Source organism: Allobosea sp. 05L423 (assembly GCF_056397745.1).
Map to the genome: position 1 here is coordinate 1 of NZ_JBFTOA010000015.1, position 55,909 is coordinate 55,909.

At 67.2% G+C, this 55,909-nt stretch carries 54 protein-coding genes (1 of these 54 cut by a window edge); 29 read left to right on the forward strand and 25 right to left on the reverse strand.

Translation table 11 applies throughout. From position 1 onward, the window contains the following. Positions 1 to 16: 16 nt before the first annotated feature. Positions 17 to 118 carry a DUF559 domain-containing protein gene (locus AC1DNE_RS23490; protein WP_476767146.1) on the forward strand — a complete coding sequence of 34 codons (102 nt, stop codon included), beginning with the start codon at positions 17 to 19 and terminating at the stop codon, positions 116 to 118. A gap of 86 nt (positions 119 to 204) precedes the next feature. Here the strand turns inward: AC1DNE_RS23490 and AC1DNE_RS23495 are convergent, their stop codons facing one another. Next, a complete protein-coding gene (locus AC1DNE_RS23495) occupies positions 205 to 465 on the reverse strand; it encodes a hypothetical protein (RefSeq protein WP_476841205.1) in 261 nt (86 codons plus the stop codon). A 176-nt stretch (positions 466 to 641) separates the two neighbouring features. Between AC1DNE_RS23495 and AC1DNE_RS23500 the strand changes: the two genes are divergently transcribed. Continuing rightward, positions 642 to 893, forward strand: coding sequence for a hypothetical protein (locus AC1DNE_RS23500; protein WP_476767136.1), 252 nt, complete (start codon positions 642 to 644; stop codon positions 891 to 893). 3 nt (positions 894 to 896) lie between these two features. After that, positions 897 to 1,502 (forward strand): hypothetical protein, encoded by a 606-nt coding sequence (locus AC1DNE_RS23505; protein WP_441472667.1) that lies wholly within the window; start codon positions 897 to 899, stop codon positions 1,500 to 1,502. 546 nt (positions 1,503 to 2,048) lie between these two features. Here the strand turns inward: AC1DNE_RS23505 and AC1DNE_RS23510 are convergent. Next, positions 2,049 to 2,444 carry a hypothetical protein gene (locus tag AC1DNE_RS23510; protein ID WP_441472666.1) on the reverse strand — a complete coding sequence of 132 codons (396 nt, stop codon included), beginning with the start codon at positions 2,442 to 2,444 and terminating at the stop codon, positions 2,049 to 2,051. A gap of 533 nt (positions 2,445 to 2,977) precedes the next feature. On the opposite strand from AC1DNE_RS23510, the gene AC1DNE_RS23515 reads away from it, so the two are divergent. The 3 genes from AC1DNE_RS23515 (at position 2,978) to AC1DNE_RS23525 (ending at position 6,201) form a co-directional block, all read left to right on the forward strand. Beyond that, the gene (locus AC1DNE_RS23515; RefSeq protein ID WP_476767137.1) at positions 2,978 to 4,156 is read left to right on the forward strand and encodes a phosphoserine transaminase; all 1,179 of its coding nucleotides are present in this window, start codon (positions 2,978 to 2,980) and stop codon (positions 4,154 to 4,156) included. 162 nt (positions 4,157 to 4,318) lie between these two features. Next, positions 4,319 to 5,908: a phosphoglycerate dehydrogenase gene (gene serA / locus AC1DNE_RS23520; RefSeq protein WP_441472664.1), complete on the forward strand. Its 1,590-nt coding sequence runs from the start codon at positions 4,319 to 4,321 to the stop codon at positions 5,906 to 5,908. A gap of 2 nt (positions 5,909 to 5,910) precedes the next feature. After that, on the forward strand, positions 5,911 to 6,201 hold the full coding sequence (locus AC1DNE_RS23525; RefSeq protein WP_441472663.1) for a DUF1902 domain-containing protein: 291 nt from the start codon (positions 5,911 to 5,913) through the stop codon (positions 6,199 to 6,201). Here AC1DNE_RS23525 and AC1DNE_RS23530 read toward each other — a convergent pair. Both AC1DNE_RS23530 and AC1DNE_RS23535 read right to left on the reverse strand, forming a co-directional pair. Further along, positions 6,159 to 7,019 carry a sigma-70 family RNA polymerase sigma factor gene (locus AC1DNE_RS23530; RefSeq protein WP_476767147.1) on the reverse strand — a complete coding sequence of 287 codons (861 nt, stop codon included), beginning with the start codon at positions 7,017 to 7,019 and terminating at the stop codon, positions 6,159 to 6,161. The genes AC1DNE_RS23525 and AC1DNE_RS23530 overlap by 43 nt on opposite strands. Before the next feature lie 28 nt (positions 7,020 to 7,047). Beyond that, positions 7,048 to 7,470, reverse strand: a complete 423-nt coding sequence (locus AC1DNE_RS23535; RefSeq protein WP_441472661.1) for an antibiotic biosynthesis monooxygenase family protein — start codon at positions 7,468 to 7,470, stop codon at positions 7,048 to 7,050. 215 nt (positions 7,471 to 7,685) lie between these two features. Here AC1DNE_RS23535 and bla point away from each other — a divergent pair, with 215 nt between their 5' ends. Next, positions 7,686 to 8,687 (forward strand): class A beta-lactamase, encoded by a 1,002-nt coding sequence (gene bla / locus AC1DNE_RS23540; protein ID WP_441472660.1) that lies wholly within the window; start codon positions 7,686 to 7,688, stop codon positions 8,685 to 8,687. Positions 8,688 to 8,861: 174 nt separating this feature from the next. On the opposite strand, the gene AC1DNE_RS23545 is transcribed toward bla, so the two are convergent. After that, positions 8,862 to 9,770: a DMT family transporter gene (locus AC1DNE_RS23545; RefSeq protein WP_441472659.1), complete on the reverse strand. Its 909-nt coding sequence runs from the start codon at positions 9,768 to 9,770 to the stop codon at positions 8,862 to 8,864. Positions 9,771 to 9,885: 115 nt separating this feature from the next. Here AC1DNE_RS23545 and AC1DNE_RS23550 point away from each other — a divergent pair, with 115 nt between their 5' ends. The 3 genes from AC1DNE_RS23550 to AC1DNE_RS23560 all read left to right on the forward strand — a co-directional run bounded on the left by AC1DNE_RS23550 (position 9,886) and on the right by AC1DNE_RS23560 (position 12,207). Then, the gene (locus AC1DNE_RS23550; protein ID WP_441472658.1) at positions 9,886 to 10,770 is read left to right on the forward strand and encodes a type 1 glutamine amidotransferase; all 885 of its coding nucleotides are present in this window, start codon (positions 9,886 to 9,888) and stop codon (positions 10,768 to 10,770) included. Between the two features lie 229 nt (positions 10,771 to 10,999). Continuing rightward, positions 11,000 to 11,317, forward strand: a complete 318-nt coding sequence (locus AC1DNE_RS23555) for a DMT family transporter (protein ID WP_441472657.1) — start codon at positions 11,000 to 11,002, stop codon at positions 11,315 to 11,317. Positions 11,318 to 11,460: 143 nt separating this feature from the next. Next, entirely contained in the window at positions 11,461 to 12,207 is a 747-nt protein-coding gene (locus AC1DNE_RS23560; protein ID WP_441472656.1) for a F0F1 ATP synthase subunit A, read from the forward strand. Positions 12,208 to 12,241: 34 nt separating this feature from the next. Here AC1DNE_RS23560 and AC1DNE_RS23565 read toward each other — a convergent pair whose 3' ends face one another. Beyond that, the gene (locus AC1DNE_RS23565) at positions 12,242 to 12,622 is read right to left on the reverse strand and encodes a PadR family transcriptional regulator (protein ID WP_441472655.1); all 381 of its coding nucleotides are present in this window, start codon (positions 12,620 to 12,622) and stop codon (positions 12,242 to 12,244) included. Between the two features lie 12 nt (positions 12,623 to 12,634). Between AC1DNE_RS23565 and AC1DNE_RS23570 the strand changes: the two genes are divergently transcribed. Both AC1DNE_RS23570 and AC1DNE_RS23575 read left to right on the forward strand, forming a co-directional pair. Next, positions 12,635 to 12,904, forward strand: a complete 270-nt coding sequence (locus AC1DNE_RS23570) for a hypothetical protein (protein ID WP_441472654.1) — start codon at positions 12,635 to 12,637, stop codon at positions 12,902 to 12,904. A gap of 189 nt (positions 12,905 to 13,093) precedes the next feature. Beyond that, entirely contained in the window at positions 13,094 to 14,779 is a 1,686-nt protein-coding gene (locus AC1DNE_RS23575) for a mucoidy inhibitor MuiA family protein (RefSeq protein WP_441472653.1), read from the forward strand. Positions 14,780 to 14,931: 152 nt separating this feature from the next. Here AC1DNE_RS23575 and AC1DNE_RS23580 read toward each other — a convergent pair whose 3' ends face one another. The 3 genes from AC1DNE_RS23580 to AC1DNE_RS23590 form a co-directional block, all read right to left on the reverse strand. Further along, entirely contained in the window at positions 14,932 to 15,510 is a 579-nt protein-coding gene (locus AC1DNE_RS23580; protein ID WP_441472652.1) for a tyrosine phosphatase family protein, read from the reverse strand. A gap of 117 nt (positions 15,511 to 15,627) precedes the next feature. Beyond that, the gene (locus tag AC1DNE_RS23585) at positions 15,628 to 16,839 is read right to left on the reverse strand and encodes an amidohydrolase (RefSeq protein ID WP_441472651.1); all 1,212 of its coding nucleotides are present in this window, start codon (positions 16,837 to 16,839) and stop codon (positions 15,628 to 15,630) included. Between the two features lie 140 nt (positions 16,840 to 16,979). Then, on the reverse strand, positions 16,980 to 17,633 hold the full coding sequence (locus tag AC1DNE_RS23590; protein WP_441472650.1) for a hypothetical protein: 654 nt from the start codon (positions 17,631 to 17,633) through the stop codon (positions 16,980 to 16,982). A 239-nt stretch (positions 17,634 to 17,872) separates the two neighbouring features. Here AC1DNE_RS23590 and AC1DNE_RS23595 point away from each other — a divergent pair, with 239 nt between their 5' ends. Continuing rightward, the gene (locus AC1DNE_RS23595) at positions 17,873 to 19,165 is read left to right on the forward strand and encodes an adenylosuccinate synthase (RefSeq protein WP_441472649.1); all 1,293 of its coding nucleotides are present in this window, start codon (positions 17,873 to 17,875) and stop codon (positions 19,163 to 19,165) included. A gap of 51 nt (positions 19,166 to 19,216) precedes the next feature. Then, positions 19,217 to 20,461 carry a histidine kinase gene (locus AC1DNE_RS23600; RefSeq protein ID WP_441472648.1) on the forward strand — a complete coding sequence of 415 codons (1,245 nt, stop codon included), beginning with the start codon at positions 19,217 to 19,219 and terminating at the stop codon, positions 20,459 to 20,461. 194 nt (positions 20,462 to 20,655) lie between these two features. Here AC1DNE_RS23600 and AC1DNE_RS23605 read toward each other — a convergent pair whose 3' ends face one another. Next, positions 20,656 to 21,603, reverse strand: coding sequence for a polyprenyl synthetase family protein (locus tag AC1DNE_RS23605; protein ID WP_441472647.1), 948 nt, complete (start codon positions 21,601 to 21,603; stop codon positions 20,656 to 20,658). 126 nt (positions 21,604 to 21,729) lie between these two features. Between AC1DNE_RS23605 and mtgA the strand changes: the two genes are divergently transcribed. From mtgA to AC1DNE_RS23625, 4 genes are all read left to right on the forward strand, one after another. Beyond that, positions 21,730 to 22,398: a monofunctional biosynthetic peptidoglycan transglycosylase gene (gene mtgA / locus AC1DNE_RS23610; RefSeq protein ID WP_441472646.1), complete on the forward strand. Its 669-nt coding sequence runs from the start codon at positions 21,730 to 21,732 to the stop codon at positions 22,396 to 22,398. Between the two features lie 150 nt (positions 22,399 to 22,548). Then, positions 22,549 to 22,734, forward strand: coding sequence for a 50S ribosomal protein L32 (rpmF, locus tag AC1DNE_RS23615; RefSeq protein WP_054143317.1), 186 nt, complete (start codon positions 22,549 to 22,551; stop codon positions 22,732 to 22,734). Positions 22,735 to 23,202: 468 nt separating this feature from the next. Beyond that, positions 23,203 to 24,894, forward strand: a complete 1,692-nt coding sequence (locus AC1DNE_RS23620) for an EAL domain-containing protein (RefSeq protein ID WP_441472645.1) — start codon at positions 23,203 to 23,205, stop codon at positions 24,892 to 24,894. Positions 24,895 to 25,733: 839 nt separating this feature from the next. Next, entirely contained in the window at positions 25,734 to 27,536 is a 1,803-nt protein-coding gene (locus AC1DNE_RS23625) for a mechanosensitive ion channel family protein (protein ID WP_476841206.1), read from the forward strand. 140 nt (positions 27,537 to 27,676) lie between these two features. Here AC1DNE_RS23625 and phaR read toward each other — a convergent pair whose 3' ends face one another. Then, positions 27,677 to 28,276 carry a polyhydroxyalkanoate synthesis repressor PhaR gene (gene phaR / locus AC1DNE_RS23630; protein WP_441472643.1) on the reverse strand — a complete coding sequence of 200 codons (600 nt, stop codon included), beginning with the start codon at positions 28,274 to 28,276 and terminating at the stop codon, positions 27,677 to 27,679. A gap of 305 nt (positions 28,277 to 28,581) precedes the next feature. Here phaR and AC1DNE_RS23635 point away from each other — a divergent pair, with 305 nt between their 5' ends. The 3 genes from AC1DNE_RS23635 to phbB are packed head-to-tail and all read left to right on the forward strand — an operon-like array spanning position 28,582 to position 30,760. Then, on the forward strand, positions 28,582 to 29,760 hold the full coding sequence (locus AC1DNE_RS23635) for an acetyl-CoA C-acetyltransferase (RefSeq protein WP_476767142.1): 1,179 nt from the start codon (positions 28,582 to 28,584) through the stop codon (positions 29,758 to 29,760). Positions 29,761 to 29,775: 15 nt separating this feature from the next. Beyond that, a complete protein-coding gene (locus AC1DNE_RS23640) occupies positions 29,776 to 29,991 on the forward strand; it encodes a DUF1737 domain-containing protein (protein ID WP_441472641.1) in 216 nt (71 codons plus the stop codon). 43 nt (positions 29,992 to 30,034) lie between these two features. Beyond that, positions 30,035 to 30,760 (forward strand): acetoacetyl-CoA reductase, encoded by a 726-nt coding sequence (phbB, locus tag AC1DNE_RS23645; RefSeq protein WP_476767143.1) that lies wholly within the window; start codon positions 30,035 to 30,037, stop codon positions 30,758 to 30,760. 47 nt (positions 30,761 to 30,807) lie between these two features. Here phbB and AC1DNE_RS23650 read toward each other — a convergent pair whose 3' ends face one another. Continuing rightward, complete coding sequence (locus AC1DNE_RS23650) at positions 30,808 to 32,046, reverse strand: MFS transporter (protein WP_476767144.1); 1,239 nt, start codon at positions 32,044 to 32,046, stop codon at positions 30,808 to 30,810. Between the two features lie 135 nt (positions 32,047 to 32,181). After that, complete coding sequence (locus AC1DNE_RS23655; RefSeq protein WP_441472677.1) at positions 32,182 to 33,384, reverse strand: MFS transporter; 1,203 nt, start codon at positions 33,382 to 33,384, stop codon at positions 32,182 to 32,184. A gap of 242 nt (positions 33,385 to 33,626) precedes the next feature. Here AC1DNE_RS23655 and yddG point away from each other — a divergent pair, with 242 nt between their 5' ends. Next, positions 33,627 to 34,484, forward strand: a complete 858-nt coding sequence (gene yddG / locus AC1DNE_RS23660; RefSeq protein ID WP_441472639.1) for an aromatic amino acid exporter YddG — start codon at positions 33,627 to 33,629, stop codon at positions 34,482 to 34,484. A gap of 105 nt (positions 34,485 to 34,589) precedes the next feature. Here the strand turns inward: yddG and AC1DNE_RS23665 are convergent, their stop codons facing one another. From AC1DNE_RS23665 to argH, 4 genes are all read right to left on the reverse strand, one after another. Further along, on the reverse strand, positions 34,590 to 37,340 hold the full coding sequence (locus AC1DNE_RS23665) for a TIGR02302 family protein (protein ID WP_441472638.1): 2,751 nt from the start codon (positions 37,338 to 37,340) through the stop codon (positions 34,590 to 34,592). Positions 37,341 to 37,557: 217 nt separating this feature from the next. Beyond that, positions 37,558 to 38,841 carry a diaminopimelate decarboxylase gene (lysA, locus tag AC1DNE_RS23670; protein WP_441472637.1) on the reverse strand — a complete coding sequence of 428 codons (1,284 nt, stop codon included), beginning with the start codon at positions 38,839 to 38,841 and terminating at the stop codon, positions 37,558 to 37,560. 147 nt (positions 38,842 to 38,988) lie between these two features. Then, complete coding sequence (lptM, locus tag AC1DNE_RS23675) at positions 38,989 to 39,252, reverse strand: LPS translocon maturation chaperone LptM (RefSeq protein ID WP_441472636.1); 264 nt, start codon at positions 39,250 to 39,252, stop codon at positions 38,989 to 38,991. A 151-nt stretch (positions 39,253 to 39,403) separates the two neighbouring features. Beyond that, entirely contained in the window at positions 39,404 to 40,786 is a 1,383-nt protein-coding gene (gene argH, locus AC1DNE_RS23680) for an argininosuccinate lyase (RefSeq protein ID WP_441472635.1), read from the reverse strand. A gap of 27 nt (positions 40,787 to 40,813) precedes the next feature. Here argH and tlpA point away from each other — a divergent pair, with 27 nt between their 5' ends. The 4 genes from tlpA to AC1DNE_RS23700 all read left to right on the forward strand — a co-directional run bounded on the left by tlpA (position 40,814) and on the right by AC1DNE_RS23700 (position 44,838). Then, on the forward strand, positions 40,814 to 41,443 hold the full coding sequence (gene tlpA / locus AC1DNE_RS23685; protein WP_441472634.1) for a thiol:disulfide interchange protein TlpA: 630 nt from the start codon (positions 40,814 to 40,816) through the stop codon (positions 41,441 to 41,443). Between the two features lie 95 nt (positions 41,444 to 41,538). Further along, positions 41,539 to 42,528 carry a hypothetical protein gene (locus AC1DNE_RS23690; RefSeq protein WP_441472633.1) on the forward strand — a complete coding sequence of 330 codons (990 nt, stop codon included), beginning with the start codon at positions 41,539 to 41,541 and terminating at the stop codon, positions 42,526 to 42,528. Positions 42,529 to 42,598: 70 nt separating this feature from the next. Further along, positions 42,599 to 44,329 (forward strand): carbamoyltransferase family protein, encoded by a 1,731-nt coding sequence (locus tag AC1DNE_RS23695; RefSeq protein WP_476841207.1) that lies wholly within the window; start codon positions 42,599 to 42,601, stop codon positions 44,327 to 44,329. 260 nt (positions 44,330 to 44,589) lie between these two features. Continuing rightward, a complete protein-coding gene (locus tag AC1DNE_RS23700; protein WP_476767385.1) occupies positions 44,590 to 44,838 on the forward strand; it encodes a DUF1272 domain-containing protein in 249 nt (82 codons plus the stop codon). A 42-nt stretch (positions 44,839 to 44,880) separates the two neighbouring features. Here the strand turns inward: AC1DNE_RS23700 and grxD are convergent, their stop codons facing one another. The 6 genes from grxD to galU form a co-directional block, all read right to left on the reverse strand. After that, positions 44,881 to 45,216 carry a Grx4 family monothiol glutaredoxin gene (gene grxD / locus AC1DNE_RS23705; protein WP_441472630.1) on the reverse strand — a complete coding sequence of 112 codons (336 nt, stop codon included), beginning with the start codon at positions 45,214 to 45,216 and terminating at the stop codon, positions 44,881 to 44,883. A gap of 46 nt (positions 45,217 to 45,262) precedes the next feature. Beyond that, on the reverse strand, positions 45,263 to 45,499 hold the full coding sequence (locus AC1DNE_RS23710; RefSeq protein ID WP_476767386.1) for a BolA/IbaG family iron-sulfur metabolism protein: 237 nt from the start codon (positions 45,497 to 45,499) through the stop codon (positions 45,263 to 45,265). Between the two features lie 139 nt (positions 45,500 to 45,638). Next, the gene (gene purL / locus AC1DNE_RS23715; RefSeq protein ID WP_476841208.1) at positions 45,639 to 47,849 is read right to left on the reverse strand and encodes a phosphoribosylformylglycinamidine synthase subunit PurL; all 2,211 of its coding nucleotides are present in this window, start codon (positions 47,847 to 47,849) and stop codon (positions 45,639 to 45,641) included. Between the two features lie 96 nt (positions 47,850 to 47,945). Then, positions 47,946 to 48,383 (reverse strand): acyl-CoA thioesterase, encoded by a 438-nt coding sequence (locus AC1DNE_RS23720; protein WP_441472627.1) that lies wholly within the window; start codon positions 48,381 to 48,383, stop codon positions 47,946 to 47,948. 130 nt (positions 48,384 to 48,513) lie between these two features. Then, positions 48,514 to 49,398 carry a methyltransferase domain-containing protein gene (locus AC1DNE_RS23725; RefSeq protein ID WP_441472626.1) on the reverse strand — a complete coding sequence of 295 codons (885 nt, stop codon included), beginning with the start codon at positions 49,396 to 49,398 and terminating at the stop codon, positions 48,514 to 48,516. A gap of 171 nt (positions 49,399 to 49,569) precedes the next feature. After that, a complete protein-coding gene (gene galU / locus AC1DNE_RS23730; RefSeq protein WP_476841209.1) occupies positions 49,570 to 50,448 on the reverse strand; it encodes a UTP--glucose-1-phosphate uridylyltransferase GalU in 879 nt (292 codons plus the stop codon). Positions 50,449 to 50,618: 170 nt separating this feature from the next. On the opposite strand from galU, the gene galE reads away from it, so the two are divergent. Beyond that, the gene (gene galE, locus AC1DNE_RS23735) at positions 50,619 to 51,611 is read left to right on the forward strand and encodes a UDP-glucose 4-epimerase GalE (protein ID WP_441472624.1); all 993 of its coding nucleotides are present in this window, start codon (positions 50,619 to 50,621) and stop codon (positions 51,609 to 51,611) included. Between the two features lie 181 nt (positions 51,612 to 51,792). Here galE and rnk read toward each other — a convergent pair whose 3' ends face one another. Beyond that, entirely contained in the window at positions 51,793 to 52,200 is a 408-nt protein-coding gene (rnk, locus tag AC1DNE_RS23740; RefSeq protein ID WP_441472623.1) for a nucleoside diphosphate kinase regulator, read from the reverse strand. 341 nt (positions 52,201 to 52,541) lie between these two features. Here rnk and AC1DNE_RS23745 point away from each other — a divergent pair, with 341 nt between their 5' ends. Further along, positions 52,542 to 53,774: a lytic murein transglycosylase gene (locus AC1DNE_RS23745; RefSeq protein ID WP_441472622.1), complete on the forward strand. Its 1,233-nt coding sequence runs from the start codon at positions 52,542 to 52,544 to the stop codon at positions 53,772 to 53,774. Between the two features lie 59 nt (positions 53,775 to 53,833). Continuing rightward, a complete protein-coding gene (locus tag AC1DNE_RS23750) occupies positions 53,834 to 55,030 on the forward strand; it encodes an SGNH/GDSL hydrolase family protein (RefSeq protein WP_476766924.1) in 1,197 nt (398 codons plus the stop codon). A gap of 2 nt (positions 55,031 to 55,032) precedes the next feature. Here the strand turns inward: AC1DNE_RS23750 and AC1DNE_RS23755 are convergent, their stop codons facing one another. Next, a protein-coding gene (locus tag AC1DNE_RS23755) for an ATP-binding cassette domain-containing protein (RefSeq protein ID WP_476766923.1) crosses the window boundary here: on the reverse strand, positions 55,033 to 55,909 show its 3' portion. It continues 638 nt past the right edge of the window; 877 of the gene's 1,515 nt are visible here — the last part of the coding sequence; its start codon lies beyond the right edge, outside the window; the stop codon is at positions 55,033 to 55,035.

A 55,909-nucleotide genomic window follows, 5' to 3' on the forward strand; every position in this document is an offset into this window, starting at 1 on the left:
GGCAAGGACCGCGGAAATCGAGCGGCACGGGTTCAAGCTTGTGCGCTTCAGCAATGCCGAGGTCATGGATAGCCGGGACGATGTCCTCGCCACCATCCGCACAGCAATAGGCGGATAGGTAGAGCCTTCATCGGCAGCAGCAGTCCCTCGTCCCTGCCCTTCTCCCACACGGGAGAAGGGTTCCCCGCGGGCCTTCACCCGCGCTCACGCCCGCTTGGCGACGGCCTGCTTCAGCCGCGCGACCGCCTCCACCGCGCCGGACCGGACCGTGACCTCCAGCGTCGGCGCCTCGCGCTCGATCATCTCGATCAGCGTCTCGGGCGTGATCTCGGCCCGCGCCGCGGTGAGCTTCAGCACGGCATTGGCGATGATGTTGGGCCAGTACGCGGCCCCGCCCTTGGCCAGCCCCTTGGCCTTGCGGCCCTCGAATTCCTGGGCGAGCTGTTCGGGGGTTTTCTTGGCCATGGTCTCGTAACCTGTTTCGGGATGAGCCGCTGCCTATCACGAAACGCCGGCCCCTGCCTGCCCCCTTGGCCGCGCTCACCCGGCCGCACTGCCCTGCCCGCACAGCGGGGCCGCGACAATCGCATTTGCATGCGGCCGCGACGCAAGGCAGGAGCGCCGCTCAAGGCAGGCCTGTGATGCGGCTGCCCATTCAGGACCCGACCATGCCCCGCCTCGCCTTGCTCGCCGCCTTCGCCGGCCTCCTCCTCGCCACCCCGACGGCCGCCCAGATCACCGACCGGGAGCTGAGCTGCGCCGACTGGCTGAAGTCCGGCGCGCACAAGAAGAGCGAGCACTCCGCCGCTGTGGCGGAGAAGATCAGGGCCTTCTGCGCCGCCAATCCGAAGATGAAGGCTATCGACGCCGAGATGACGATGACGGGCGATTGAGCGATGGCTGTGACCAGGCGCAAGGGCGAGATCACGGATAAGCATCGCGACCGCTCGCATCCCTTCCAGGTCCGGATCGTCGTGCCTCTTTCCGGCCTCCATGGCGCGGCCGGGATCATGTACCGCTGGGCGGCCTGGTTCGATCACGTCACGACGACCGGCAGGGGTATCATGCATTGGTGCTTCACCCGACCCGAGGTCGCCGATGCCTTCGCGATGGATTGCGGTGGCCAGCGCATCGACAAGCCGATCAATCCCTATGGTCTGGCCCTCGACCAGCCGAGCGGCAACGAGCTCGAACGGCGCGCAAGAGCGTCGCTCTACGCGATCGAGATCGTGACTGGCGGCAAGCCGATTGATAGAACGCGGCCGTTCAAGGAGGCCTGGAAAATTCCGTTCTCGACTTTCAGCGATCCGGCCGACGTGGCTCGGGCTCAAGCGGCGCTCGATGCGGCATGGGCCGAAGTGAAAAGTTCGGTGGCGGATGATGATATCGAGCGCGAGCGAACCCGGCTGGCCTACATCGTCGCCAGCTACGCTGCGGTGGCGATCGACGAGGACGATCTCGCACGGCGGGCCGTTGAGCGTTTCCGTCACCCAGGGCCGTGATTTGGCATGACAGTTCGGGAATGGGCCTCAAGGTACGCTTTCGACCCGTTGCGGACCTTAGCATTCTCATACTAATTTTGGCCGAGCGGCTGGCGTTCATGTGGGGTGCTAGGAAAGCCAACCCTAGAGCAGAGCCAGGTGATAGTGCGAAAATCATTCGACCTCGCGGTCGTAATAATCTGCGTGGCTTGGGGGCTTCCCCTCTATCTTTTGGCTCTATTGGCCCTCAGCGCTGCTGGGTTGCGGCCATATTGGCTTTTGCCGCTAATCGGGGGGATGGTCCTTGGCCGTCTTCCGCGCGGGACGAACGTACTGGGCGGCTCCATGTTCATATTCCTGATTTCCGGCGTTGTTCGAGGGCCGCTCGGAGGATGGATGCCGGCGTGTCTCGTGATCGGCGCTAGTTGGCTAGTGGGAGTTGGTCTCATTCGCCTGCCTATATGGCTTGCACGGCAGCGGCGAGGAACAGCCGCGAAGAACGGCGGGGAGTTACCGCCAGAGGTCCGGTAACGACCCATTGCAGACACCGGTTCTTGGGCCTCGAATTCAAACGACGCTGGCCAACAGCCGCCCAGCCAGAAGCACCAGAACAATCCCGAACAGGCTGTAGCGTATGCGGGTCATGAAAAACGGAACCGCCATCCCCACGGCCAAGGTCAAGCAGGAGGCCAACCCGGATTTGATATAGGCATCCTTGGAACGATACTCGGGCGAGCCCGCTACAGGACCTTCGCCGCCCCAAGGGTAGCACCCACTGGAGCCGACTGGGGGCTCAGAACACGCGCGGGCATGCCAAGCGGAGTTGAGGTCGTAGATCAAGGCGATCAGCAACAGGCCAAAAAGCAGCGATATGGCCACCTCGAACAAGCTGACTTTGAGCCTCATCCACCAACCTCGCCGCAGTGCGGGCAACAAGTTGGCGCGAAGCTGAATGCCGCTCAAGCGACTTCTGCTATCGACCCGTTGCAGACGCTCAGCCTCACCGGAGTCGAGCTGCCGCGGATAGCTTTCGAGTGCATTGTTCGAGAGTGATTCAGCGTGACAGTTCGGGAATTGGGATTCCGCTCGCTCTAGGTACGCCTCCAATTGGATTCGTTACCTTTTCCGCAACTGTCATGCTTGGCTGCGGCACCAGGTAGAATCGTGACAGTTCCGGAGAGCGCCGGGACGATTTTTCAAAGGGTTAGCGGCAGGCCCGATTTCCGGCATTCTGGCTTTAGGGATTGCTGGCCCCGAAATCTGCGAACAATCAAATGGCAATATTGGCCACGCCGCGCCCCGCCTAAGTTCTTGCAGCGCCGCCGCTTTCCGCCTGATCCCGGATAGTCCCGGCTAATCCCGCTTCATTGCCATATGATTGTTCGTTTCACACATATGCACCCGCCGCTTGACTCCCGCCCCCCAGCGGCTCTACCCCCATCGACGGGACACGCCCCCCCAACGGGGCGCGCCCATCTGTAAGGATGGAGACATCGATGGCGAATACCGCACCGACCACGCGCCCGCGCGTGCCTAACTTCTCGTCTGGCCCCTGCGCCAAGCGCCCCGGCTGGACCCTCAAGGGCCTCTCCGACGCCCCGCTCGGCCGCTCGCACCGCGCCAAGATCGGCAAGGACAAGCTGAAGGCCGCGATCGACCTCACCCGCGAGGTGCTGCAGGTCCCCTCTGATTACCGCATCGGTATCGTGCCGGCCTCCGACACCGGCGCCGTCGAGATGGCGCTGTGGAGCCTGCTCGGCGCCCGCGGCGTCGACATGGTCAGCTGGGAAAGCTTCGGCGCCGGCTGGGTCACCGATGTCGTCAAGCAGCTCAAGCTCGCGGATGTCCGCACCTTCGAGGCGCCCTACGGCGAACTGCCGAACCTCAAGAAGGTCGACACGAAGAACCGCGACGTCGTCTTCACCTGGAACGGCACCACCTCGGGCGTGCGCGTCGTCGACGCGAGCTGGATCGCCGATGACCGCGAGGGGCTGACCATCTGCGACGCCACCTCCGCCGCCTTCGCCCAGCGCCTCGACTGGCCCAAGCTCGATGTCGTCACCTTCTCCTGGCAGAAGGTGCTCGGCGGCGAGGCCGCGCATGGCATGATCGTGCTCTCGCCCCGCGCGGTCGAGCGGCTCCTGACCTACAAGCCGGCCTGGCCGCTGCCGAAGATCTTCCGCATGACCTCGGGCGGCAAGCTGATCGAGGGCATCTTCCAGGGTGAGACGATCAACACCCCCTCCATGCTCGCGGTCGAGGATTACATCGATGCGCTGAACTGGGCGAAGAAGGTCGGCGGATTGGACGGGCTGGTGAAGCGCGCCGACGGCAACGCCCGCGTCATCGCCAAGTTCGTGCGCGAGAGCGACTGGATCGACTTCCTCGCGGTGAAGCCGAAGACGCGCTCCAACACCTCGGTGTGCCTGAAGTTCACCGACCCGGCCGTCACCGCGCTGGCGCCGGATGCTCAGGCGGCCTTCGCCAAGCAGGTCGTCTCGATCATCGAGAAGGCCGGCGCCGGCTACGATCTCGGCCATTACCGCGACGCCCCTCCCGGCCTGCGCATCTGGTGCGGCGCGACCGTGCAGTCGCGCGACGTCAAGGCGCTGCTGCCCTGGATCGAATATGCCTTCGCCGAGGCCAAGGCGGGCCTGGGCAAGAAGGCGGCCTGACCGGGCCGTCATGGTCGGGCTTGACCCAACCATCTCTCTCAAGAAGAGGCGCTGCCCTGCGCCTCCGCGTCCCGAGATGGCCGGGTCAAGCCCGGCCATGACGCCCTCCCCCTTCAAGCGCCGAACGCTCCCCGTGCAGCGCGGCGCCAGCCGGAGCCTCCCATGCCCGCACCGAAAGTCCTGATTTCCGACGCCCTCTCCCCCGCCGCCGTGCAGATCTTCAAGGATCGCGGCATCGACGTGACCTTCGATCCCGCCCTCGGCAAGGACAAGGACAAGCTCGCCGCGATCATCGGCGAGTATGACGGCCTCGCCATCCGCTCGGCCACCAAGGTCACCGCCAAGCTGCTCGAGCAGGCCAAGAACCTGAAGGTCATCGGCCGCGCCGGCATCGGCGTCGACAATGTCGAGATCCCCGCCGCCACCTCGCGCGGCGTGATCGTGATGAACACGCCCTTCGGCAACTCGATCACCACCGCCGAGCACGCCATCGCCATGATGTTCGCGCTCGCCCGCCAGATCCCCTCGGCGGATGTCTCCACGCAAGGCGGCAAGTGGGAGAAGAACCGCTTCATGGGCGTCGAGATCACGGCCAAGACGCTCGGCCTGATCGGCGCCGGCAATATCGGCTCGATCGTCGCCGAGCGCGCCATCGGCCTCAAGATGCGCGTCATCGCCTATGACCCCTATCTCTCGCCGGAGCGCGCCGTGGCGCTGGGCGTCGAGAAGGTCGAGCTCGACGAGCTGCTGAAGCGCGCCGACTTCATCACGCTGCACGTCCCGATGACCGAGAAGACCAGGAACATCCTCTCGGCCGAGGCGCTGGCGAAGACGAAGAAGGGCGTGCGCATCATCAACTGCGCCCGCGGCGGCCTCGTCGACGAGCAGGCGCTGGCCGATCTTATCAAGTCCGGCCATGTCGCGGGTGCGGCCTTCGACGTGTTCTCGCAGGAGCCGGCCGAGACGAACCCGCTCTTCGGGCTGGAGAACGTCGTCTGCACGCCGCATCTCGGCGCCTCGACCAACGAGGCGCAGGAGAACGTAGCCCTGCAGGTCGCCGAGCAGATGAGCGATTACCTGCTCAAGGGCGCCATCACCAACGCGGTCAACTTCCCGTCGATCTCGGCCGAGGAAGCTCCCCGCATCAAGCCCTTCGTCGATCTGGCGGAGAAGCTCGGCTCCTTCCTCGGCCAGCTCACCGAGGCCGCCGTCAAGGGCATCCGCATCGAGTATGAGGGCGCGGTCGCGAGCCTCAACCTCAAGGCGATCTCGGCCGCCGCGATCACCGGCGTGCTCAGGCCCTTCCTGCCCGAGATCAACATGGTCAACGCCGCGCTGATCGCCAAGGAGAAGGGCATCGTTGTCGAGGAACTGACCCGCGACGTCGCCGGCAATCTCGAAAGCGTCATCCGCATCGTCGTCGAGGCCGAGGACATGCCGCGCCATGCGTCGGGCACGGTCTTCCATGACGGCAAGCCGCGCATCGTCGAGATCCGCGACATCGCCGTTGATGCCGAGTTCGCGCCGCACATGCTCTATGTCCGCAACGCCGACAAGCCGGGCTTCATCGGCCAGTTCGGCTCGCTGCTCGGCGGCGCCGGCGTCAACGTCGCGACCTTCTCGCTTGGCCGCGACAAGCCGGGCGGCGACGCGATCTGCTACGTCTCGGTCGACGAGCCGATCTCGGACGAGCTGCTCGCCAAGATCCACGAGATCCCGATGGTCAAGCGCGCGCGTCGGCTCAGGTTCTGATCGTGCTCAACCCCTTGCGCGCCATCGTCACCTCCCGCCAGGAGGCGGCGCTGGCGCCGATCCGCTTCGAGGTTCGCCGCGACGAGGCGGCGGGCCTCTGGTACGCCATGGATACCGGCGAGCTCGGCATCGTCACCGAAGCCGAATCGCTCGATGCCCTGCGCGAGCGCCTGAAGCAGCTCCTGCCGGAATGCTTCGGCATCGAGGACTGCCCGGTGGAGCTTGCGCTCTGCGCCGATGAGGCTCCCGTTCAGCCCGCCGACACCGCGATTTCGGCGCTCTCCAGCACGTAGCGCGCGAACAGGAAATCCCTGATCGCGACGATCTGCTCGCCGCGCCATTCCAGCGTCACGAAATAGAGCGGCGGTCCCTCGCCGTCCTCAGCGTCGAGCATCAGCACGGCCGGTTTCCCGTCCACGATCCCGGACGCGCAGCGCCAGTGCGTGGCGGTGTCGTAGCGCCCGAAATAGGGCGCGACCTCGTCGCGGCCGCGCAGTTGCAGGCGGTTGACGAGATCCAGGCGGACATCCTCGGCCAGCATCGCGCGGACGGCGTCGAAATCATGCGCATTGAACCGCGCGACATAGGCCTCCAGCCGCCTGCGCTCGGCCGGTGCGAGCTGCGGCGCCCGCATGTCTCCGGGCTCCTGCGCGATCTCCGCGAGCCGTTGTCGCCCGCGTTGCAGCAGGCCTTTGACCGCGGGCGGGCTCAGCTCCAGAAGCTGCGCGATCTCGTCCACCGAGAAATCGAGCACGTCGCGCAGCGTGACGGCGCTGCGCTGCGCGACCGGCAGGCGCGCGAGCGTCTGCAGGCTGGCCCGGGTCGCGAGCGGATCGACACTGGCCAGCTGCGGCGCCACCATGTCTTCCTCATCCTCGCGCTCCAGCTCGGCGCGGCGGGCGCGGCGCCGGAGCGCATCGAGCGCGGCGTTATGCGCGATGCGGAACAGCCAGCCGTCCGGGTTGTCGACGGGGGCGACGTCGCTCCAGGCTTCGGCAGCCTTGAGGAGCGCGTCCTGCACGACGTCCTCTCCTTCGACCGCCGAGCCCATCATCCGGGCGCAATAGCGGTGAAGGCGCGGCCGCAGCCGCGCGATCGCTTCGCTCAACACGCCCGGCGCGGCACTGCCCGCCACTCTATCAGCCATGGGAGAATCCGACGTCGCATAGCATCGTCTCGACGGTGGCGAGGGAGCCGATCCGCGCGAGATACGCCTTGAAGTACTCGGTTTCCCGGAATGCCGCGATATCGTCGGCACTGCGCCAGCGCGAATAGTTCACCACCCGCCGGCCATCGCGGCCAACCAGAACGGAGGATGAGAGCGACCCCGGCTGCTTGCTGAAGAAGTCTTCCGTGCCTTCGCGCAAGATCTCCGCCAGCCGCGGCTGGTCGGCGGGCTGCACGGTGAAGACGTTCACGAGCGCGATGCTGCCGCCCGCTGCGGACATCTTGGTTTCCATGGCCGTTCCTTTGGTCCGGGCGCGAGAGGGTACAGACGCGATGAGGTTGCCAGCGAAGCCCAGCGCCAACACCGCCCGGCGCAAGACGTCGGTCTTCGCCATATCGCAAACCTCCATGTGCCGGATGCGATGTCCGGGCCACCGAACGCGTCGGCATGGCATCCATCTTCAAAGACGAATGCCGCACGCGATCGGAACCGCGGCGGAACGTTTTTTTCGAAACCCGCCGCTACGGCGGATGGATTCGGCCAACCTGCCGCCGCAACGCCGCCGCAATGTCCCTCCCCTCTGATGGCCTCGCCATCAAGGGACCGCCCATGCCTGCCCGCCTCCGCCTCGCCGCCGCTGCCCTCGCCTGCCTCGCCGCCTTCCCCGCCCTCGCCGATTGGGACAGGGCCAGACTCGACAAGGAGATCGTCGCGATCGAAGGGCAGGCGCAGGGCCGGCTCGGCGTCGCGCTGCTCGACCTCAAGGACCGCAAGCAATGGTCCTATCGCGGCTCCGAGACCTTTCCGATGCAGAGCGTGTTCAAGCTGCCGCTGGCAGTCGCCGTGCTGCAGCAGGTCGAGGCCGGCAAGTTCAGGCTCGACCAGCCGATCACCGTTACGCGCCAGGATTTCTCGCTGTTCCGCAGCCCGCTCGCCAAGGCCTTCAAGGGCGAGCGCAACGACTATCCGCTGAGCGAGCTCGTTCGCCTCGCCGCCGGCGAGAGCGACAACACCGCGGCCGACCTGCTGATGCGCGAGATCGGCGGCCCGCAGGTGGTGACGAAGATGCTGCGCGACGGCGGCATCACCGGCCTGTCGATCGACCGCTACGAGCGCCAGTTCCAGCCCGAGATCTACGGTCTGCGGGGCTTTGCCTGGGGGGAGACCGTCGACGAGAAGCGCTTCCGCGCCGAGCTCAAGGCGCTCAGGCCGGAAGTCCGCATCGCCGCGCTCTCGAAGGCGCTGAAGGACAAGCGCGACGCCGCGACGCCCGAGGCGAGCGCGCTCTTCCTGGAGGGCTTCGCCAAGGGCACCTGGCTGCGCGACCCCGCCCATACCGCCTTCATCGAGAAGATCGCTGCCGAAATGAAGATCGGCGCCGAGAGGATCAAGGCGGGCCTGCCGGCGGGCTCGCGCCTCGCCCACCGCACCGGCCTCGGCCTGACCACGGACGGCATCAACCACGCCAGCAACGATATCGGCATCGCCACGCTGCCGGACGGGCGGCGCTTCGTCATCGTCGTCTATCTCGCCGGCTCGCGGGCCGATGCGAAGGAACGCGACGCAGCCCACGCCGCAGTCGCGCGGCTCGCCGTCTCGGCGCTGCGCTGAGAGGCCGTAAAAGGCGAGCGCTCATCCTGAGGAGCCGCGATGCGACGTCTCGAAGGATGCTCCAGACGGTTCCCGAGCCTCCTGAAACATCCTTCGAGACGCCATTCCCAACCGAATGGCTCCTCAGGATGAGGGCTCAGTGAGTTGTCCGCATCCTTCGCGAGGTGGCTCTTCCTACCGCCCCAGCCGCTCCGCGATGAAAATGCCGCCGAGCACGAGGGCAAGCGCCAGGGCGTGATAGAGGCCGAAGGGCTCGCCGATGATCAGCACCGCGAGAATCGGCGCGAAGACCGGCACGAGATTGACGAAGACGCCGGCCCGGCCGGGCCCGATGATCTCGATGGCGCGCATGAAAAGGAGCTGCGACAGGATCGAGGGGCCGATCACGGTGAAGGCCAGAATCGCCCAGCCCTTCGCCGTCGGGATATAGAACTTGCCCAGCGCAATCTCGCCGGCGAGCAGCGGCAAGGAGAAAAGGCAGGCGACGCAAGCCACCGCCGTGAAGAAGACGAGGCCCGGAATCGCTGGCCGGTTGCGGATCGCCACGGTGTAGCTGGCGTAGAGCGCGCAGGCGAGGATCATCAGCAGGTCGCCTGCGGCGAAGCGAAAGCCCATCAGGACCTGAATGTCGCCGCGGCTTGCCGTGACGACGACGCCCAGCAGCGTCACCGCCACGCCGAGCGCCTGCATGCTGCCGATCGGCGTGCGATAGGCCAGGAGGGCGCCGATCAGCACGAAGACCGGGATCGAGCCCTGCAGAATGCCGATATTGATCGCCGAGGTCGAATAGGCAGCAAGATACATCAGCGTGTTGAAGGCGGTGAAGCCGAGCACGCCGAGCATCGCGACGTAGCGCCAGCGCGCGCGCAGCACCGGCCAGTGTTTCCTGAGCTGCTCGCGCAGCAGGAAGGGCATGATCAGGCACACCGCGATCCAGCGGAACGACGTCAATGCCATCGGCGAGATGTTGCCGACGGCAAGCCGGCTCGCCACGGCATTGCCGCCCCACATCAGCGTCGTCAGGATCAGCAGCAGGTAGGCATTGGCCCAGGCGCGTTGCAGCCAAGTCGGGGAAGGGTGCACGATTCCGCCCTGTCACGAGAAAGGGCTCATGCAATAACCTTGCAGGAGACCCCTCTCATATGAGATCGGGCGCAAGCCTGCCCGTCGCCCTGCGCATTCCTGCGGAAGTTCCCCGATGATCCAGACCAGCTCCCGCCCGCTCCGCCTGCTCTTCGTCGACGGCAACACACACGAGCATCGCGAAGGGCTGCGCACGGCTTATGGCATGGCCTATGGCGAGGCCTACGCCGCCGAGATCGCCGCGATTGCACCCGGCATCGTCTCCGACATCTGCCTGCCGGCCGACGAGGGCGCCAACCTGCCGGACGCCGCCGGGCTCGAATCCTATGACGGCGTTTTCCTCACCGGCTCGGCCCTGCACATCTACAAGGCCGACCCGGCGGTGATGCGGCAGGTCGAGCTGATGCGGGCAATCTATGCCAGCGGCACGCCCTGCTTCGGCTCCTGCTGGGGCATCCAGATCGGCTCGGTTGCGGCGGGCGGCACCGTCACCGCCAATCCGAAGGGGCGCGAGGTCGGCTTCGCCCGCCGGATCACGCCGACCGAGGCGGGCCGGAACCACAAGCTGCTCGACAGCAGGCCGTCCTCCTTCGACGCCCCGGCGATCCATCTCGACACCATCGCCCTGCCCGCGCATGGCACGACCATCCTCGCCTCCAACGCCTACAGCCAGGTGCAGGCGGCCGAGATCAAGCACAATGGCGGCACCTTCTGGGGCGTGCAGTACCATCCGGAATTCCCGCTGAAGCAGGTCGCTTCGATCCTCGGGCGCATGGTGCCGCTGCTGATCGAGGAGGGCTTCCGCAAGGACGAGGCCTCGACGGAAGCCTGGCTCGACGACCTCCGCACGCTCGACGCGGAGCCTGTCGGCCGGCAGGATCTCGCCTGGGCGCATGGGCTCGACCGCGAGGTGCTCGACGCCGAGCGCCGCGTCACCGAACTCCGCAACTTCGTCGAGCACCGCATCAAGCCGCACGCCAGCACGCGCAGCCGCGCCTGAACGTTCGGCGCCAACATCCCGCGAGCTCTCATCCTTCGGGACGCCGCTGACGCGGCGCCTCAGGATGAGGGCCAGGAATTTGCGCCCCCCTGTTCGGCAGCCCGGCGCGTCGGCTGTCCGCAACCTTGCCATCGCGAATAGCGCTGGCTAGGTAAGTGGCCGTGAGGCCACGACCTCCCCCAACCTGGGCAATGTGCTGGGACGACCCGGCAACTCATGGGGGACCGCTATGGCGTGGCTCTACCTGTTTTCTGCCGGCCTTCTCGAAGTCGTCTGGGCTTTCACCATGAAGCAGTCGGACGGGTTTTCCCGTCCGGTGCCGACGGCGATCACCATCCTCACCATGGTCGGCAGCTTCGCCCTGCTCTCGCTGGCGATGCGCACCCTGCCGCTCGGCACGGCCTATACGATCTGGACCGGCATCGGCGCCGTCGGCGCCTTCATCGTCGGCGTCGCCGTGCTCGGCGAGGCGCTGACGCCGATGCGCATCGCCGCGGCCATGCTGATCGTCTCCGGCCTCGTCATGATGAAGCTGTCGGCGCACTGACCGCCGCGCTTGCCAAAGCGCAGCCGGCTTTTTAAGCAGGCCGGGCCTCGGGACGACCCGCGGCCTTCGCACACATAGGGGACGGCCCCACGACGCGGAATGCTCCGCGCCGTCGCGCAACCCCGTGCAGCGGAGGCCCTCCCTTGGCCAATCCCAGCGACCAGTTCATCGTCAAGGCCCTTATTCCGCTGCGCGTCGGCGGGCTCGATCTCGGCTTCACCAATGCCGCGCTGATGATGACGCTCGCCACCGCGGCGATCGGCGGCGGGCTGATCTGGGCGACGCGCTCGCGCGCCCTCATCCCCGGCCGCGCCCAGTCGCTGGCCGAGATGCTCTACGAATTCGTCGCCAGGACCCTGACCGACGCGACCGGGCGCGAGGGCCTGCGCTTCCTGCCGCTGATCTTCTCGCTCTTCATGTTCGTGCTGGTGCTCAACCTGTTCGGCATGGTCCCCGGCGCCTTCACCGTCACCAGCCATATCGTCGTCACCTTCGCGCTGGCGATGCTGGTGATGGCGACGGTCATCGGCTACGGCGTGCTGCGCCACGGCTTCGGTTTCCTGCGGCTGTTCGTGCCGTCGGACGTGCCGAAATGGCTCCTCCCCTTCATCACGCTGATCGAGATCGTCTCCTTCCTGTCGCGGCCGATCTCGCTGAGCCTGCGCCTTTTCGCCAACCTGCTCGGCGGCCATATCGCGCTGAAGGTCTTCGGCAGCTTCGTCGCGGCGCTGCTCGCGGCCGGTTTCGGCTATTCGCTGCTGGCGCCGCTGCCGCTTCTCATGACCGTCGCGCTCACCGCCTTCGAGTTCATGGTCGCGGTGCTGCAGGCCTATGTCTTCACAGTGCTCGCCTGCATCTATCTCAACGACGCGCTGCATCCCGGCCACTAGCACCGGGCCAGACCGGGCCGGCCGCGCCGATCCTTCAGCTTCTCTCGACGGCAAGCGCCGCCGCGTCGAGGGCTGCGGCGATCGCTTCGGCCGCGCTTTCATCGAGCGACCCGCGCCGCAGCCTCAGCCGCAGGGCAACCTTCAGATTCTCCGTGGCGCGCGTGACGCGCTCGGGAATGCCGTCCCCCGGAGTTGCCGCGCCGGCGGCGCTCACGCGGGCCAGCAGGCTGTCGAGCGCCGCCTGGTTGGCGACGAGGAACGAAGCCCCTTCCGCGGTGACGAGGAAGTTCTTCCGGCTTCCGCTCTCATCCGCGACGCGGGCATAGCCCATGTCTTCGAGCCATTGCAGCGTCGGATAGATCACGCCGGGGCTCGGCGTGTAGCTGCCGCCCGTGCGCTCCTCGATCCCGCGCATCAGGTCATATCCGTGGCGGGGCTGCTCGGAGAGCATCGCGAGAATGAGCAGGCGAAGCTCGCCATAGTCGAACATCCTGCCGCCGTGCCGCCCCCGGCGTCCCCGGCGTTCATGTTCATGTCCATGTTCGTGGTGGTGATGGTGGCCCCGACGGTGCTCGCGCCTATCGCGGAGGGGGTCGGGATGACGGTCGTGACCGTCTCTGTCTGTGTGCTTCATGCCCATGCAAACTATATCGCGATATATCTCAAATCAAGATATATCGAAATTACACTTTGGTAATCTGCGGCGGGAGACTGTCGCCTGCGGGCGGTCTTCAGGCGTTCGCCGCCCGGCCGACGCTCATGCGAATGCAGGACGCTCATTCTGCTCTCGCCTCCTATCCGCATTCCGGCCAAATTCGGCCTTGGGCGCGCCGGATTCGGCAGCGTTCATCGCGGTCGCGTGACTGTGATTCTGGGGGATGATGACGTGAAGAACTATATTGCCGCTGCCCTGATCCTCGCTCCCGGCTTCGCCAGCGCCGCCGAGACCGAGCTTGCCAGCCGGATCGACCGGGTCACGGTCTATCCCGACGGTGCCGTGGTGACGCGGCTCGGCAAGGCGGAGCTGCTGCAGGGCGCCTCTCAGCTCGTATTGCGCGGCCTGCCGGCGACGATCGACCCCGCCTCCTTCCGCGTCGAAGGCAAGGGCAGCGGCGCCTTCTCGGTCGGCGCCGTCGATGTCCGCACCACGCCGGGCGACGCCAGGCCGGTGCTCGATACGGTGCTGGAGGGCAAGCTCAAGGCGCTGCACGACGACAAGGACAGGTTCGAGAGCCAGATCGCCGCGATCGAGGCCAAGCGCGCCACCGTCGAGCGCTTCGCCCAGACCGGACCGGACAAGCTCGGCCCGGATGGCAAGGCTCTGCCCGTCGCCGATTGGCCGGCCGTGTTCGAGGCGATCGGCACCGCACTGGTCAAGGTCCAGGACGAGCTGCGCGGCGTGCGTGGCCGTCTCTCTGATGTCGAGGCCGAGATCGCCGCGCTCGAGGGCGCCCGCCCGCAGACCGGACGCCCCGGCGCGCCGAAGCGCGATGTCGCCATCGCGGTCGAGGCGCCGCAGCCGGTCGCGGCCGAATTCACCGTGAGCTATCGCGTCACCGGTGCGAACTGGACGCCGAGCTATGAGGCACGGCTGACCACCGCGGCCGAGAAGCCGGAGATCGCGCTGACGCGCCGCGCCGAGATCCGCCAGCGCAGCGGCGAGGCCTGGGACGATGTCGCGCTGACACTCTCGACCACGCGCTCGGCCGGCGGCACCCGCGCGCCCGATCTCGCCCCCGTGCAGGTCGCCTTCTTCGAGCCGCCCGCCATCTATGAAAGCCGCTCGCGCGCTCCCGCCGGAATGGCCGCCGCGCGCGCCAAGGCCGAGGCCGAGGCGCTGGCCGCACAGTCGCAGCGTGCGATTTCTCCGGCCCCCGCGCCTGCACGGCCGGCCGAGGTCGAGGTCGCGACGATCGAAGCCGGCGCCTATCAGGCGAATTTCCAGGTCCCCGGCCGCGCCTCGATTCCGCAGGACGGCTCGCCGAAGACCGTGGTCCTCACCCAGCGCAAGGCGGAGGCGACGCTTGCCGCCCGCACCGTGCCCGAGCTGGAGCAGAAAGCCTATCTGGAAGCCGGCTTCGTCCATGAGGAGGAGGCCCCGCTCCTGCCCGGCCGCGTCGCCCTGCATCGCGACGGCACCTATGTCGGCATGGGCCAGTTCGGGCTCGTGGCGCCGGGCGACAAGCTCGAGCTCGGCTTCGGCGCCGACGACCGGATCAAGGTCAGCTACGCCCCGGTGAAGCGCCGCGAGAACGAGCCCGGCTGGCTCGGCCAGAGCCGCACCGACCAGCGCGAGTTCCGCACCGTCGTGAAGAGCCTGCATGCCCGGCCGGTGAAGGTGACGGTGCTGGGGCGAATCCCCTTCTCGGAGAGCACCGCCATCGCGGTCGAGACCATTGCCTCCCAGACCACGCCGCCAACCGAGAAGCAGGTCGGCGACCGCCGCGGCGTCTCGTCCTGGAGCTTCGATCTCGCCCCCGGCGCCGAAAAGGAGCTCAAGCTCGCCTATCGCCTCAAATGGCCTGGTGACCGCGAGCTCTCCTATGACGAGCAGCCGCTGCCCGGTCGGTGAAGCGAGGAAGCGCGAGCCTTCACGTCATTCTCGGGCGAAGCGAAGCGCAGACCCGAGAATCTCCGTCAGAAGGAGGCTCTGGTGCCTCCCCGTCGGGAGATGCTCGGGTCAAGCCCGAGCATGACCGCGCCCCGCCCTGACGGCGTCCTGTCTCAGACCGCCATCTCCACTTCCCGCCCGCGGCCGAGTTCGGCCATCCAGCTCCGGTACTTCGGCTGGATCTTGAGCTGGTGGGCATAATGCCGGCGGAGCGCCTCGGTCAGTCGCCCGTCGCGGCCGAGCTGCTCGTCGGCGAAACCGACCATCACCGAGTTCGGCCAGGCCTGCGGACGGATTTCGCGCAGCCTTTCGAACAGCGCATCCTCGCCCTCGGCCGGATCGGCCTGCGCCATCAGGGTCAGCATCGCCGCTGTCGAGCGCGAGACCCCCATATGGCAATGCACCAGCAGATGGCCCTTCACGCGCCCCGCGGCGGTTTCGCGCAGGCCCTCGCCAAAGCGCAGGACCTCGCCGACATGCTCCGGCGCCGGCATGATCTGGCCGGGGCGCGGATCGATGATGTCATGGAAGCGCAGCGTCACGCGATGGTGCTCGCCATAGGCGCCGAATGCCTCGATCTCGGCACGGTCGGGATCGAGCACCGAGAGCACATGCGTCACCTCGCGGGCGCTGTTGCCCGGCAGCTCCTCGATGCCGCAGATCGTCAGGGTCGAGATGGTCAGGGTCTTCATGGCACGCCTCCGCGATAGGACGGGCGCCATGCTCGGGCGCGGCCCGAACATCTCCTTCAAGAGATTCCCGGGTCTGCGCTCCGCTTCGCCCGAGAATGACGCCCTATCTGTCTTCGTTCACTCGGCCGCGATCGCCCGCAGGCCCTGGCCGAGCTCCTGGTCGACGAGGCCGACCCAGTAGCGCACGCCGTCCGGAATGATCGCGTCGTTGAAGTCGTAGAGCGGCGTATGCAGGCCGACGAAGGAGCCGTCGGGATTGACGCCGTTGCCGATGCGCATGAAGGCGCCCGGCCGCACCAGCATCATCTCGGCGAAGTCCTCGCCGCCGGTGCCCGGCCGCAGCTGGCCGTTGACATGCTCGGCCCCGACCGCGGCGCTCGCCGCCGCAACCGCGACCCGGACCTGCTCGGCCTCGTTGACCAGCGGGCTCGTGCCGCGATGGTAATGGGCTTCGGCCCTGCAGCCCCAGGCCTGCGCCGTCGCCGCCGCGAGTTCGGCGATGCGCCGCTCGACGGTGTCGCGCACCTCCTGCGAATAGGTCCGCGCCGTGCCGCCGATGACGAGTTCGGAAGGGATGACGTTCGAGGCGTTGACGTCACCGCCATGGATATAGCCGACGCTGATCACGGCCGTGTCGAGGGGCGCGACGTTTCGGCCGACGATGCCCTGCAGGCCGAGCACGAAATGCGCCTGCGCATAGGTGATGTCGGTGGAGCGATGCGGCTGCGAACCGCCATGGCCGCCGAGACCATGGAAGGTGACCTTCCATGAATCCGCCGCCGCGAGGAACGGGCCGACGGTGGTGCCGAAGCTGGAGGCCGGCATCCCCGGCGTGTTGTGCAGCCCATAGATCGCATCGCAGGGGAAGCGATCGAACAGCCCATCCGCCAGCATGGCGTTGGCGCCACCGCGGCCTTCCTCGGCCGGCTGGAAGATCAGGTTTACGGTGCCGGCGAAATCCCGGTTCTCGGCGAGGTACTGCGCGGCCGCGAGCAGCATCGTGGTGTGCCCGTCATGGCCGCAGGCATGCATCCGGCCGTGATTGCGCGAGGAATAGGGAAGGTTGGTGGTCTCCTCCAGCGCCAGGCAGTCCATGTCGGCGCGCAGGCCGATGGCGCGTTCGCCCGGCTGGGTGCCGCGGATGACGCCGACGACACCGGTCTTGCCGACCGCCTCCGTGACCTCGACGCCCCATTCGCGCAGCTTGTCGGCGACGAGCTTGGCGGTGCGCACCTCTTCCAGGCCGAGTTCGGGATGGGCGTGGATGTCGCGGCGGATCGCCGTGAACGCGGCATGGTGTTGGCCGAGCCAGTCGTCGAGCTTGGTCATGATCGATGAAATCCCCTCTCCTGCGGGCTGTGACGCCCGACCCAGCTATTACGCCCGATTGCGGCAGCATGACCGTGCAAATGCTACAGATCGACCATGCCGCAGCAGACTGGCCTGCGAATGAAACCGGCTCCGCAACCTCAATCCTTCTTCGCGGGTGCAGACTTCTCTCGTGATTCCCTGATCCGTCCACCGGCGTGCTCGACAGCCTGCTCGGTCCGCGCGTCGATCATCGGCTGATCGGGATCATCCGGGCAATCGCGGCCCGTCTGCAGGCAATCCGTCTGGATCAGCGGCTGCCGACGCTCGACCCTGTTGATCATCTGGCAGCGCCGGAAATTGTCTTCGAAATCAGTGTCGGCCAGCGTCCCGTCGACCATGATCGTGCCTGCCCTGACGACGGCCTTGGCGGTCCCTGCCCCGGTTTCGACGATCATGGATCGCAGCGCGATCCCGGCAAGCTGACAAGCATTGAGCCTGAGCGCGATGGTCTGGCCGGGAGGACCGGCGGCATCGCGCAGGAAGCGGTCTCTCAAGGCTGCGATATGGGGACCGTCCTCAGCGCGAATTCTGGCCGCCATTGCCTTCACCACGCCGGGCTTCGAACGGGTCACCGCCTCGGCGAACTCGACCTGCATCCGTATCGTCAGCGCGTGGTCGCCCATGCGCTCCAGGAAAGCCGGGTCGGGAATCTCCTGCGAACGCCCTGGCGAAACTCCAAGCATCGCGGCGAGGGCGAGTGGCAGGGACCAGGCCTTTGCCGGGCAGCCTCTGTCTTGGATCTGAACAGCCATCGCGGCCTTGTCGCAGAACGGTATTCCCGCAGCAAGGCCGGGTGGATCGGCACCGGTCCTAACCATTTCGCCCCGGCGGGCCTCATCGGGCACATGCCGAAAAACTTGACCTGCGCGCCCTATTGGCCCATGAGGGCTTGCAAGGACCTGCCCCGAAACCCCGGCCTTGCGCCGGGGTTTTGCATTTGCGCGGGCCGCTTGCACAGGCAACGCGGTACAACAGCAGGGACACATCGCTCATGGCGAATGTTGTGGTGGTCGGCGCCCAGTGGGGCGACGAGGGCAAGGGCAAGATCGTCGACTGGCTGTCGAGCCAAGCCGATGTCGTGGTCAGGTTCCAGGGCGGCCATAATGCCGGCCATACCCTCGTCATCGACGGGGTCACCTACAAGCTCTCGCTGCTGCCCTCCGGCATCGTCCGTCCGGGCAAGCTCTCGGTCATCGGCAACGGCGTCGTCGTCGATCCCTGGCATCTCGTCGAGGAGATCGGCCGGCTGCGCGCCCAGGGCGTCGCGATCTCGCCGGATAACCTTCGCATCGCCGACAACGCCACGCTGATCCTGCCGCTGCACCGCGAGCTCGACCATTTCCGCGAGACCTCGAATGCCGGCATGAAGATCGGCACGACCAAGCGCGGCATCGGCCCGGCCTATGAGGACAAGGTCGGCCGCCGCGCCATCCGCGTCATCGACCTCAAGGATCCTGCGCTGCTCGAAGCCAAGATCGAGCGGCTGCTGGCCCATCACAACGCGCTGCGCCGCGGGCTGGGCATCGGCGAGGTCGACGCCAAGGAGCTGCTGACCCAGCTCAAGGCGATCGCCACCGAGGTGCTGCCCTATGCCGACACGGTCTGGGCACTGCTCGATGCGCAGCGCCGCGCCGGCAAGCGCATCCTGTTCGAAGGCGCTCAGGGCGCGCTGCTCGACGTCGACCACGGCACCTATCCCTTCGTCACCTCCTCGAACATCGTCGCCGGCCAGGCCGCAACCGGCTCGGGTCTCGGCCCCTCCGCCGTCGGCTATGTGCTCGGCATCGCCAAGGCCTATACGACCCGCGTCGGCGAAGGCCCCTTCCCGACCGAGCTCTTCGACGAGATCGGCGAACTGATTGGCCAGAAGGGCAAGGAGTTCGGCGTCGTCACCGGCCGCAAGCGGCGCTGCGGCTGGTTCGACGCTTGCCTGGTGCGCCAGACGGTCAAGACCTCCGGCATCGACGGCATCGCCCTGACCAAGCTCGACATTCTCGACGGCTTCAAGGAGATCAAGGTCTGCGTCGGCTACAAGCTCGACGGGCAGATCCTCGAACACCTGCCGGCCGGCCAGGCCGACCAGGCCCGCGTCGAGCCGATCTACGAGACCATCGAAGGCTGGGATGGCTCGACCGCCAACGCCCGCTCCTGGGCCGATCTTCCGGCGCAGGCGATCAAATATGTCCGCCGCATCGAGGAGCTGATCGGCGCCACCGTCGCCGTGCTTTCGACCAGCCCGGAGCGCGACGACACGATCCTCGTCCACAATCCGTTCGAAGGGTGACCTTGCCCTTCGAGGGTTGACGCGGCCCGTCATCAGCGACAAGTGAGGCCAATGGCCGATTTCTACCCGATCCTGGCGCGTGCCGTCGCCGGGCTGCCCGACAACTCTGCCGAGACGCGCCGCTCCATCTACGACCGGGCGCGGACGGCCCTCGTCGCACAGCTGCGTGGTCTCGACCCGCCGCTGAGCGAGGCCGAGATCATGCGCGAGCGCCTGGCGCTCGACGAGGCGGTCGCGCGGATCGAGGCGGATTACGAGGTGGCACCGGCCGAGCAGCCGGTCACCGAAGGTCCGGTGATTCGCCCCATCGAGGCTCCCCCGCAGCCGCCGCGCCCGCCCGAGCCCAAGAAGCAGCCGGCATTCGCGCCGCTTCCCGCGGCCACTGGCGAGGACGAAGGCGAGCCGCTGCCCGAGCCGGCCCAGCCGCAGGTCGCCCGCCCACGCGTTCAGCCGCCGCGCGAATCGCGGGTGAAGCCCGGCCATATCCGCTCCGCCGTCGTCGGCGGTGTCGTCGCGATCGCGGTCGCGGCGATCGCGGCCACCGCCATCTATGTCCACAAGCTAAAGCCGCAGGACGCGGCCCGCCCGAACGGCGAGGCAGCGACCCAGCAGGCACAGCCGGCGCAGCCCGAGGGCAACGGCAAGATCGCCGACCGCGTGGGCGAGCCCGGCGCTCCGGCCCAGGGCCGGACCGGCGGCAATACCGCGAGCAATTCCCCGGGCGTCCCGGTGCCGCAGCCGGGCGGCGCGATCGCCGTCGCCCAGCGCGCCATCCTCTACACCGAGTCTCCCGAGAACCCGCAGCAGCCGCGCGCCGTCACCGGCCGCGTCTTCTGGCGCCTCGACAGCGAGAGCGCCGGCCAGGGCCGCCCGGTCGAGACGATCGTGCGCGCGACCGTCGAGATTCCCGATGCCGGGCTCAATCTCGACTTCACCATCCGCCGCAACACGGATTCCGCCTTCCCCGCCTCGCACATCATCGGGCTGCGCTTCACCGCGAGCGGCGACCCCGCGACGCAGGCGATCAAGGAAATCGGCGTGCCGCAGTTCAAGACCGAGGAAGGCGAGCGCGGCGCGCCGCTCTCGGCCATCAACTCGGCACTGGGGGACAACCTCTTCGTCGCCGCGCTGTCGAACGTGCCCGTCGAGGTCGAGCGCAACATCGACCTGATCCTGAACCGCAGCTGGATCGATATCCCCGTGCTGTTCACCTCCGGCCGGCGCGGCATCATCACCTTCGAGAAGGGCGTCTCCGGCAGCCAGACCCTCGCCGACGCCTTCGGCCGCTGGCGGTAGGCGAAGCACGAACCGCCGTCGGTCTCAGGGCCGGCCGGAGATCTGTCTCTGGGATCGGTGACTAGGACGCTTCCGTCATGGTCGGGCTTGTCCCGACCATGCATGCCTTCCTGAATCGAGCGCGGTGTTCGAGACGTGGATGCTCGCCATAAGGGCAAGCATCCCGGCGCTTTCTTCAGATTGCTGGGAGACGTTCAGCTCTTCCGCTGCGCCGCGAATTGCGCGGCCGCGCGGAGCACATCCGCCTCCGGGCCAAAACCCGCCAGCGCGGCCACTGCCGCCTCGCTCAGCCGGTCGCGCTCGCGCTTGGCGCCGTCGAGGCCGAGCGCGCCGATCAGCGTCGCCTTGCCCTTGTCCTCGTCCTTCGCCGTCGCCTTGCCCATCTGGCCGGCGTCGGATTCGACATCGAGGATGTCGTCGGCGACCTGAAAAGTCGCGCCGAGCGCCCGGCCATATTGACCGAGCGCGGCGAGCGCCTCGGCATCGGCGCCGCCCAGCCGCGCACCGATCTCGACGCTTGCCGCCAGCAAGGCGCCGGTCTTCATCGCCTGGAGCTGGCGGATTGCCGCCTCCGAAAGCGAGCCACGCTGCGCCTCGAAACGCCCCTCGGCTGCGAGGTCGAGCATCTGGCCGCCGACCATGCCGCCGAGCCCGGAGGCACGCGCCAGCGTGCTCACCAGCGCGGCTCGCACGGCGCCGTCGGGATGGGTCGCCGCGTCGGCGAGAACCTCGAAGGCCAGCGTCAGCAGCGCGTCCCCTGCGAGGATCGCGGTCGCTTCGTCGAAGGCCTTGTGCACAGTCGGGCGGCCGCGGCGCAGATCGTCGTCGTCCATCGCCGGCAGGTCGTCATGGACCAGCGAATAGCAGTGCAGCAGCTCGACGGCCGCGCCCGCCCGCAATCCGTGCTCCGGCGCGGCGCCAAGGAGCCGTGCCGTCTCGACCGTCAGGAACGGCCGCAGCCGCTTGCCGCCGCCGAGCGCGCCGTGACGCATCGCCGCAACGAGGCGCTGCGGCCGGGCGATCTCGCCTTGGGCCGGCTCGGACGCGAGCAGCGCCGCGAGCAGCGTCTCGATGGCCTCGGCATTCTGCGCGAGGCGCCGGTCGAGATCGCCATGGCTGGCCGGAGTGGTGACGGAACTCATGCGCGGATCTCGCGTTCGCTGCCGGGACGGGGGCCTTGCCGGACGATGGCGGCATCGTCAAGCTGCGCCGCCATGACGCAGGACATCACGGATCGGCCAATCGACCGACGAGGAGGGCGAAGCAACGTGCTGGGCAGGTTCATCGGCCTCTGTGTCAGGCTCGCCTGCTGGCTGCTTCTCCTCCTCGCCGTGGCAATCCTGCTTTACCGGGTCGTGCCCGTACCTTCGACGCTCATGCTCGCCCGCTGGCTGACGCTGCGCCCTGTCGAGCGTGAATGGGTGCCGCTGGCGCAGATCTCGCCCAATCTGATCCGCGCCGTCATCGCGGCCGAGGACCAGCGCTTCTGCAGCCATCGCGGCGTCGACTGGATTGAGCTCAACGCGGTGCTGGACGACGAGGACGGCCCCAGCCGCGGCGCCTCGACGCTGACCATGCAGACCGCCAAGAACGTCTTCCTCTGGCCCGGCCGCTCCTATATCCGCAAGGGGCTGGAGATTCCGCTGGCGCTGGCGATCGACTTCGCCTGGGGCAAGCAGCGCGTGATCGAGGTCTATCTCAACGTCGCCGAGTGGGGCCACGGCCTGTTCGGCGCCGAGGCCGCCGCTCAGCGCTATTTCGGCAAGTCCGCCGCGCGACTCAGTCCGGCGGAAGCGGCGCGGCTGGCGGCAGCGCTGCCGAATCCCCTGCTGCGCGATCCGGGGCGGCCGAACCGGGGACTGCAATCGGCCGCCGCGCGCACCCAGCGCCGGCTCGGGCAGCTCGGATCGCTCGGAGATTGCGCGCTTCCCGACTGATCTCGCCGTCATTCCGAAGAAATCCGGATTCCGCTCTAGCCATCGCCGCCACGACGGTGTATGGGCAACGCCTCACGAGATTGATCCGTCGCCGTGGCGGAGGCGTGGCCTTATGGCCTGCGTTCGAACGGCGGCACGATGGAGAGTACAATGGCCGTTCCGAAGAGAAAGACGTCGCCGTCGAAGCGTGGCATGCGCCGGTCGGCCGACGCGCTGAAGCAGCCCACCTATATCGAGGACAAGAACTCGGGCGAGCTGCGCCGTCCGCACCATGTCGATCTGAAGAGCGGCATGTATCGCGGCCGTCAGGTCCTCAAGGTCAAGACCGAAGCCTGAGCGGGATGCGGCAGCGATGCCGCTCCAGCGACGATAAATGCGAACCGGCCGCGAGGCCGGTTTTTCTTTGCGCGCTTTCCGTCAGGCCCGGGGGCGCGAGCGAGGCCGCGGCCACCTGCCCCTCGGCAGAAGCTGCGCCGCCGCCCGGTAGCACCCCGCAGCCGATTGCGGCGTGGTGATCGCCTTCCGCGCGAAAGGGCCGATCTCGGCCCGGGCCGCCGCCGCCTGCAGCAGCAGCAGCGCAGATGCCTCGACGGGAGCAGCATCCCGCCCCGGCCAAACTCCGGCCTCCACCATGTCTCACTCCGGCACAAACTCGATGTGACGGCGTGCAGGTTGCAATCCGGTGGCCAGCCTTAACGGCGCGTTAATCAAAATTGCCGCATCGTTTCGAGGCACTTCCCACCATCCGGACGGGCGACGAAGCACCAGAACGGCGCTGCGTGGCCATCCCTCTGAGGCCGAGCGATGCCCACCCCTTCGATCTTCAGCTTCCAGAACGGCGGCCCGGTCGACCCCCGCAGCATCCTCTCCTCGATCGGCGAAGTGGTTTACGGCTGGGATGTCCAGAGCGACACGCTCACCTGGGGCCCGAATGTCGGCGAGGTCCTGGGCCCGCTCCCGGCACAGACCCTGGCACGCGGCCTCGCCTTCGCCGGGCTCGTCGAACCCGGCAGCGGTCCGAGCCGCTACGATGCGATCTTCGGCTCGAGCGAGCGTGACCAAGGCGACGGCGTGATCTATCGGACCCGCTATGCCGTCGACCTCGCCGGCCGCAAGATGTGGGCCGAGGATACCGGCCGCTGGTTCGCCGGGACCGATGGCCGCCCGGCGCGCGCGCACGGCATCCTCAGGCTCGAGCGCGCCGCACGGGCGGACGAGCTTGAACGCCTCGGCAACGAACTCTGCGACCGCCCCGCCCTGCTGGAGCGCATCGACGCGGCGCTCAAGGAGCATCCGCCGGCCGAACGCCCCGTCGTGATCCTGGTGGCGGCGATCGACGAGCTCGCGCGCCTCAATGACGATTTCGGCCATGAGGCGACCGACGAGATCATCAGCACCGTGCATGAGCGGCTGCGCTCGGTCACGCGCCGTCGGGACCATCTCGTCCGCTATGCCGGCAACAGCTTCGCCATCCTGCTCGTGGGCTGCCCGCAGGACCAGATCGAATCGGCCGCGCGGCGCTTCATCAAGATCGTTGCCCAATCGGCGATCGAGACCGCGCGCGGCATTGCGCTCGTGCGTCTGCGCGTCGGCGCCGCCAGCGCGCCGGAGCTGGGAACCCATGCCGGCTCGCTGCTGACCGCAGCCGAGGGCGCTCTGGCCGCGGCCCGCGCCGGCGCCATCGACACCGCCGTCACCGCCAAGCCGCGCCCCCGCCGCGAAGCCGCGTCCGATCAGGTCGGTTTCGACGTGCAGGCCATCGCGGCCTTGAACGAGAGGCGCGTGCAGCTCGCCCTGCAGCCCGTGGTCAGGGCCGGCTCGCGCGAACCCGCCTTCCACGAGGCGCTGCTGCGGGTCGGCCAGGGCGAGACCGGGCTCTACTTCTCCTCGGCCGAGCTGATCCCCATGCTGGAGCGGCGCGGCCTCGTGCGGCTCTTCGACCATCGCGTGCTCGAGCTCGCCATGGAAATGCTGCGCGACGACCCCGCTCTGGTGCTGTCGGTCAACGTCTCTCCCCGCTCGCTGACCGATCCGGAATGGTTCGATGCCTTCGTGGCCCGCACGGCCGCCGCCAGCAGCGAGACCTCACGCCTCATCGTCGAGGTCACGGAGACCGCGACGATCGAGAACCCCATGCGGGTCGCGAAGCTGCTCGGGGGCATAAAGGCGCAAGGCGCGCGTATCGCGATCGACGATTTCGGCGCCGGCCACACCTCGCTGCGCCATCTGCGCGCCTTCCCGATCGACATCCTGAAGATCGACGGGGCCTTCACCCAGAATCTGCGCCGTTCGACCGACGACCGCTTCTATGTCCGCACGCTCATCGATCTCGCCGGCCATCTCGGCGTCGAGACGGTGGCGGAGTGGGTCGACGACGAGATGCAGGCCGCCATGCTGCGCGACTGGGGCGTCACCTATCTGCAGGGACATCTCGTCGGCCGCGCCGAGCTGCATGTGCCGGTTCAGGAGGCGCGCCGGAAGATCGCGGCGGGCTAAGGCGGCCGCCGGTTCGAGCACGCTCCAGCGCGTCGCGGCTCGACGACCGCTTGCGACCCGATCTGCGCCGTCGGAATGTCCGCTTCTGCTAACTGAAGCGGCGCGGCTGCTTGGACGCCTGTGGACACTTGGACGTTCGACCTTTCAACCGCCGCGTCGGGTGCGGCGCCGGTCCCCTGATCCGCGGACAATTCCAGGCGAAACGCATTCAGCCGAGCCGCGTTTCAGATGCAGGAGCCTGCACCAGCAGGTTTGTCGTTGCCACTTTTCAAAAGGCCGACCGTCGGTGGATTCGTAACCGGTGGGATTCGAGAAAAGCCGGTCGCGATTGTCGCGAAATGGCAAGACAGGCAGTCGCCTACGCTGGCAATGGTCGCGGAAGTTCGCCCACTGGTCGGAGACCGATCAGCCGGGTGAAGAGACGGCTTTCTCGATCGCTCCGCCTCTCGGATTGTTGCTCAGGCTGTCGGGGCACGCGCCTTCGCGGGGGGAGGCGCTGTGGGCGGGAAATTCCAAGGGGCAGCAGTGCGCTATCTCGTTGTTGGATTGGTTTCGGCATCATTGCACCTGCTTGCCCGGGCCTCCGGTCGTCCGCTGCCCGCCGTGCCGCCGGCTCCCGTCCTCGCGTCCGAACCGAGCGCCTCGGTCGCCGGCGATGTCTGAGTGCAGCGAAGACCGAGGAAGCAGGCCCAGTCTCGGGTTACGCCGCCAAGGCCGCAGCTTCATCCGGGCAGAAACGGGCGCCCCTCCGGTGCATAGCGTCCAAAGCATTCTCCTTGCTGAACAACCGTTGAGCGCGGACAGACCAATGTCGTCCACTTCTACCCGAGACTGAGATCATGGCTGCCGATTCAAGGACTGACGAGCTCGAGGTTGCAACCGCGATGCTCCACCGTTTCTCCATGCTGATCGAGAACGGCCTGACGGCAAGACTGTCAGGCTGGTTCTCTTCTGGTGGCGCATGGCACGATTTCATCCAAGGACTCAAAGCCGCTGGTTATAGTCCCGCATTGCTGGCTCTCGGCATTACAGCGATTTGCCTGGTTGCCACTGTTGCAACGGCAGCGCTTGCCAACTCGATCATCAGTAGATTCAAGGCCAGGCCGCTTCTGTCTGCGGCCGCCTGGTTCGCGGCCGCCCTGCTGGTGATACTCACGTCCTGGGTCCTGCTGCTGAGTCTCATCAGCGATCCAGTGCTCCGCCGCGCCTTGCTGAACTGCGTCGTGATCTCGGCCCTGGCGACGATGATATGCTTGCCGTTGACCACTGGTCGCAGGTCGATCTTCTGGCGCTGGCGGCGCGATCTTGCGGTCGCGATCGGCATCGCGGCTGGCGGCTTGGTCGTACTGGCCTGCCTGCGCGTATGGCAGGCGGCCGATCCGCTGCGCGACCTCTTCGCAACATTCGCGGTGTCTTTGCCTTTCACCGTTCTGGTCGCGACGGCATATCTTCGTCATCGCCGGCTGGTGACGAGGGCCCTGTCGTTCGGCAGCAAGGCAGGATCCCTCCGCCGGAAGCTGGCCGCAATCTGGCCCTGGCTTGTGGTGGCGGTTGTCATACTCGCCTTCGTCTTCATCCAACTGGACTTGACGATCGGACGGCCGACGCGGGGCGGATTGTTGCTGCTTTCGCTTCTTCTCGTTCTCGCCGGGCCTCATCTCGACGTGGCCATCGAAAGACGAAGCTGGCAGGCGGTTCGATCGCAGGGAGGCGAACTGACAGGCGCGCTGTGGCGCACTTTCCGCATTGTGGTCGCCTCGTCGATTCTCGCGGTACTGGCGATCCTCTGGCTCCTGCCCATTCTGGATGTCGTCGGCATTTCGCGGCGCACTGTCTTGCTGAAGGCCGCCGAGATTCTGATGCTCGTGCTGGTCATTGCCTTCTGCTGGAACTGGGTGGCCATCATGGCCGCGCGCATCAGACCTCGTGCTCCGGGCGATCCGCAGGTCGCCACCGCGGTGGTCGGTACGCGGCTAACCACCGTCGGCCCGCTGCTCGTGGGTCTCACCAAGGCCGCGCTTCTGACGCTGGGGGCTCTGACCGTCTTGGTCATGCTGGGCATCAATGTCTGGCCGCTGATCACCGGCCTCTCGATCTTCGGCCTGGCGATCGGCCTCGGCTCCCAAACACTGGTCAAGGATGTGGTGGCCGGTCTGTTCTTCCTCGTCGATGATGCCTTCCGCCACGGCGAATACATCGAGACCTCCGGAGCCAAGGGCACCGTCGAGAGAATCTCGTTGCGATCGGTCTCCTTGAGGCACCCGCGCGGTCCGGTTGCGACAATCCCCTTTGGGCAGATCGGGAAGATTCAGAACTTCAGCCGCGAATGGGTCATAGAGAAGATGCTGTTCCGGGTTGCTTTGGACACCGATGTCGAAGCCGTGCGAAAGCTGTTCAAGAAGATCGGGCAGGAGGTCGCGGCGGATCCGGAACTCAACGCCGATCTCCTTGAGCCGTTCAAGAGCCAGGGCATTGCAGCGCTCGAGGAAGGCACTCTGGTGATCCGCGGCAAGTACAAGGCCCGGGCCGGACGTCAATTCCAGATCCGCAAGGCGATCCTTTCCAAGGTCCGGATCACGCTGGCGGAGAACGATATCAAACTGGTGCCCAAGCCGCTTCACGTGCCGCAGATGGGTGGCTGACGTTCGGCTATCTCAAAGCGTCGAGCGGGCAGCAAACGTCCGCTCCCGACCCAACCGAGACACTCGCCGCATTCCCCATGACCCAATAAAAAGCCGCGCCCTCTCCAGCGAGGGCGCGGCTCAAAATCGTCAGGATCGGCTCAGCGCGTGCGGGACAGCTTGTCGAGGCGCTCGCGCATCTCATTGAGCTCGCGCTTGAGATCGGTGATCTCGTTCCCCCCGGGCTGGGCCGCCGGCTTGGCGCCTTCAGCCTCCTGGCGTGCCTGAGCCGCGGCGGTGAACGGGTTGAACAGCCGGAACGCCTCGGTGAAAATCTGCATGTTAGCGCGCGTCTGCGCCTGGATGGCGTCGAGCGCATTGCCGCCGAAGGCCGTGCCGCCGAAGGCCTTCGCCATCTGCTCGCGGTACTTGTTCTGCTCCTGGGTGAAATTCTCCATCGAGAATTCGAGGTAGCGCGGCACCAGCGCCTGCATGCTGTCGCCATAGAAGCGGATGAGCTGCCGCAGGAAAGCGATCGGCAGCAGATTCTGCCCGTCCTTGGCTTCCTCGTCGAAGATGATCTGCGCCAGCACCGATCGCGTAATGTCCTCCCCGGATTTGGCGTCGTAGACGGCGAAATCCTCGCCCGCACGCACCAGACCGGCAAGATCCTCCAAGGTGACGTAGGAGCTGGTACCCGTGTGGTAAAGACGCCGGTTGGCGTATTTCTTGATTACGGTCGGTTCTTTTTCGCTAGCCATCGGTCCTACTTGACGTTGTTCCGCGGCCACGGTTGATTCCGGCGTGCTCGGCGGAGCGGTCTCCCTGACCCGACGATAGCCTGTCGGTGCTGCACCGCAAGCTCTTTGAGCGCCCGCCGCAAAAATCTGTCGGAAGTGAGGCGCCGGCCGCCGCTTTCTCCCTTGCCCACACCGCGGCACGTCGGCCCTCTGTTTCGGATTCGCCCTTCGCCCGTCTTGACGGCGTCGCAGCAGGCTTCGAAGGTGGTGGGGAATGGTGCACCGGCGAGAGCGGTGCAGCAGCAACAACAAGTGAGGACCCTCTCATGGCAGATTCGGATATCGTGATCGTCGGCGCGGCCCGTACCGCCGTCGGCGCTTTCAACGGCGCTTTCGCCAACACGCCCGCCCATGAGCTCGGCGCCGCCGCGATCAAGGAGGCGCTGAGGCGCGCCAAGGTCGAGGGCGGCGAGGTCGACGAGGTCGTGCTGGGCCAGGTGCTCGCCGCCGGCCAGGGCCAGAACCCGGCGCGGCAGGCCGCGATGGCCGCCGGCATCCCGCAGGAAAAGACCGCCTGGGGCCTCAACCAGCTCTGCGGCTCGGGCCTGCGCACCGTCGCCATCGGCCTCCAGCAGATCGCCAACGGTGACGCGGACATCATCGTCGCGGGCGGCATGGAATCGATGTCGCTTGCCCCGCACGCCTCCCACCTGCGCAACGGCACCAAGATGGGCGACACCAAGTTCATCGACACCATGATCAAGGACGGGCTCTGGGACGCGTTCCACGGCTACCACATGGGCACGACCGCCGAGAACGTCGCGACCAAGTACCAGATCAGCCGCGAGGAGCAGGACCGCTTCGCCGTCGGCTCGCAGAACAAGGCCGAGGCCGCGCAGAAGGCCGGCAGGTTCAAGGACGAGATCGTCCCGTTCACCATCTCGACGCGCAAGGGCGACATCATCGTCGACAGTGACGAGTATCCGCGCCACGGCGCCACGCTCGAGGCCATGGCCAAGCTGAAGCCCGCCTTCTCCAAGGACGGCACGGTGACCGCCGGCAACGCCTCCGGCATCAATGACGGCGCCGCCGCGCTCGTCATCATGACCGCCAAGGAAGCGGCCCGCCGCGGCCTCACCCCGCTTGCCCGCATCGCCTCCTGGGCGACCGCCGGCGTCGACCCGGCGATCATGGGCACCGGCCCGATCCCCTCGACGCGCAAGGCGCTGGAGAAGGCCGGCTGGAAGGTCGGCGACCTCGATCTCGTCGAGGCCAACGAGGCCTTCGCGGCGCAGGCCCTGGCGGTCAACAAGGACCTCGGCTGGAACCCGGACATCGTCAATGTCAATGGCGGCGCCATCGCGATCGGTCATCCGATCGGCGCCTCCGGCGCGCGCGTGCTGGTGACGCTGCTGCACGAGATGGCCAAGCGCGACGCCAAGAAGGGCCTCGCCACGCTCTGCATCGGCGGCGGCATGGGCGTCGCCATGGCCGTGGAGCGCTGAGGAAAGCGTCCGGCGATGGCGAAGCGCACGACGCTCTATCGCTATCTCACCGGCCCCGATGACGCCTCGTTCTGTCATCGGGTCAGCGAGGCGCTGAGCCTCGGCTGGTCGCTTTACGGCCAGCCTGCCCTGACCTTCGACGCGGTCCAGGGCCGTGTCGTCTGTGGTCAGGCCATCATCAAGGACGTGGACGTGCCCTACGCGCCCACGCTGAAACTGTCCGAACAATGACGGCAGCAAGCCGCGCAGGGTTTCACAAAGAGGGAGAATGGCTATGACGAAAGTAGCGCTGGTTACGGGGGGCTCGCGCGGCATCGGCGCTGCGATCTCGAAAGGCCTGAAGGCGGCCGGCTACCATGTGGCGGCGAGCTATGCCGGCAATGATGAGGCGGCGACCAAGTTCACCGCCGAGACCGGCATCAAGACCTATAAATGGGACGTCTCGGACTATGATTCCTGCGTCGCCGGCATCGCCAAGGTCGAGGCCGAGCTCGGCCCGGTCGACGTGCTCGTCAACAATGCCGGCATTACGCGCGACGGCATGTTCCACAAGATGACCAAGGATCAGTGGGACGCCGTCATCAACACCAACCTCAACTCGCTCTTCAACATGACCCGCCCGGTCTGGGAGGGCATGCGCGCCCGCAAGTTCGGCCGCGTCATCTGCATCTCGTCGATCAACGGCCAGAAGGGCCAGATGGGCCAGGTCAACTACTCCGCCGCCAAGGCCGGCGACATCGGCTTCGTCAAGGCGCTGGCGCAGGAGGGCGCACGGGCCGGCATCACGGTGAACGCGATCTGCCCCGGCTACATCGCGACCGAGATGGTCAAGGCGATCGACCCGGCAGTGATCGAGAAGTCGATCCTGCCGCATATCCCGGTCGGGCGCCTCGGCGAGCCCGAGGAGATCGCGCGGGCGGTCGTGTTCCTGGCCAGCGACGATGCCGGCTTCATCACCGGCTCCACCATCTCGGCCAATGGCGGCCAGTACATGGCCTGAAGCTTGCGCCGCCGTCCCGCAACGGACGGCGGGCTGCCTTCCTCCGCTCAGGCCATGGCCGGGCGGGGCGTTCCGTCGATCTCGGTCGCCTCCGGCTCCTGCGCGATAGGCGGATTGAGCGGGTCGATGACCTCGAAGGGCCGCCCGACCTTGTCGGGCGCCTCCCGCATGCGGATGCGCAGGCCTGCGATCGCCGCCAGCACCAATGCGCACGCTGCCATGAAATAGAGCAGCCCGTTGATATCGAAGCGCGCCATGATGCCGGCGCCGACCAGCGGACCGAGCGCCGAGCCGAAGCCGCTGACCAAGATCAGCCGCCCGCTCACCGCCACCACGCGGTCGGCCGGCATCCGGTCCAGCGCATGGGCGACGCAGACCGGATAGAGCGTCGACATGAAGCCGCCGAGCAGCGCCGCGACCGGAAGCACCGTGACGAGGGAGCGCGGCATCGCCAGCAGCAGCACCACGGCCCCTGCGTAGCCGACGGCAAGCCCCGCCAGCACGAGGCGGCGGTCGTGGCGATCCGAAAGCCGCCCGACCGGCACCTGCAGCGCCAGCCCGCCGAGCACCGCGACCAGCATGAACAGCGCGATGGTCTGCTGCGGGATGCCGTTGCTCAGCATCCAGGCCGGCACCAGCGCATAGAACGAGCTGGTGATGATGCCGCTGACGATGCAGCCGATGACGGAAATCGGCGCCTGCCGTGAGAGCTCGCCATAGCGCAGCGTCGCTTCCGGGGCGAGGCCCGGCGCCTCCGCCCGCATGGTGCTGACCATGACCAGCGCCAGCGCGAAGAGGGCGATGACGACCTGGAACGCCCCGGCAGAGTCGATCGAGAGGCCGACGATGGCGAGCTGGCCGATGGCCAGCGCCAGGAAGGTGCCGACCATATAGGTCGAGAAGACCCGCCCGCGGTGGTCCGGCAGAGCCTTCGCGTTGAGCCAGCTTTCCGTGGTTACGAAGAGCCCGACGCAGCCGAGGCCGATCACCATCCGGCTGGCCGCCCAGACCAGCACCGAGGTCCAGAGCGGCATCAGTGCGGTCGCGACGACCACGATCCCGGCGAAGGCCGCATAGGCGCGGATATGGCCGACACGCTGGATCACCCCGCCGCTGGTCACGGCGCCGATGGTGAAGCCGACGAAATAGGCGCTGAGCACGATGCCGGTCGCGGTCGCGCCGAAATCCTCGAGCGTCACGCGCAGCGACAGGAAGGTGTTGAAGAAGCCGTTCGCGAGCTGCACCAGGCTCGTCGCGGCGATCAGTGTTCCGATCTGAAGCAGCATCGGCCAACCTCTCCGCAGCGGCCGTCGCATCGGCCGGACAGCCGTCAGCGCTAGCGAGGGAATGTGGGCTCAATGCGTCAAGGCCGCCGGTGACTGCCGGCGGCCTTGGGGAAAGCAGGGTGGCGCGGTGACCGCTCAGGCGTGGCGCTTGCCCTTGGGCAGCAGGAAGGTCAGCAGGCCCACGGCCGGCAGCCAGGCGCAGATCTTGAAGACCTGGATGATGCCGATCTGGTCGGCGAGTGCGCCGATCCCGGCCGCGGCGATGCCGCCGAGCCCGAACGACAGGCCGTAGAACAGCCCGCCGACGAGGCCGACGCGGTGCGGCACGAGGTCGATCGCGTAGATCAGGATCGCCGAGAAGGCGCTCGCCATGACGAAGCTGATGATGACGCTGAGCACGCCGGTCCAAAACAGGTCGGCATAGGGCAGCACCAGCGCGAAGGGCAGCGAGCCCAGGATCGACAGCCAGATCACCCGGTCGCGGCCGATACGGTCGCCGATCATGCCGCCGAGGATGACGCCCGCCGCGCCGACGACGAGATAGAGGAACAGCATGATCTGCGAGACCTGCAGCGTGATGCCGAAGCGCTCGATCAGGTAGAAGGTGTAGTAGGAGGTGAAGGCGGCAGTGTAGCCGTTCTTCGAGATCAGCAGCAGAACAAGGACGGCCATCGCCAGCAGCACGCGGCCATGCGGCAGGCCGTGATCCGCAATCTCCTCGGCATGCACCGGGGACGACTTCTGCTCGCGCCGCATCGCCGAATAGCGCGAGCCGAGCCAGCCCATCACCAGCATCGCCACCAGCACGACGCCCGAGAACCAGGACAGGCTCTCCTGCCCCCGCGGCACCACGATCATCGCCGCCAGCAGCGGGCCGATAGCGTAGCCGATATGGCCGCCAACCTGGAAGACGCCCTGCGCCAGCCCCTGCCGGCCGGCGGCCGCGTGGCGCGCCATGCGGGTCGCCTCGGGATGGAATACGGCCGAGCCCAGGCCGATCATCGCCGCGCCGATCAGCACGACGCCGTAGCTGTGAGCGAAGGAGAGCAGCAGCAGCCCCGACAGCGTCGCGCACATGCCGGCGACCATCGCATAGGGCCAGGGCCTGCGGTCGGTGACATAGCCGAGGAGCGGCTGCAGCAGCGAGGACGTGACCTGGAAGGCGAGCGTGATCAGGCCGATCTGCACGAAATCGAGCTGATAGGCGTCCTTGATCAGCGGGTAGAGCGCCGGGATCATCGACTGGACGAGGTCGTTCAGCAGATGTGCGACGCTCAGCGCGGCCAGAACCGGCATCAACGGACGACGGGCGACGGATTGCAGCGGGATCGAGGTCATTTTCGAGCCATGATCCTCCTTGCCGGCGCGGTCAACGCCCCGGCACGGCGCCGGAAGCATGGCGCCCATGGCGCCCGAGCTGTGCTGCGGCGCAGCATCCACCCGAAACTCCGAAACATCGACAGCAAGGGGAGCGTTCCCGGCGTTGTCCGGCGCTTACTTCACCGCGCCCGGCACCCACCCATCGGCAAGCCCGGCAAAACCTGCTATCGCCGCAGAATTCCGACGCCCGCAGAGCCTCCATGACCTCCCGCACCGCCACCCTCATCGGCTTCTGCGCGATCCTGCTGTGGTCGACGCTTGCGCTCTTCACCGCGATGTCGGGGCGCGTTCCGCCCTTCCAGCTCGTGGCGATGACCTTCGCCATCGGCGGCGTGCTGATCCTCGCGATCACGGCGCTGCGCGGCGGCCTCTCGCGCATCAGGCCAACGCCGGCCTCCTTCGCGCTCGGCCTCTACGGCCCGTTCGGCGACACCGCGCTCTACTATGCGGCAGTGAAGAGCGCCCCGCCGGCCGAGGCGAACCTGATCCACTATCTCTGGCCGCTCCTGATCGTGCTCTTCGCGGCGCTGCTGCCGGGCGGCGGCCTCAAGCCTCGCCACCTGATCGGCGCGCTGATTGGCCTCGTCGCAACCGGGCTTCTGGTCTCCGGCGGGCTCGGAACCGGCGGCGGGATCGCGCTCGGCCATGTGCTGGCGGCACTCGGCGCCTTCGTCTGGGCGAGCTATTCGGTGGCCTCGCGCCGCTTCGCCGACGTGCCCTCGGAGAGTCTGTGCGTCACCATGCTGGGCTGCGCCGTGCCCGCGCTGGCACTCCATTTCATGCTGGAGACCACGCTCTGGTCGCTGACGGCGGTGGAATGGGCCGGCGTGCTCGGCCTCGGGCTGGGCTCGATCGGGCTCGCCTTCGTCGTCTGGGATATCGGCATGAAGCAGGGCGACGTCGCGCTGCTCGGCGTCGCCTCCTATGCCGCGCCGGTGCTCTCGACACTGATCCTCGTGCTCTTCGGCTATGCCCCGGCGAGCTGGCTGCTCGGGGCCTCCTGCGCCCTCATCGTCGTCGGCGCGCTGGTGGCGAGCGGCGGCGGCCGGAAAGCCTAGAGCGAGAGCGTCATTCTCGGGCTTGACCCGAGAATCTGATGACGAGAAGGCACCGGTTTCCGAGATGCTCGGGTCAAGCCCGAGCATGACGGCTGCAAAAATCGCTCAATTCCGCCTGAGCAGCCGCTCCAGATAATCCAGCTCCTCGGCCGGGCGCAGCGGATCGCCGAGGCGCTTGCGCAGCTCTTCGAGAATGCGCCGTGCACGCTGGGTCGCGCTCTCATCGGCACCGGGAACCTTGACCCGGCCATCGGCCCAGTCGCGCTGGCGCTGCGGCCGGCCGAGCGGGTCCTCGCTGCCGCGCTGCTGCGCCGAGGGCCGGCCGGCAGGGCGCCCGTCAGGCTCGCCATAGGCGTTGCCCTCGCCTTCGCCCTCGCCGGGCTGGCCCTGCATCTGCTGGGCGAGGTTCTGGCCGCCCCGGCGCAGCGCATCGAGGGCACGGCCCTGCGCATCGAGCGCGCCTTCACCCTGGCCCTGGCCGAGCTGCTGCTCCGCATCGCGCATCGCATCCTCGGCCTCGCCGAGCTCGCCATTCTGCGGCGCGCCCATGCCGCGCATCCGTCGCTGCAGATCCTGCAGCCGCTCGCGCAGGGCCTGCTGGCGCTGGGAGAGGCCCTGACCCTGGCCGTTCTGGCCTTGCATACCCTCGCCGCCTTCACCATCCTCCCCCTGCTCGCCCGGCTGCTGACCGGGCTGCTGGCCGCGCTGGCCCCGTTGTCCCTGCTGGCCTTGTTGCCCTTGCTGGCCCCGCTGACCGGGCCGCGCCTGCTGCTGGCCCGGGCGCTGGCCGCGCTGGGTCTGGCCCTGACCCTGCCGGCGCTGCTCGTTCTGATAGGTTTCGTCGCGCAGGTTCTGCTGGTCGCGCGTCATCCGGTCGAGATCGCCGAGCGCCTGGTTCATCTGGTTCTGGCGCGGATCGCGCTGGCCAGGGCGCGCCATCTGCAGATTGTTGAGCATCTGGTTGAGCTGCTCCATCAGGCGCTGCGCCTCGGCCATGTCGCCGCGCTTCGACAATTCCTCGATACGGTCGAGCATGTTCTGCAGGTCGCGCGGCGTCACCGTGCGGAAGTTCTCCGGGAGCTGCGCCTGGTTCTGATCGCCGTTCTGTTGCTGCTGGCGCATCATCTGTTCGGCGAGCTGGCGCATGAAATTATCCATGGCCCGGCGCATCTCGTCGGTGAGCTTCTTGATCTCCTCCTCGGAAGCGCCACGCTCCAGCGCCTGCTGCAGATTCTCCTGCGCCTGCCGGAGCGCCCGCTCGGCATCGGACATGTCGCCGTCCTCGAGCTGCAGCGCCATCGCCCACATCAGCTCGGAAACCTCGCGCAATTCATCGTCGCTGCCGGACCGGCGCAGCCGCTCGCTCAGCATGCGCATGCCGAGATAGACGCCGGTCTCCTTCATGAAGAGATCGGGCTCGATCATCAGCGCGTCCATGGCGAGCTGCACCTTGGAGCGGTCATCGACATTCATGACAAGCTTGCGCCGCTGCTCGACCAGCGCCTTGGCGAGCGGCTTGGTGAAGGTGCGCTGCGGCAGCACGACCTCGATCGGCTCGGTCCGCCCCTCCTGGCCAGCCTCGTCCTTGGCGATCAGCACCATGCGGACCTTCGCGCCGGCCCAGGGATGGGCCGAGAAATCGACCGTGCTCTTCATCTCCTCCTCAGCCGCGGAGGGAGGCGGCACGGCGAGGTTCTGCTTCGGCGGCTCGACCAGCGAGCGCCCGCCCACCGCAGGATCGGGGCGCGAGACCGTCGCCTCGATCGAGGCGATGCCATAGTCGTCCCTCGCCTTGTAGGTGATGCCGAGCCCGCCCGACTGAGCCCCCGTCACCGGCTTCGGCGGGTCGGTGAAGGCGATGGTCGGCGGCTGGTCGGCGATGGCGGTGATATGGAGCGTCGCGCTTGGCGCGCCGCTGCCGGTGAGCTTCAACGTGCCGTTGCCGGCAAGCGTGAAGCGCTTCTCCAGCACCGCCTGCTGCGAGCCGGCGGGCTGCGTCGGCTTCGCCGGGGTCGCATCCTTCGCCTGCGAATCCTTGGGCTGGGCATCCTTGCCCTCCCCCTCCTTCGCCTCCGGCTTGAGGAGCTCGAGCCGCCCGGTCGTGGCAACGTCCATATTGGTCTTGCCGGCGATGCGCACGACGATGACCGACTTCTCGGGGGCGCTGAGATTGGGACTGGCGAGCTTGTTGAAATCGATCAGGATCGGCGGCAGGCGGGTATAGGCCGGCGGGTCGATCCAGGCATCGATGCGCGTCGAGGGCGCACTCCCGGGCGGGCCCTTCCAGTCGAAGGCGGCGGAGAGGCGCTGCGTCGCCTCGGGTCCGGCCACGAAGAAGGCCGTGATGGCGGCGAGCAGCGGCACGGCGCGCAGCGCCAGCTTGTCGTGCCCGGCCATGCGCGGCTGCGGCGGCGCGACCTTGAGGGCGGCGACCTGCCGGCTCTGCCGCTCGACATGCAGCTTCCACAGGGCCTGCGACACGGGGTCGGCCGAGCCGACGGCGAGGTTGTCTTCCAGCGCCGAGGCCGGGCGATGCCCACCGGCGAAGGAGCGGTCGAGCCGGGCGAGCGCATCGCGATGTGTCGGCAGGACGAGCCGCGCGACATGCCAGAAGCTGCCGATCAGCGCGCCCGCGAAGACCAGCACGCCGGCGATCCGCCCGTACCAGGGCAGATGCGTCCATAGCCCGAACCAGGATACGGCGAGGAAGGCGAGAAGGATCCCGAGCGTCAGCCACAGCCGTGGCCACAGCCGCTCCCAGCCAAGCGAAACCCGCGAGGCGAGTGCGAGACGGCGAAGCCGCTGCCGGATGCCGTCGATCGTATCGGGCGCCTTGCGGCGCTCTGCCTCGCTCATGCCATCGCTCCGGGCGGCCCCCATTCCTGTCCGAACTTGCCTGTCTTTGTCAGGCTAACACGGGAATGTGGCATTGCCAGTGCCCGAACTGGCCTTTGCACCGCGCTCGACGTTTCGTGAACGGAGCGCGTGCCGTCATGCCCGGGCTCGACCCGGGCATTGCTTCGACAGGATTCTCGGGTCTGCGCTTCGCTTCGCCCGAGAATGGCTCGGTGGATCAGCCGAACCAGCCCGGCAGCCGGTCCGTGCCGATCAGGTCCTCATAGCTCTGGCGCGGCCGCGTCACGGCATAGTCGTCGCCCTTGACCATGACCTCGGCAACCAGCAGGCGCTGATTGTAGGTCGAGGACATCGAAGCGCCGTAGGCACCGGCCGTCATGAAGGCCATGAGATCGTTCGGCCGCAGCTGCGGCAGCACCCGGCCGGCAGTGAAGGTGTCGCCCGATTCGCAGATCGGCCCGACGACGTCATAGGCAACCTCGGGCCCGCCGATCACCGGCTCCGTCACCGGCCAGATCTCGTGATAGGCCTCGTACATCGCCGGCCTGACGAGGTCGTTCATCGCCGCATCGACGACGAGGAACTGCTTGGTCGGCCGCGGATTGAGATGCAGCACCCGCGTCAGCAGCACGCCGGCATTGCCGACGATGAGGCGGCCCGGCTCGAAGCCGAGCTCGACATCGAGCCCCTTCGTCACCTTGCCGACCATCTCGGCATAGGCATCGATCAGCCCCGGCCCGTAGTCGAAGGTCTTCGGGATATCATAGGGAATACCGAGCCCGCCGCCGAGGTCGAGCCGGTCGACGCGGTGCCCCTCGCCCTTCAGCGAGCCGACCAACGCGACCATCTTGGAATAGGCCGCCTCGAAGGCGTCGATCTCGCGGATCTGGCTGCCTATATGGACCGCGAGGCCCATGATCCGCACACCCGGCATGTTCGCCGCCCGCGCATAGAGCCGGCCGACCTCCTCGAAGGAGACGCCGAACTTGTTCTCGGAGGAACCGGTCGTGATCTTGGCGTGGCCGCCGGCGCCGATATCGGGATTGACCCGGAACACCGCCTCCTGCCGCTTGCCGAGCGAGGCCGCGACCTTGGACAGCAGGTCGAGCTCACTCTCGCTCTCGATATTGATCTGGTAGAGCCCAGCCTCGACCGCGAAACGCAGCTCCTGCTCGCTCTTGCCGACGCCCGAGAACACGATCTTCTCCGGCGCGATGCCGGCGGCCAGCGCCTTGCGCACCTCGCCCTCGGAGACCGTGTCGATGCCGGCGCCGAGCGCGCCCAGCGTCTTCAGCACGCCGAGATTGCCGTTCGCTTTCATGGCGTAGAAGACATGGGTCTTGCCGGCGGTCTTCTTCATCGCCTCGGCGAAGAGCTTGTAGTGCCGCTCGATCGTCGCGGTGGAATAGACATAGACCGGCGTGCCCACCTCGTCTGCGATGCGCTTGAGATCGACGCCCTCGGCATGAAGCGAGCCGTCGCGGTAGGCGAAATGATGCATGGGGTTAAAGCTCGCAAATGATAAACGCGTGGACCCCGCCGTCATTCTCGGGCGAAGCGAAGCGTAGACCCGAGAATCTCTTTCAGGAGATGCTCGGGTCAAGCCCGAGCATGACGCGCGAAACCGGCGCGGCAGCAACAATGATGGTCACATCAGCGGATCGAGGATGAACGGCTTGTTCGGAATGACGACAGCCTTGTTGGCCTTGACCGGCTTTGCCAGCACCGAGGCCGAACCATAGGAGGAGACGTCGCTCTCCTGTGCGCCGATCTGGTCGTCGGGCAGATCGATCGCGCCCGTCGCATTCGGCGGCGCCTCGAGCGGCCCCTTTCGCCCGCAGGCGGCAAGTGCAACGGCCAGCAGGCCGACGACCAGCAGGGCGCGGCCGAATTTCAGGCGGGAATCAAGCACGAAAGCGAACCCTCGGAACGAAGCGTGGCGGGACAGTAGCGGAGGATGCGGCGGAGCGCGAGGCTTCCGGAAGCGTCATTCTCGGGCAAGCGCAGCGCCGACCCGAGAATCTCGTGCAAGAGATGCTCGGGTCAAGCCCGAGCATGACGCACTACTTCGCGAGCTGCTTCAGCCAGCGCCGCGCCTGCTTGCGGACATTGGCGGGCGCCGTGCCGCCATAGCTGACGCGGCTCTTCACCGACTGGTCGACGCCGAGCACGGCGAAGACGGCCTCGGTGATCTTCGGCTCCACCGCCTGCATCTCGGCGAGCGAGAGCTTCTCCAGCCCGACCTTCTTCTCGGAAGCGATTCCGACGAGCCGGCCGGTGACATGATGCGCGTCGCGGAACGGCATCTTCAGTACGCGCACCAGCCAGTCGGCGAGATCGGTGGCGGTGGCGTAGCCGAAACCCGCCGCCTTCTTCATCGCCTTGAGGTCGGGCTGCATGTCGCGGACCATGCCGGCCATCGCGGCGAGGCAGAGCGAGAGTGTCTGGAGGGCGTCGAAAGTGCCTTCCTTGTCCTCCTGCATGTCCTTGGAATAGCTGAGCGGCAGGCCCTTCATCATGGTCAGCAGCGCCTGCAGCGCACCGAAGACGCGACCGGCCTTGCCGCGCACCAGCTCGGCCGCATCGGGATTGCGCTTCTGCGGCATGATCGAGGACCCCGTCGAGAAGGCGTCCGAGAGCTTGACGAAGCCGAATTGCGGCGTCGCCCAGAGCACGATTTCCTCGGCCAGCCGCGAGAGGTGCATGGCGCAGATCGAGGCGGCCGACAGCGTCTCCAGCACGAAATCGCGGTCCGAGACCGAGTCGAGCGAATTCGCGGTCGGGCGGTCGAAGCCGAGCGCCTTCGCCGTCATGTGCCGGTCGATCGGGAAGGAGGTGCCGGCGAGAGCGGCCGCACCGAGCGGGCATTCGTTGAGGCGCGCGCGGGCGTCGCGGACGCGGCCGCGATCGCGGCCCAGCATCTCGACATAGGCGAGGAGATGATGGCCGAAGGTGACCGGCTGCGCCGACTGGAGATGGGTGAAGCCCGGCATCACCGCGCCGGCATAGGTGTCGGCCTTCTCGGCAAGCGCCTGCTGCAGATCGGCCATCTGGCCGTCGATCTCTTCAAGCGTGTCGCGCACCCACAGCCGCATGTCGGTCGCGACCTGGTCGTTGCGCGAGCGGGCGGTGTGCAGCCGGCCGGCAGCGGCGCCGATCTTGTCCTTGAGATTGGACTCGACGTTCATGTGGACGTCTTCGAGCGCACGCGAAAACGTGAAGGCGCCGCTCTCGATCTCGCCTTCGACCTGCTTGAGGCCGGCCGTGATCGTCGCGACATCCTCCTTCGTCAGGATGCCGGTCTCGGCCAGCATGGCCGCATGGGCGAGCGAACCGCGGATATCCTGGCGCCAGAGCTTCTTGTCGAAATCGATGGAGGCGTTGATCTCCTCCATGATGGCGCCGGGACCTGTGGCGAAACGCCCACCCCACATGCGATTGCTCACGACGGTCTTTCCTGCTTCTAGGGCGCGATGAGGTCTCGAACGAAAATTCTGGCCGCAACCGGGGCTCTGGCCCTCCTCGCCCTCGGCGGCGGCGCCGCCTTCTACTCCGTCACGGGCGATGCCGGCAACGGATCATGCAGCGCAGCGCGCACCACAGCCGAGCGTATGAAGCCGCTGGTGAAGGGTGAGGTCGCGGCCGTAGAGCTGCGCCCCCGCCCGCAGCCAGCGCCGGAACTCGCCTTCACCGGGCCGGACGGCCAGCCGATGACGCTCGCGGCGCTGAAGGGCAAGACGCTGCTGGTCAACCTCTGGGCGACCTGGTGCGCGCCCTGCCTGAAGGAGATGCCGGCTCTCGACACGCTCCAGAAGGAGATGGGCGGGCCCGATTTCGCCGTCGTCGCCATCAACATCGACACGCGCAACCTCGACAAGCCGAAGACCTGGCTCGCCGAGAACAAGGTCACCACCCTGCCCTTCTACGGCGATCCGCAGGCCGCGACCTTCCAGGCGCTGCGCGCCGCCCACAAGGTCGAGGGCATGCCGGTCAGCATCATCGTCGACAAATCCGGCTGCGAGCTCGGCATCATCCAGGGCCCGGCCGACTGGGCGAGCGCCGTTTCGAAGGCGCTGATGAAGGCCGCGATCGGCAAGCCCTGAGCGCAACGTCGCGGCAATGGCGGCGTGTTGACGAACTCTCGTCGCATTGCGGCGTTCTGCTGAATGGCAAGCGGCAGCGGCCGAAAGGATCGAGCATGACACTCCTGCGCAAGCGGAAGCAGGGTTTTCACCGGGTGGGAGCGATCATGCTCGCGGTGGCGCTGAGCCTTGCCGCGGGATCGGCCGTTGCGCAGGAGCGCAAACCCATTCCCGGCACCAGCGTCTCGCTGGTGCCGCCGAAGGGCTTCGAACCGGCAACCGGCTTCGCCGGTCTCTCCAACCAGAAGACGAAGGCCAGCGTCCTGATCGTCGAGATGCCCGCGGAGGCCTACCCGCAGCTCGCGACGCTGTTCAACGACAGCGAGAGCGCCAGAACCAATTTCGCCCGGCAGAAGGTCAACATCACCAAGGTCGAGCAGGTCGACGGAACAGGCGGCGAGAAGGTGCCGCTGCTGAGCGGCACGCAGGAGGCCGGCGGCACCAAGCTCGACAAATGGATCGCCCTGTTCAGAGGGCCTAAGACGGTGATGATGACCGTGCAGGCGCCGCCAGCCGCCAAGATGCAGCCGGCCGAGGTCAAGGCACTCATCGCCTCGGTCTCGCTCGGCAAGGAAGCGACGCTCGACGAGAAGCTCGCAGCCCTGCCCTTCGCCTTCAAGGCCGCAGCCCCCTTCCGCGTCATCGACACCATCGGCGGCGCCGGCGTGCTGATGACCGCTGGCGAACGCAACGTCGATCCGTCGGGCACGCAGCCGCTGATGATCGTCGCCTACCAGATGTCGGCCCCCATCAAGCCCGGCCAGGAGGAGAAGCTCTCCGAGACGATGCTGAGGAGCACGCGCGACATGCAGACGGCCGACATCAAGGAACGCAAGCGCGTCCCCTTCGCCGGCCAGGACGGCGTCTTGATCTCGGGCTCCTTCAAGCACCCCAACGGCAGCGACAAAAGCTTCGCGCAATATCTCGCCATCGGCTCGGGCGGCCGCTTCGTCCGCCTCATCGTCATGGCGGATGAAGCCGAGATGCCGAAGCTGCAGCCGGCGGTCGAGCAGACCGCTTCCAGCGTCGCATTCGCGGCCCAGTAAAGCCCTTTCACCCACCACCCGCGCATTTGAGCGATTGGCGTCGCATGCGCGGGAGGCTATTGGCTGCCCCATGAGCTATACGATCGGCCTCGCGACCACCTTCCACGATCCTGCCATCGCGATCATCGGCCCCGGCGGCGAGGTGCTCTTCGCCGAGGCGACCGAGCGCTATCTGCAATACAAGCGCGCGCCGAACTGCGAGCCGGATTCGGCGCCGCGCATGGAAGGGCTGCTGAAGCGCTACATTCCGAAGGACGCCGAGGTCACCATCGCCACCAGCTGGGGCGAGGACTTCACCGGCTTCCTCGACCAGATGGCGCGCGCCGGCTCCTTCACCGTCGACGCGCTGCTCAAGCTCTCGCCCGAGCTCAACCGCTCGCTGGTGCCCGAGCGCACCGAGCGCGCCCTGATCGCCTCGCTGCATTCGGCGCAACAACGCGCCGGCATGGGCGTGCTGCTCGGGCTCGACCGCGCTCATGGCAAGGCCAACGTCACCGGCCTCAAGCGCTACGGCCACCATCTCAGCCATGCGGCCTATGCCTGCTGGTCATCGCCCTTCGACAACGCCGCCTGCCTCGTCGTCGACGGCATGGGCGAGACCGGCGCCTCCGCCATCTTCGCCTTGGAGAACGGCCGGCTTCGTGAGGTCAAGCGCCATCGCGGGCGTGAATCGATCGGCTTCTATTTCGGCCTCGTCACCGACCTCGCCGGCTTCGACCAGGCCAAGGGCGAAGAATGGAAGATCATGGGGCTCGCCCCCTATGGCAGGAGCGATCCGGAGCTGATGGCGCTGCTGCGCAAGCTCTATCAGATCGACGGCGACAAGCTCTCCTTCGCCAAGGCCGATGTCGTGCAGGCCGTCGCCGCCGAGATCCTCGCCCGACGCCCGGCCGATGCGCTCGACCAGGGCTGGGCCGACCTCGCCCGCTGCGGGCAGGACGTCTTCGCCGAGATGATGGAGGCGCTGCTCGCCGAGGCCGCCGCGCTCGTTCCGAGCGAAAACCTCGTCATGGCCGGCGGCTGCGCACTCAACTCCTCCTTCAACGGCAAGATCGCCGGACGCCACGGCTTCAGCACGGTGTTCGTGCCCTCCGCCCCGGCCGATGACGGCAACGCCATCGGCGCGGCATGGCTGGCCCATGCCGAGGCGAACCCGGACTGGCGCGCACCCAAGGGGCCGCTCACGCCCTATCTCGGCTCACACGTCTCGACCGAACCCTTCGAGCGCATGCAGCTATGGGAGAAGCGGCTGCGCAAGCTCGCGCCCGACGAGGTCGCGCCCGTTACGGCCAAGCTCCTCACCGAGGGCAAGCTGATCGGCTGGGTGCAGGGCCGTGCCGAATTCGGCCCGCGCGCCCTCGGCAACCGCTCGATCATCGCCGATCCGCGCCCGGCCGACGCCAAGGACATCCTCAACGCCAAGGTGAAGTACCGCGAGGCCTTCCGGCCCTTCGCGCCCTCGATCCTCGCCGAGCACGCCGCCGACTGGTTCGAGAACTATCAGGACGCGCCCTATATGGAGCGCACGCTCGTCTGGAAGGAAACGGTGCGCCACCGCGTGCCGGCCGTCGTCCATGAGGATGCGACCGGTCGCCTGCAGAGTGTCACGGCGCAGCGCAACCCGCGCTACCACGCGTTGATCTCGGCCTTCCACGAGCTGACGGGCGTGCCGGTGATCCTCAACACCTCCTTCAACATCATGGGCAAGCCGATCCTGCACACGGCGGAGGATGCAATCCTGATGTTCTATACCAGCGGGCTCGACGCGCTGGTGATCGAGGACTGGCTGCTGGTGAAGTGAGCAGCGGGGTAAAATTCCCCTCCCGGCAGAAGGCCGGACCTGCGTAGACGTGACTGGCCGTCATGCTCGGGCTTGACCCGAGCATCTCGGAAACCAGAGCTTTCTTCGGCAAGAGATTCTCGGGTCTGCGCTTCGCTTCGCCCGAGAATGACGGCCCGCCTCAGACCGATCCGCGCCGTTGATCGGTCGGATCACGCGAAATCGCTGGTCTCAGTCCGGTTTGAGGTCATTCTTCCGGCCCATCGGAAGGAGACGATGCCATGCTGCAATTGCGCCCGAACTGCGAATGCTGCGACCGCGATCTGCCGCCGCAGTCGCGCGACGCCCTGATCTGCACCTTCGAATGCACCTTCTGCAGCGACTGCGCCGAGACGCGCTTCGCCGGCGCCTGCCCGAACTGCGGCGGCGAGTTGGTGCGCCGGCCGATCAGGCCGGAGCGCATGCTGGAGAAATATCCCGCATCGGCCGAGCGTATCCGCAAGCCGCATCCGCAATGCGCCGCGGCCTGATAAGGGCTGTCCGATCGCAGGCTTTGACGGGTTGGGCGAGCCTCAGCTCGCCTGCTTCACCGCAATGCCCTTCTCCTCGAAGAGCTGCTGCAGCTCGCCCGCCTGGAACATCTCGCGGGTGATGTCGCAGCCGCCGACGAACTCGCCCTTGACGTAGAGCTGCGGAATCGTCGGCCAGTTCGAATAGGCCTTGATGCCCTCGCGGATTTCCGCGTCCTCGAGCACGTTGACGCCCTTGAAGGGCACGCCGACATAGCTGAGGATCTGCACGACCTGGCCGGAGAAGCCGCACATCGGGAATTGCGGCGTGCCCTTCATGAAGAGCACCACGTCGTTGTTCTTCACTTCCGCTTCGATGCGGGCGTTGACGTCGGACATCATCTGTCTCCTGAAGCGGGTTCAAGGCCCGCCGGATGGTTTCGTTCTAATCTTGGGGAACGGCCGTCGTCAGCGCAAGGGCGTGCAGCACGCCGCCCATATTCCCCTGGAGCGCGGCATAGACCATCTGGTGCTGCTGCACCCGGGTCTTGCCCTTGAAGGCGACCGAGGTGACGGTCGCGGCATAGTGGTCGCCGTCCCCCGCCAGATCCTTGATCTCGATCGCCGCATCCGGCAGCGCCGCCTTGATCATGCGCTCGATCTCGTGCGCGTCCATCGCCATGACAAACTCCCAATAATCCCGGCCTCAACCGTCAATGCGAGGAGCGAAGCGACGAAGCAATCCAGGGGGGACGTAGAGCCCGGCCGTCCCTGGATTGTTTCGCTACGCTCGCGATGACGGTTGCGTCCCTTGAAATCGCTCAGGCCGCCTTGCCGGCCATGTAGGACGGCAGCCAGTCTTCATGGATCTTGCTGAGTTCGGCGATCGCCAGCGCCGGCTCACCCGGCAGGGCAAGCGCCGCGCCGCCCGTGCGGCCGATCGCGAGCGCCGGCACGCCGGCAGCCTTCGCCTCGGCGATCACGGCGTCGGCCTGAGCCGCCGGAACCGTCAGGACATAGCGCGCCTGATCCTCGCCGAAGAGCGCGGCATGGGCCGGGACGGCCGGCAGCGCCTCGACGGTGGCGCCGATACCCTTGGCCATCGCCATCTCGGCGAGCGCAACGGCGAGGCCGCCATCCGAGAGGTCGTGGCAGGCGGTGACCTTGCCGGCCGTGATCAGCCCGCGCACGAAATCGCCATTGCGACGCTCGATGGCGAGATCGACCGGCGGCGGGGCGCCCTCCTCGCGGCCGCAGATTGTCGCGAGATAGGAACTCTGGCCGAGCCAGCCCTGCGTTTCGCCGATCAGCAGGATCGCCTCGCCCTCGGCCTTGAAGGCGACGGTCGCGTGCTTGGTGACATCCGCCAGCACGCCGACGCCGCCGATGGTCGGGGTCGGCAGGATCGAGACGCCGTTGGTCTCGTTGTAGAGCGAGACGTTGCCGGAGACGACGGGGAAATCGAGCCCCTTGCAGGCCTCTCCGATGCCGCGGATGCAGCCAACGAGCTGGCCCATCACTTCCGGCTTCTCGGGATTGCCGAAATTGAGGTTGTCGGTGATCGCGAGCGGGGTCGCGCCGACGGCGGTGAGATTGCGCCAGGCTTCCGCCACAGCCTGCTTGCCGCCCTCGAACGGGTCGGCCTCGCAATAGCGCGGCGTCACGTCGGCGGTCATGGCGAGGCCCTTGGGCCCGTCCTCGATGCGGATCAGGCCGGCATCCCCGCCCGGCGTCACTACCGAATTGCCGAGGATCAGCGTGTCGTACTGTTCCCAGATCCAGCGCTTGGAGGAGAGGTCCGGCGAGCCGATCAGCTTCTTCAGCGCCTCGACATTGCCGCAGGGCGGCGTCACGCTCTCCGCCGCGATGCGCTGCTGCGGAGCGGTCTCGATCCAGGGCCGGTCGTATTCGGGGGCCTCGTCGCCGAGCTCCTTGATCGGCAGGTCCGCCATGACCTCGCCCTGATGCTTGATGACGAAGCGCAGCGTGTCGGTGGTGTGGCCGATGACGGCGAAGTCGAGCCCCCACTTCTTGAAGATCGCCTCGGCGGCGTCCTCATGGCCCGGCTTGATCACCATGAGCATGCGCTCCTGGCTCTCCGACAGCATCATCTCATAGGCGCTCATGCCCTCCTCGCGGCACGGCACCTTGTCGAGGTCGAGCTCGACGCCGAGATCGCCCTTGGCGCCCATCTCGACGGCCGAGCAGGTCAGGCCCGCCGCGCCCATGTCCTGGATCGCGTCGACATGGCCGGCGGCCATGATCTCGAGGCAGGCTTCGAGCAGGAGCTTCTCCGCGAAGGGGTCGCCAACCTGCACGGTCGGGCGCTTCTCCTCCGACTTGTCGTCGAATTCGGCCGAGGCCATCGTCGCGCCGTGGATGCCGTCACGGCCGGTCTTGGAACCGAGATAGACGATCGCCTTACCGACGCCGCTGGCCTTGGCGTAGAAGATCTCGTCGGCCTTGGCGATGCCGACCGCCATGGCGTTGACGAGGATGTTGCCGTCATAGCGCGTGTGGAAGCCGGTGGCGCCGCCGACATTCGGCACGCCGAAGGAGTTGCCGTAGCCGCCGATGCCGGCGACGACGCCCGAGACGAGATGATGGGTCTTGGGATGGTCCGGATCGCCGAAGCGCAGCGCGTCCAGCACCGCGATCGGCCGGGCGCCCATCGTAAAGACGTCGCGCAGGATGCCGCCGACGCCCGTCGTCGCGCCCTGATAGGGCTCGATGAAGGACGGGTGGTTGTGGCTCTCCATCTTGAACACGATGGCGAGGCCGTCGCCGATATCGATGACGCCGGCATTCTCGCCCGGCCCCTGGATCACCCAGGGCGCCTTGGTCGGCAGCGTCTTCAGATGGATCTTCGAGGACTTGTAGGAGCAGTGCTCGTTCCACATCGCCGAGACGATGCCGAGCTCGGTGATCGTCGGCTCACGGCCGATCAGATGCAGGAAGCGCTGATACTCGTCAGGCTTCAGGCCGTGCTCGGCGACGAGCTGCGGGGTGATCTTGGTGTCGTTCGGAATCACGGGCTCAGGGTTCCTGGCGGTCCGGCGAGGGGATTTGGCAGGGGCATAACCTGCCTGCGCCCGCGAGACAACGCATTCCGGCCGCAGGCGCGGCTTTCAGCTCTGGATCGCGGTCAGCGCGGCCCTGAGAGGCGCCGGAATCGGCACCGGCTTCTGGCCGGCGCGCTGCACATAGACATGGGTGAAGCGCCCCTGCGCCGCCGCCTCTGCCCCGCCCTGCCGGAAGATGCCGATCCGATAGGTGACCGAGCTGTTGCCGAGCCGTTCGACGGCGATCCCCGCCTCCACCGTCTCCGGAAAGGCGACGCTCTCGAAATAGGTGCAGGCGGTCTCGGCCACGAGGCCCACGGTCTCGCTGCCGCCGAGGTCGAGGAAGCCGCCTTCGATCAGCCAGGCGTTCACCGCGGTGTCGAACCAGCCGTAGTAGACGACATTGTTGACGTGGCCATAGGCGTCATTGTCGTGCCAGCGTGTTGGGATGGCGCGGAAAACGCGGAAATCTGAGCGCGAGAGACGCGGCTGGCGCTCACTCATGTCCTGGAAGCCTCTCCACCGTCACGCTCGCCCTTGTGGCCAGCATCCACGTCTTGAACACGGCTGTCACCGCGGGAAGACGTGGAAGGCCGGGACAAGCCCGACCATGACGGCACCGGCACGCCCACGGTCATTCGCCTCCCGGTTTCTCGCCGGCCTTGATCTCCGGCACGCCGAGCGCATCGGCCAGCCTCGCCTTGGCCGAGCCCGGCCGCAGTGGCTTCTGCTGGCTCTCATGCGGCGCCCAGCCGGAGAGCCAGACGAATTCGAAGGTCGCCGGCAGACGGCCGTCGGCATCGGCGAAACGCTCGGCATAAAGCGCCGCGGCGCGCAGCAGCGTCTCGCGCCGCAGCGGCGTCTTGCGCCGGGCGATCAGGCTATTGGCCCAGCCCATCGCGCGCAGATCGCGGAAGAGCCCGAAAGCGTCGCGATAGCGCACCGTGACGATCTCGCTGTCGATGACGGGCAGCGCGAAACCGGCCCGCTGCAAGAGACCTCCGAGATCGCGCAGATCGGCGAAGGGCGCCACGCGCGGGCTGACTCCCCCCATGGTCTCGCTCTCGGCTTCGAGCAGCGCCTGCCTGAGTTCTTGCAGCGTCCGCCCGCCGAGCAGGCAGCCCATGAACAGCCCGTCCGGCCCGAGGGCTCGCTTGATCTGGATGAGCGCGCCGGGCAGGTCATTGACGCCCTGCAGCGCCAGCAGCGAGACCGCGAGGTTGAGCGAGCCGGCAGCGAAGGGCAGGCTTTCGAGGTCGCCGACGAGGTCGGCCGGCGCCCCCTCGGCCTCCGCCATGCGCAGCAACCGCCCCGCCTTGCCGGCAAGGACGGGGGCGACGACCGGCAGCGGCGTGCCGAGATCGGCCGCGACCGCGAATTCCCGCAGCACGGCCCCGAGCCGCTCCTGCAGATCGCCCGCCGCGCGTTGCAGCAGGAAATCCGGATAGTCCTTCGCAAGCGCGCGTCTCAGCCGCGAACGGCCGAGCGTGCGGTCGAAGACGAGGCTGTCGTCACTCAACTTTGCACCGTCAGCAAGGATACAAGCCCTCATCCTGAGGAGCAGCCTTAAGGCTGCGTCTCGAAGGACGCTCCAGTTGTCACCTGAGCCACCTGGATCGCCCTTCGAGGAGCCATTCCTAACCGGAATGGCTCCTCAGGACGAGGGCCGGGATCACCGGACAGAGCGCGCTCAGCGATCGAGCAGCTTCGCGATCTCGGCGCGCAGCTGCGGGCCGAGGTCGCCGCGATCGAGCGCATAAGCCACGTTCGCCGCGAGGAAACCGATTTTGGAGCCGGCGTCGTAGATCTCGCCGTCGAAGCGCACGGCGTAGAACGGCTCCTGCCGGGACAGCGCGATCATCGAATCGGTGAGCTGGATCTCGCCGCCCGCCCCCTTTTCCTGGTTGGCGAGCAGGTTGAAGATCGTCGGCTGCAGGATGTAGCGGCCGGAGATGTGCAGGTTCGACGGCGCCGTGCCTTTGGCCGGCTTCTCGACCATGCCGGTGATCTTCGAGACCTTGGCCTTGGCATCCTCGACGCCGACGATGCCATATTGATGCGTCTGGTCATCCGGCACCGGCGCAACGGCGATGTGGTTGCCGCCATACTGCTCATAGGCATCGATCATCTCGGCAAGGCAGCCCTTTCCCTGGCTGTAATGCAGCATGTCCGGTAGCAGCAGCGCGAAAGGCTCGTCGCCGACGATCTCGCGGGCGCACCAGACGGCATGGCCGAGGCCGAGCGGCGCCTGCTGACGGGTGAAGCTGGTGGCGCCGGCAGCCGGCAGGTCGTGCTTCAGCGCCTCCAGCTCCTTGACCTTGTTGCGCTTGGCCAGCGTGTCGTCGAGCTCATAGGCCATGTCGAAATGGTCCTCGATCACTGCCTTGTTGCGGCCGGTGACGAAGATGAAGTGCTCGATGCCGGCCGCCCGCGCCTCGTCCACCACATGCTGCACGACCGGACGGTCGACGATGGTGAGCATCTCCTTGGGAATCGCCTTGGTGGCGGGCAGGAAACGGGTGCCGAGACCGGCGACGGGAAGAACGGCCTTGCGGATGCGTTTCGTCATGAAAAATCCATTGGGCACGGCGGCCTTTGCCAAAGCCAGGGCAGTGATCGGAACAGCCGCACAACTGTCATTGTTGGCAGCCATCTGTGCTTATAGCTGACAGGCCTTGAGAACCCGTCAACGGTTTTTCGATAGTGCCGGGTCATGACAAAGATGAGGCAAGAGACGCAATGGCGATATTGGTTTCCGGCGGCGCTGGCTACATTGGCAGCCACATGGTCCTCGAACTTCTGGATCGCGGCGAGCGAGTGGTCGTGCTCGACAACCTGTCCACCGGCTTTTGGTGGGCCGTTCCGCCGGAAGCGACCTTCGTTCAAGGCGATATCGGCGATCAGGAGCTGGTCGAGAAACTGATCGCCGAGCATGGCGTGACGGCGCTGGCGCATTTCGCGGCGCGCATCGTCGTCCCTGAATCGGTCAGCGATCCGCTTGGTTATTATTTCAATAATACTGTGAAAACCCGAGCATTGATCGAGAGCGCCGTCCGCGGCGGCGTCAAGCACGTCATCTTCTCCTCCACGGCTGCGGTCTATGGCGAGCCCCCGGTCTCGCCGGTGCCGGAGGAGATCGCGCTCAACCCGATCAACCCCTATGGCCGCTCCAAGCTGATGAGCGAGTGGATGCTGCAGGATGCGGCGAAGGCGCACGGCTTCTCCTACGTCGCGCTGCGCTACTTCAACGTCGCGGGCGCCGATCCGAAGCTCCGCTCCGGCCAGTCCTCGCCGAATGCGACGCATCTCATCAAGGTCGCCAGCCAGGCCGCGCTCGGCCAGCGCGATGGCCTCACCGTCTTCGGCACCGACTATGCGACGCCGGACGGCACCTGCGTGCGCGACTACATCCACGTCACCGATCTCGCCCGCGCCCATCTTGCCGCGCTCGACCATCTGCGTGCCGGCAGGGAAAGCCTGACCCTGAACTGCGGCTACGGCCGGGGCTATTCGGTGAAGGAGGTCGTCGAAGTCGTGAAGAAGGTCTCAGGGATCGATTTCCCCGTGACCCTCGCGGATCGCCGCGCCGGGGACCCCGCCTCGCTGGTCGCCCGCGCCGACCGCATCCAGGCCGAACTCGGCTGGCGGCCGAAGCATGACAACCTCGAGGAGATCGTCGGCCAGGCGCTGGCCTGGGAGGAGAAGCTCAGGACGCGGAACGCCTCGACCTGAACGCCCCTTCTCTAGTACGCCCGAGCCCTCATCCCGAGGAGCCATTCCCTCGGGAATGGCGTCCCGGAGGGTGCTCCAAGAGGCTCCAGGGACATCTGCAACATCCTTCGAGACGCGCTTCCGCGAAGCGCTCCTCAGGACGAGGGCTGCCGGATTCCGGACAGCCTCCAATCCGGTGCCCTCAGGCGGGGTCTTCCTCGGCCGGCTCGCGCACTTCGAGCACGGTCAGGCGCTTCACATCGCCCGAGCGCGTCGTCCAGTCGATCGAGCGCTCGGCGGCCATGCCGATCAGCGCGACGCCGATCGGCGTCATCACCGAGATGCGATTCTTCTCGATATCGGCATGCTCAGGCCAGACCAGCGTGATGGTGCTTTCCCGCTTGGTGCTCTCGTCACGATAGACGATCACGCTGCCGATCCGGGCATGATCGGCCGAAACCCGTCCCTCCGGCAGGATGCGGGCGCGGTCGAGCTCGTGGCTCAGCTCGGCGGCGAGCTCCGGCATGGTGTTGGCGGCGCCGGCCGCGATGCGGCTCAGCATGGCATGGTCCGCTGCCGTAACGGTGATGGCGGGACGCTTGGCGGTCATAGGATTGGATCTTTCGTCGAAAAGGCGAGCGCCTGCCGGCGGACACAAAGCCGCGCGGCATCGCAGGTCGAACTCGCAGGTGAACGGATGCAGAGGAAGCGCCCCCCGAGCCGGAGGCGCCAAGCGCGACAGACTCGGGGCTAGAAGCCCGCGATGACGTTGCCCGAGCGGTGCAGACCGCGGCGGAAAGGGGAGGCGCTATACATCCCGCCAGAATCGGCCAATAGCCCGGGCTTGTCAAATTGCCGCGCTGGCGCTCCGGTGACGCTCCGCTTAACCTACGATTAATCTTGTTCAGGCGCTGTGATGGTGTTTCCATCCAGCATCCGCAGGGAGTGTCCATGCGCCTGTCCGTCATCGCAGCTTCGGCCTTGATCAGCCTGGCGCCTGCGCTGGCGCAAACGACCGGGTCGATCAACGTCTCCGGCGCCCATGCCCGCAATGCGCAGGCGACGCCGGCCAGCGCCTCCCTCGACATCTTCCTGCAGCGGCTCTGGCCGCAGGCTCAAGCGCGCGGCATCTCGCGCGCGACCTTCGACCTCGCCTTCCGCGACGTGACGCCGGATGCCTCCATCATCGCCCTGACCAAGAAGCAGGCCGAGTTCAGCGCTCCGATCTGGAGCTATCTGGAGAATGCCGTCGGCGGCGCCCGCATCCAGCGCGGTCGCGACGCCGCCGCCGAGAACGCGACCGTTCTCGCGCAAGTCGAAGCCCGCTACGGCGTGCCCAAGGAGGTCGTCCTCGGCGTCTGGGGCATGGAGACCAATTACGGCTCCTTCAAGGGCAGCAAGGACGTCATCCGCTCGCTCGCCACCCTCGCCTCGATCCGCTATCGCGGCGACTTCTTCCGCGACGAGTTGCTCACCGCGCTGGAGCTGATCGAGAAGGGCTATGCCGAGCGCAGCGAGCTGCGCGGCTCCTGGGCGGGCGCCATGGGTCACACCCAGTTCATGCCGTCGAGCTACATGAAATATGCGGTCGACTGGACCGGCAACGGCCATGCCGACATCTGGAACTCGTCGAGCGACGCCATCGCCTCCACCGCCAATTACCTCAAGGGCTATGGCTGGGTGCCGGGCCTGCCCTGGGGCATGGAAGTGACGCTGCCTGATGGCTTCGACCATCGCCTCAACAAGGCGAGCTTCTCCGCCTTCGCCTCGGCCGGCCTGCGCCGCGTCGACGGCGGTCGCTTGCCCTCTTCCGGCGAAGGCCGGCTGTTCTACCCGGCCGGGCACAGCGGCCCGGTGATGCTGCTCACCGCCAATTTCGACGTCATCAAGAAGTACAATTCCTCGGACGCCTATGCGCTCGCTGTCGGCCATCTCGGCGACCGCATCATGGGTCGCCCTGCGATCCAGGCCGACTGGCCGGTCAAGGCCGCCCGGCTCGACATGGCCGGCACCAAGGACCTGCAGCACCGGCTGAAGGCGCTCGGCTTCTACAACCACGATGCCGACGGCCGCATCGGCACCGGCACGCGGGAGGCCGTGCGCCAGTACCAGATCAGCGCCGGCGAGATCCCGGACGGCTATCCGACACCGGCCCTGCTGGCGCGGATGCGTGGCAAGCGCTGACTTTCGGGCCGCTCCGTCCTATAGTGCCCGGCATAGGCGCCGCTGGATCGGATAGGCAGATGCGTCGGCGTTCGTTCGCCCTGGTTCTGACTGCCGCCTGCCTGCTCCTCGTTACGGGCGGGCCGGTTTCCCTTGCCCAGCAGCAACAGCGCAACCTCTTTCAGCTCTTCTGGCAATTGCCGGCTGCTCCGCAGCGTGCGGCGCCGCAGCCACGCCAGCGTGTCGCCCCCGTCATCCGCCGCCGCGAGGCCCCCGTCGTCGTCCGGGACGATCCGGTCATTCCCAAGGTCGATGTCAGCAGCCACATCGTGGTGATGGGCGATTCGCTCGCAAATCTCCTCGCCAACGGCCTCGACGAGGCCCTCAACGACCGCCCCGACGTCGAGGTGATCCACAAGTCCAAGCCGGATTCGGGCCTCGTCCGGACCGACTTCTACGACTGGCCGAAGGCGGTCGACGGGATCCTGGCCGGCGACCAGAAGATCACCCTCGGCGTCATGCTGGTCGGGCTCAACGACCGGCAGCCCATCCGCGAGGGCGAGGCCGTTCTCGATCCCTTAAGTCCGCGCTGGCTCGAACTCTATCGCGACCGCGTCGACCTCATCGCAAACGCCTTCGCAGCCCGTCGCATCCCGCTGATCTGGGTCGGTGCACCACCGGTGCAGAACGGCCGGCTCTCGGCCGATTTCGTCTCGTTCAACGAACTCTACCGCCAGCGCGTCGAGAAGGCCGGCGGGCAATATGTCGATCTGTGGGGCGGCTTCGTCGATGCCGAGAACCGCTACACCGCGACAGGTCCGGACGTGTCCGGCCAGCCGACACGGCTGCGCCTCGGCGACGGCATCCATTTCACCGCTGCGGGCGCCCGCAAGGCCGCCCATTTCGTCGATCTCGTCATCCGCCGCATCATCGAGGCGGCGCCGCAGAACAGCGTGATCGCCCTGCCCGTCTCGCCCGAGACCGGCGCACCCTCCACCCCCGAGCTGCAACCCGGCGGCGTCGAGCGCCTGATCGATCAGATGGTCGCCGGCGTGCCGACGATCGGCCTGCCCCCGGCCCTGCAGGCGCGCCCGCTGGCAGGGCCTATCCAGCCGCTGACCGGGCAGACCCCGATATCCGGGCAGCCACTGCTGGCCTCGATCACCGAGGCACGCGGGCGTGGCGACGCTGAGCTGCAGCTCGAGCGCGTCTTCGGCCAGGGCATCGCGCCCGATCCCGTCCCCGGCCGGCTCGATGATTATCGCTGGCCGCGCTGAGCTCAGCCCGCCATCAGCCGGTCGAACACGGGATCGGGATCATCGACCTCGACCAGCTTCTTGCCCGTGATGACCCAGACCCGAGTCGCCACGGCGCGGACGAAGGCGCGGTCATGGCTGACCAGCAGGCAGGCCGCGCCATGCTCGGTGAGCTCGCGCTCCAGCATATCCTGACCTTCGATGTCGAGATGGTTGGTCGGCTCGTCCAGCAGGTAGAAATTCGGCTGGGCAAGGCGCAGCAGCAGCATGGCGAGCCGTGCCCTCTGCCCTCCCGACAGCCGGGCGAGCGGCGCACCCTGCGCCTCGCTGGCGATGCCGGCACCCGCGAGCAGCGTGCGCGCCAGCTGGTCGCCGACATCGCTCGCGCCCTTGACGGCCGCCCAGGGCGTCGGCCAAGCATCGAGCTGCGAGAGCGCCTGGTCGGAGAAGCCGGCCTTGAGGCTCGCAGCGGCGCGGATATCCGCATCGGACCCGTCGAACGCCGCCCGCAGCCGCGTGACGAAGCGCGTCTTGCCGCTGCCGTTCGCACCGAGCAGCGCGATCCGGTCTCCGTTCTCGATCCAGAGCTGTCCGGTGCGGAAGAGCGGCCGCCCGTCCGGCACGGCGATCGCCGTATCCTTGATCGCGACCAGCGCCTTGGCATGGGTGCCGCTGTTGACGAGCCGGATCGCCCCGGCCGAGCGCTCCTTATGGGCCGGCCGCGCACTCTCCTCCAGCCTGTCGGCTCGCTCGGACAATTGCTTGGTCTTGACCACCAGCAGATCGGAGCCGGAGTTGATGCCGATGTTCTTGAGCTTGGCCGCCTGCTGCCTGAGCGCCCGGACCTTGCGCATGTCATTTTCGAACTGCCGGCCGCGCGCCGCATCGCGCTCCTCCAGC

Coding starts and splice junctions, on each gene's coding strand:
- AC1DNE_RS23745 (WP_441472622.1), top strand. CDS start 52,542: ATGCGCCTGTCCGTCATCGCAGCTTCGGCCTTGATCAGCCTGGCGCCT.
- AC1DNE_RS23595 (WP_441472649.1), top strand. CDS start 17,873: ATGGCGAATGTTGTGGTGGTCGGCGCCCAGTGGGGCGACGAGGGCAAG.
- galE (WP_441472624.1), top strand. CDS start 50,619: ATGGCGATATTGGTTTCCGGCGGCGCTGGCTACATTGGCAGCCACATG.
- AC1DNE_RS23600 (WP_441472648.1), top strand. CDS start 19,217: ATGGCCGATTTCTACCCGATCCTGGCGCGTGCCGTCGCCGGGCTGCCC.
- tlpA (WP_441472634.1), top strand. CDS start 40,814: ATGAGGTCTCGAACGAAAATTCTGGCCGCAACCGGGGCTCTGGCCCTC.
- AC1DNE_RS23690 (WP_441472633.1), top strand. CDS start 41,539: ATGACACTCCTGCGCAAGCGGAAGCAGGGTTTTCACCGGGTGGGAGCG.
- AC1DNE_RS23585 (WP_441472651.1), bottom strand. CDS start 16,839: ATGACCAAGCTCGACGACTGGCTCGGCCAACACCATGCCGCGTTCACG.
- AC1DNE_RS23655 (WP_441472677.1), bottom strand. CDS start 33,384: ATGACCTCGATCCCGCTGCAATCCGTCGCCCGTCGTCCGTTGATGCCG.
- bla (WP_441472660.1), top strand. CDS start 7,686: ATGCCTGCCCGCCTCCGCCTCGCCGCCGCTGCCCTCGCCTGCCTCGCC.
- AC1DNE_RS23565 (WP_441472655.1), bottom strand. CDS start 12,622: ATGCGCGGGATCGAGGAGCGCACGGGCGGCAGCTACACGCCGAGCCCC.
- AC1DNE_RS23710 (WP_476767386.1), bottom strand. CDS start 45,499: ATGGCGATGGACGCGCACGAGATCGAGCGCATGATCAAGGCGGCGCTG.
- AC1DNE_RS23505 (WP_441472667.1), top strand. CDS start 897: ATGGCTGTGACCAGGCGCAAGGGCGAGATCACGGATAAGCATCGCGAC.
- lysA (WP_441472637.1), bottom strand. CDS start 38,841: ATGCATCATTTCGCCTACCGCGACGGCTCGCTTCATGCCGAGGGCGTC.
- rnk (WP_441472623.1), bottom strand. CDS start 52,200: ATGACCGCCAAGCGTCCCGCCATCACCGTTACGGCAGCGGACCATGCC.
- AC1DNE_RS23695 (WP_476841207.1), top strand. CDS start 42,599: ATGAGCTATACGATCGGCCTCGCGACCACCTTCCACGATCCTGCCATC.
- AC1DNE_RS23535 (WP_441472661.1), bottom strand. CDS start 7,470: ATGGCGAAGACCGACGTCTTGCGCCGGGCGGTGTTGGCGCTGGGCTTC.
- phaR (WP_441472643.1), bottom strand. CDS start 28,276: ATGGCTAGCGAAAAAGAACCGACCGTAATCAAGAAATACGCCAACCGG.
- AC1DNE_RS23555 (WP_441472657.1), top strand. CDS start 11,000: ATGGCGTGGCTCTACCTGTTTTCTGCCGGCCTTCTCGAAGTCGTCTGG.
- AC1DNE_RS23665 (WP_441472638.1), bottom strand. CDS start 37,340: ATGAGCGAGGCAGAGCGCCGCAAGGCGCCCGATACGATCGACGGCATC.
- AC1DNE_RS23550 (WP_441472658.1), top strand. CDS start 9,886: ATGATCCAGACCAGCTCCCGCCCGCTCCGCCTGCTCTTCGTCGACGGC.
- galU (WP_476841209.1), bottom strand. CDS start 50,448: ATGACGAAACGCATCCGCAAGGCCGTTCTTCCCGTCGCCGGTCTCGGC.
- AC1DNE_RS23500 (WP_476767136.1), top strand. CDS start 642: ATGCGGCTGCCCATTCAGGACCCGACCATGCCCCGCCTCGCCTTGCTC.
- grxD (WP_441472630.1), bottom strand. CDS start 45,216: ATGTCCGACGTCAACGCCCGCATCGAAGCGGAAGTGAAGAACAACGAC.
- AC1DNE_RS23700 (WP_476767385.1), top strand. CDS start 44,590: ATGCTGCAATTGCGCCCGAACTGCGAATGCTGCGACCGCGATCTGCCG.
- yddG (WP_441472639.1), top strand. CDS start 33,627: ATGACCTCCCGCACCGCCACCCTCATCGGCTTCTGCGCGATCCTGCTG.
- AC1DNE_RS23650 (WP_476767144.1), bottom strand. CDS start 32,046: ATGCTGCTTCAGATCGGAACACTGATCGCCGCGACGAGCCTGGTGCAG.
- AC1DNE_RS23580 (WP_441472652.1), bottom strand. CDS start 15,510: ATGAAGACCCTGACCATCTCGACCCTGACGATCTGCGGCATCGAGGAG.
- AC1DNE_RS23515 (WP_476767137.1), top strand. CDS start 2,978: ATGGCGAATACCGCACCGACCACGCGCCCGCGCGTGCCTAACTTCTCG.
- AC1DNE_RS23640 (WP_441472641.1), top strand. CDS start 29,776: ATGGCGAAGCGCACGACGCTCTATCGCTATCTCACCGGCCCCGATGAC.
- rpmF (WP_054143317.1), top strand. CDS start 22,549: ATGGCCGTTCCGAAGAGAAAGACGTCGCCGTCGAAGCGTGGCATGCGC.
- AC1DNE_RS23625 (WP_476841206.1), top strand. CDS start 25,734: ATGGCTGCCGATTCAAGGACTGACGAGCTCGAGGTTGCAACCGCGATG.
- AC1DNE_RS23495 (WP_476841205.1), bottom strand. CDS start 465: ATGGCCAAGAAAACCCCCGAACAGCTCGCCCAGGAATTCGAGGGCCGC.
- AC1DNE_RS23620 (WP_441472645.1), top strand. CDS start 23,203: ATGCCCACCCCTTCGATCTTCAGCTTCCAGAACGGCGGCCCGGTCGAC.
- AC1DNE_RS23720 (WP_441472627.1), bottom strand. CDS start 48,383: ATGAGTGAGCGCCAGCCGCGTCTCTCGCGCTCAGATTTCCGCGTTTTC.
- serA (WP_441472664.1), top strand. CDS start 4,319: ATGCCCGCACCGAAAGTCCTGATTTCCGACGCCCTCTCCCCCGCCGCC.
- AC1DNE_RS23635 (WP_476767142.1), top strand. CDS start 28,582: ATGGCAGATTCGGATATCGTGATCGTCGGCGCGGCCCGTACCGCCGTC.
- AC1DNE_RS23605 (WP_441472647.1), bottom strand. CDS start 21,603: ATGAGTTCCGTCACCACTCCGGCCAGCCATGGCGATCTCGACCGGCGC.
- AC1DNE_RS23590 (WP_441472650.1), bottom strand. CDS start 17,633: ATGGCTGTTCAGATCCAAGACAGAGGCTGCCCGGCAAAGGCCTGGTCC.
- AC1DNE_RS23750 (WP_476766924.1), top strand. CDS start 53,834: ATGCGTCGGCGTTCGTTCGCCCTGGTTCTGACTGCCGCCTGCCTGCTC.
- phbB (WP_476767143.1), top strand. CDS start 30,035: ATGACGAAAGTAGCGCTGGTTACGGGGGGCTCGCGCGGCATCGGCGCT.